Source organism: Actinoallomurus rhizosphaericola, from assembly GCF_024055675.1.
GTDB classification, from domain to species: domain Bacteria; phylum Actinomycetota; class Actinomycetes; order Streptosporangiales; family Streptosporangiaceae; genus Actinoallomurus; species Actinoallomurus soli.
Genome location: NZ_JAMXMW010000033.1, coordinates 1 through 55698 on the forward strand (window position 1 = coordinate 1; position 55698 = coordinate 55698).

A 55698-nucleotide genomic window follows, 5' to 3' on the forward strand; every position below is an offset into this window, starting at 1 on the left:
CACCCTGGTCGAGCGTGCCACCCGCTACCTCCTGCTCGTCCATCTACCCGGCGACCGCACCGCCGAGACCGTCTCAGACGCCCTGGCCGCAACCATGCAGACACTCCCCGCCGAGCTGAAACGATCCCTGACCTGGGACCAAGGCAGCGAGATGAACCTGCACCACCAGTTCTCCATCGCCGCTGACCTGCCCGTCTACTTCTGCGACCCGCACTCGCCCTGGCAACGCGGCAGCAACGAAAACACCAACGGACTGCTCCGCCAGTACTTCCCCAAAGGCACCGACCTGTCCGTCCACAGCACCGAGCACCTCACCGCCATCGCCGCCCGCCTCAACGGCCGGCCACGCAAAACGCTCGGCTGGGAAACCCCAGCCGAGCGTCTCGCTAAGCTCCTGGCACCAGCCAGTTGATCACCAGCGTTGCAACGACCCCTTGAAACCGCCTCATCGGAAGGGGCCGTTGGCTAACGCGTTTGCTAACAGCGGCTTCTACGCCGCCTTGATCACCTTGGCGAACACGTCCGCCGCAGCCGTCTCGGCCGAGCGGACCACGTGCGCGCAGACCCGGAGCGTGATCGCCGGGTCGGCGTGCCCGGGCCGGGCCGCGACGACATGGACAGGGACGCCCGCCAAGAGGAGCGTCGTCGCGTGGATGTGCCGAAGGTCGTGCAGCCGCGCGTGGTCATGAGACCCGCACCCCGACCCAGATGAAGGGCCACTTCCGATCATCGGAAGTGGCCCTGTCTCATGCCGTACGGCAGCGGAGTACGGCAACGCCTACGAACCGGGCTGTTCGCCGAGGCTCTTGAGCGCCTTGAGCGTCTTCTCGTCGGAGACCTCGGTGTAGACGTTCATGGTCACGTCGATCTGAGCGTGTCGCAAGGTGTGCATGGCGACGTGGGGATGTACGTCGAGCGCAGCGAGCAGCGTGGCGCAGGTCTGCTCACCCCTGCGGCGCCACCAGCACCAACCCGACCTCCCGCGCGATCACGACGAACCACGCGAAAGCCAAGCCAGCCGACATGGCTGGGAGTGGAGGCCGGATGCCCGGTCATCGAGTCGCCGGCTTGACTCGTCAAGTTGATCTCGCAGACGACGATCTGTTGATCCAGTCACGCGACCCGGCCAGCCTCGCGAAACATCGACACAAGATTGCCGATGGGGGCGAAATAGGCAATGTTGCCGATGTCTTGACAGCCTATGGTGCCAGTAAAGTGACCGAGCAGGTCGATCAGGAGTTGAGGTGGTCAAGTGTTTTCCTTCATTCGAAAGCCGATCAAGCGCGCCAGCATCACCGTCGGAGCGGCCGCACTGGTCCTGTCCTTCATTCCAGGGCAAGCATTCGCAACCGACGTAGTTTCGTGCGGCCGTACTGATTACTTGCAGCTCTGGTACCATGACGGATCGGGATACTCGGACACGATGTGCTTCGCGAATGCGGGAACCATCTACCCGTGGCAGGGCCAAGCAAGGTGGATCGACAAGGTGTCCACCGGCAATAACGACGTCGTAATCCACGACGACAACGGCACCGACGTTTACATCTCGCGGAACAACATCGTGACTTACCCGAACCGTCCGATGTCGACGAGGCACGTGACTATTCAGTAGGGCGAGCCGCAGCAGATCTCGCCCGTGCCGGTAGTCCGGGACGAAGAGGCAGCGGCGAGGCGTCGTCCTCTCTACGGCAGGCAGCTACGAGGAAGGTGACGCAGGAAGATGGGCACGAGGGGCACCGGGCCGGTGCCGGGCGATCTTGCTAACGCGGGTGCTGACAACGCGGTTGGACGACCTTGGACGGTTGTGGGCTCGGGAGCGCTGGGGGAGCAGGTCAAGCAACGGATCTGGACGCCCGGGGACGTGCGTAGCCTGACTCGTAATGAATAGGTCGTCGGTTCGATTCCGACAGGCGGCTCCGACGTTGACCTGGGCGTCTCTCCTTGGGAGGGACGCCCAGGGTCGTTTTGTTTCATCCTTGGTCTCATTCACCGCTCTCCCTGCGGTCGGCATGCGCCGGCGTTGCCAGGGCGGGGGCCAGGGCCGCGCTACGAGAGTCGCCGGGTCTTGGCTCCCGTCGTGCTCGCGCCCATGCGGTCGCCGTCGTGGCGGCGGTATCGGCCCGGCGGTGCTCCCGCCGGGCCGATCGCGGTAACCGGCCCGCTCGCCGGACTCCTCCGCGCCACCGGCGCAGTGATCCGCCGACCGCTCGCCTCAGCCGGGCCGGGAGCCGCGCCGACCCCGCCGACCCCGCCGGCCACAGCCGCGCGAGCCGCCCTCGGCGTGAGCGTCGCGGCCGGCGTCTAGGTCCCCGCGCCGTGGTGGTACACGTATCCGTCGGGTTCGGATCGGCCGGCCGGTCTCCTGTCACTGGCTCGACCACTTCGTGGCCGTCCTCGACGCGCACGGGGTCTCCTTCCACGCGACACTGCTCGTGGGGCCCGTCATTGGGAAGCGTTCAATGACCCCTCGCGTCACCTCTCCACCTGTCCGCTTACCTTGCCTGGCCCGGCGTCCGGGTTGGAGTGGGCTCTGCCGCCGTGCTGAAAGCTTTCATCTGCCGCCGCAGGTCACCGGCTGGAAGCGGACTCGTCGTTGACGGCATCCGGTCGAAAATCGAACAATGACGCCGCTCCTGCCCACGGTGGTGAGAGTCCGGGCTGCGAAGGGATTCCCCATGGACGTCGCACGTCGTTCCCGTTGGTGGCTTCCCGGCAGGAAGGGGCGGGGTCGATCGCACAGTAGGCGTGGTCAGGGCGTGCTCGCCGCGGCCGCCTCGGTCTTGACGGCTGCGGCCGCCGCGCTCGTGGCCCTCACCGCCTCGGCGACCCCGGCCGCGGCGGCGGGTACCGGCACCGGCTATCTGCACACCAGCGGCAACAAGATCGTCGACAGTACGGGCGCGACCGTACGGCTGACCGGCCTCAACTGGTTCGGCATGGAGACCGACAACCACACCTTCCACGGGCTGTGGGCCGGTCGGAACGCCACTTGGCGGATGCAGATCGACCACATGGCGCAACTCGGCTTCAACACGATCCGGGTGCCGTTCACGGGCGACTCGCTGCGCGCTGGGGCGCAGGCGACCAGCATCAACACCGACAGTAATCCGGACCTGATCGGGCTGAGCCCGCTGCAGATCCTCGACAAGGTCGTCGACTACGCCGGGCAGAAGGGAATGCGCATCATCCTCGACCGGCACCGCCCGTCGGCGGCCGGCCAGACCGCCCTGTGGTACACCTCGAGCGTCTCCGAGGCCAGCGAGATCTCCGACTGGCAGATGCTGGCCCGGCACTACGCGAACAACCCGACCGTCATCGGCGCCGACCTGTTCAACGAGCCACACGCCGAGGGCACCGAACCGAACGGCACCGGCGCCTGCTGGGGCTGCGGCGACACCGCCCGCGACTGGCGGCTGGCCGCACAGCGCATCGGCAACGCCGTGCTCCAGGCCAACTCCAACTGGCTGATCTTCGTTGAGGGAGTCAGCTGCCCATCAGGCGGTACGCCGAACCAGTGGGACAACGTCCCCGACGACCCGATGGAATGCGACTGGTGGGGCGGCAACCTCGCAGCCGCGGCCCAGTTCCCGGTACAGCTGAGCGTGGCGAACCGGCTCGTGTACTCGGCGCACGACTACGGCATCTCGGTCTACGATCGCCAGCCGTGGTTCAAGGACGCGAACTTCCCGAACAACCTGCCGGACGTCTGGGACCACTTCTGGGGCTACCTGTACAAGAACAACACCGCGCCGATCCTGGTCGGAGAGTTCGGCAGCACGCTGGCCAACCCGCTGGACACGCAGTGGATGACCAAGCTGATGAGCTATATGGGCTCGGGTACGAACGGCATGTCGTTCACGTATTGGTCGTGGAACCCCGACTCCGGCGACACCGGCGGCATCGTCCAGGACGACTGGGTCACGGTGAACCAGAACAAGATGGACATCATCGGGCCGTCCCTGATCCCGCCGGTGGGCAGTACGCCGACCACCACCCCGCCCGGCACGTCGAGCCCGCCGGCCGGGGTCTCGTGTGCAACGACCTACACCCTGACCAACACCTGGCAGGGCGGCTTCCAGGCGGCGCTGACGGTCACCAACTCCGGCACGTCGGCCTGGAACAATTGGACCGTCACCTGGACCATGCCGTCCGGCGTGACTCTTGGCAGCGGGTGGAACGCGACCGTCACCGCGAACGCCACCACGTGGACGGCCAAGGCACCGAGTCAATCGCCCACCCTCGCACCCAACGCGTCGATGACGATCGGCTTCACGGCCAACGGCCCGTCCAGCCCGGGAGCGACGAACATCCATTGCTCGTAAGCCGACGAGCCGCCCGGACAGGCCAGGACCAGAAGACCGAACGCACTGATCTGCCGCGATCCGCTTCGCCTCGCCGACGATGGGCCACGCTCATTGATCGATAGAACAGGCGCGGCGAACGATGTGGCCAGTGTGCCGACTGAGAGGCCTCGCCGGCGAGTTCCCGTATCGTGTCGGCATGCCGGGCGATGACAGCACGATCGGGGGCGACACGCTCGCCGATGGGATGGCCCTGTCCTTGCGGCTGCGGCGCGATTTCACGGTGACCGACGCCGACCATCTCCTTACGGCCGCGCGCCGCATCTACCGCGAGCTCAATCCGGACACGAGCGCCGCCGAAGCCGCCGAGACGGTGAGCTGCGCCGCAGACGCGTTGTTCGTCATCCTTGAGCACGCCGGCCTGCTCGGTGACGCAGCCGATGACCGGCTGTCCGGTCATGCCGCCGACGGGCTCTCGGTCGGCGGGTGGCGCGCGCAGATCGTCGTCGACGAACCGGCTCCCTTGTCGCCCGCACCCAGGAGTGACTGTCTTCGCGGTGACGTCTTCGCGCTTCCGCCCCGCGACCACGAAGACTGATCACGGCGCGGACGAGCGCCATGGACAGCATCGCCAACGCACACGCGGAGGCCGGCGTCAGCGGTGAAGGCCATAGACCCGGCGGTGGCCGGCCCGCCCATGCCGATGAGCGGGTCACTCAGCCCTGGCGTGTCGGTCGAATGGTCAGGTCCCCGATTTCGACGTCGTCGGGTTGGTCGATCGCGAATGCGATCGCCCGAGCCACCGCCGTGGGGTCGATACCGAGATCGGCCATGTTCCGCCTGGCCTGCTCGCGCACGGCCGGATCGTCGACGGCGTTGTCAATGAGCTCGGTGCGGACGTACCCCGGGGAGATCGACGTCGTCCGCAGAACCCCGTCGGTGCTCTCCTGCCGCAGGCCCTCCAGGAGGGTGCGTACCGCGTTCTTCGTCCCGGCGTACACCGCCTGGGTGGGGACGATCTTCAGGCCGGAGGTCGAGACGACGGTGACGAGGTGACCACTGCCCTGACGGCGGAACACCGGCAGGGCCGCGGCGATCCCGTGCAGGATGCCCTTGACGTTCACGTCGACCATCGCCGACCAGCCCTCGACGTCCAGGTCGGCGATGGAGCTGATCCTGCTGATCCCGGCGTTGCCCACCAAGACGTCCAGACGGCCGAAGCGCTCGACGGCGAGGGTGACGAGTGACTGGAGGTCGTCGGGATCGGTGACGTCCACGCGCGTGGCGGCCGCCTCGCCGCCGGCGGCTTCGATGTCGGCGACCAGCCGGTCCAGTCGGTCGGTACGGCGGGCGCCGAGGACGACGGTCGCACCGAGTGAGGCGAGGTGGCGAGCTGTTGCTTCACCGATTCCGCTGCTTGCGCCGGTGATGGCGACGACCTTGTTGTGGATGGTCATGAAGATCCTCTGCCTAGAATGGACACATGTCCGGTTACACCGAAGACCATAGCGGACATGTGTCCGTTTCTGCCAAGAGCAGCGGCGGAACGCGACGTGCAGACGCACAGCGCAACCGCGAACGGATCCTTCAAGCGGCGCGCGATCTCGTACACGAACCGGGAGAGCTGAAGCTCAACGCGGTCGCGAAGGCCTGCGGCATCGGGCAGGGCACGCTGTACCGGCACTTCCCGACACGTGAGGACCTCCTTGTCGAGGTGTACCGCCATGAGGTGGAAGAGTTGGTCGCCGCGGCTCCGCGTCTGCTGGCGACTCACCAGCCGCTGGATGCGCTGGCGGCGTGGTTCGACCGGGTGGCCGCCTACGCCCGAGTCAAGCGTGACGTGTTCGCCGCCGTCGAGGCGGCGACGTGGCGTGACCTCGCTGCCCACAGCCTCGGCCCGATCGGTGAGGCGGTGGAACTGCTGCTGGCCGCCGGTCGCTCGGCCGGCAGCGTCCGCGCCGATGCCGAAGCCCGCGACGTCATCGTGCTCATCAGCTGGTTGTCGCGGCTGGACGACGCCGAACTCGACGCACGAGGGCCACGGTTGCTGTCGATCCTCGTCGACGGTCTTCGCGCACACCGCCCCTGAGGCGAGTGCGCCGTGGGCGCGCTCACGATGCCGTCCGCGCGGGGCGCGGTTCGATCCGTCATCGGAGGGCGGCTGATCGAACATCTCAGGCGCCAAGCCGTTGTCGCCAACTACACCAGGGTGTTCGCGCTGCAACCTGCCGTCTACGCGGCCTGGCAGCAGCTCAACACCGCGATCAAGGCGGACATGGACCCGCGGCGCTACGAACTGGTGACGTTGGCGGCCGCGCGGCGCCTGCGGTCCAGTTACTGCGCTCTCGCGCACGGGAAGGTGCTTCGGGACCGGTTCTATGATGCCGAGACGGTGGAGGTCATCGCCTCCGACCACCACGATGCCGGCCTGGACTCCGCCGACGTCGCGCTCATCGACTTCGCCGAACGCGTGGTCACCGATGCCACTGCCATCACCGCCGCCGATATCGCTGAGCTGCGCCGCCATGGACTGTCCGATACTGAGATATTCCAGGTGGTGCTGACCGCCGCCGCCCGGTGCTTCTTCAGCACCGTCCTGGACGCTGTGGGGACAGAACCCGACTCTCAGTATCGAACCTCGATCGAACCCGGCCTCCGACTCGCCCTCACCTTCGGCCGGTCCATTGCAACGGCGGATACTCCAGATGAGGCACCCTGAGAGAACGCGCCCTCCTGCCGCGATGAGTTGCGCGAAGAAAAATTTTATGGCTTTTCCCAGAGGTCGTTACGGTCGGATTCATGGAGTGGAGCTTTCAGACTGCAGAAGAACTCGCGGCCGCCTTGCGTGCCGGTGAGGTGACCTCTGCGGAACTGACCGACGAGGCGATCGCCCGTATCGAGCGCGACGACAAGGCGATCAACGCGATCTGCGTGCCGGACTTCGATCGCGCGCGGGCCGCCGCGCGCGACGCCGACCAGGCGCGCGCCCGCGGCGAGGACCGGCCGCTGCTCGGTATTCCGGTGACGGTCAAGGAGTCCTACAACATCGCCGGACTGCCCACGACCTGGGGCATGCCGCAACACCGGGACTATGTGCCGGCCGAGGACGCGGTCCAGGTGTCGCGGCTCCGGGCCGCAGGCGCGGTGGTGCTCGGTAAGACCAATGTGCCGTTGGGGCTGCAAGATATCCAGAGCTTCAACGAGATCTACGGGACCACCAACAACCCGTGGGATCACGCTCGTACGTCGGGCGGATCCTCCGGCGGATCGGCGGCGGCCCTGGCGTCCGGGTTCGGCGCGCTGTCCATCGGCTCCGACCTCGCCGGTTCGCTGCGCACCCCCGCGCATTTCTGCGGTGTCTACGCGCACAAGCCGACGCTCGGGCTGGTGGCGAACCGCGGTATGGTCCCGCCGACCGAGCCGGCATTGCCGGTCGACCTCGACCTCGCCGTCGTCGGTCCGATGGCGCGCAGCGCCCGCGACCTCACGCTCCTGCTCGACGTCATGGCCGGGCCGGATCCGCTGACGCATGGCGTGGCGTACGACGTGACGCTGCCGCCCGCGCGTCACGAGCGGCTGAGCGACTTCCGGGTCCTGGTCCTCGACGAGCATCCGTTCATTCCGACCGGGTCCGCTGTGCGGGCGGGCGTGAACCGGGTGGCCGACGCGCTGGTCGACGGCGGCGCCCGCGTCGAACGGCGCAGTCCGCTGCTGCCCGATCTGACCGAAGCCGCGGTGCTCTACGCCCAGTTGCTGTTCTCGGGCTCCGTTGCACGTTTTCCCATTGACGCGTACGAGCAGCTGCGGGCCCGCGCCGCCGGACTGAGCGCAGACGACCAGAGTCTCGACGCGGCGCGGCTGCGCGCCATGGTGTTCAGCCACCGCGACCGGATGGAGGCGGACAACCGTCGCGAGCTCCACCGTCACGGCTGGCGGCAGTTCTTCACCGAGTTCGATGCCGTGGTGTGCCCGATCACGCCCACTCCCGCGTTCCCGCACGACCACGACCCCAATCCGCTGGAACGCCGGATCGACATCGACGGCGTCGAGTACCCGTACTTCGACCAGCTCGTCTGGGCCGGTGTGGCCACCATGCCCGGCCTGCCCGCCACCGCCATACCAGCGGGCCGGACCCCTGAGGGCCTGCCGGTGGGAGTGCAGCTCATCGGTCCCATGTTCGAGGACCGCACCCCGCTGCGGCTGGCCGAACTGCTGGAGCAGAAGATCGGCGGCTTCCAGGCACCGAGGTAAGGCGTACTACCGAGGCGCGCTCCCGTTCAGGGACTCCAGGCGTTCTCGGCCACGTCGACGAAGCTGCGGACCAGCGCGCTTCGCCCTGTCTTCGGCCATGCCGCGACGAGGTCGCTCGGCGGGCGATCGGCGAACGGGATCGCGATGAGGCCGGCGGGTAGTGGCTGGTCGAGCGGGGCGAGCGCCGAGGTTCCGTTCCACAGGACCGCTCGCAGGCACTCCTGGATCGTTCGCAGGACCGGCGACGGGTCGTCGTGCGTGCCGCCGGCCCAGTACGCGGTCCATATCGGGTCGGTGCCGTCGGGCAGCCGGACCCACGAGCGGCCTGCCAGGTCAGCCGAAGACACCGAAGCACGGCCTGCCAGCCGGTCGTCGTCACGCATCACCACGCCGACGGCAATCGAACGCAGGACGCGCGTGCTGATGCCGGTGTCGTCGAAGGGGGTTCGGGTCAGCGCCACGTCGACCAGCCCGGCGCGAAGTCCGGCCGTCGGGTCACCGAGGTCCGCTTCGTGGATGGTGACGTTCACGTGCGGATGACGTGCCCGGAAGAGCGGGACCAACCGGCCGCCGACCTGTTCGGCGGCGTCCGCCAGCGTTCCGATGGTGAGCGTCACCGCCCCTGCCGCGGCGGTCACACGGTCGCGGATCCGGTCGGCTCGCCGCAGCAGTGCCCTCGCTTCGTCGTACATCACCGCTCCGGCGGGCGTGAGGGTGACTCCCTTCGGGGTGCGCTCGAACAGTGCGGTGCCGAGCTCGACCTCGAGTCGGCGGATCGCCCGGCTCAGCGGCGGCTGCGTCATGTGCAGGCGGCTCGCCGCCCGGCCGACGTGGCGCTCTTCGGCCACGGCGACGAAGTACCGCAGCGCACGAAGATCCACCCCGACACGATACCCGTGCGGTATCGGGTGCGCCGAGATGGACTTGGACAGCCGGTCGGCGACGGTCCAACGATGGGAGACGACGGACCGGGCAGAGCCGATGAGGAGTGAGATCCATGACCGACCCCGCTGTCACGATCGGGTGCTTTCGATACGACACGACGCGGCCGCTGTTCGACGGGAGCGTCACCGTCGACGGCACGAGCGTCGAGATGAGGACCGGGGCCACCCTGCCGGAGATCTTCGATCGGCTGATCCGCGGGAACGAGTTCGACGTCGCCGAACTCGGGCTCACGTTCTATCTGCGGCTACTGGAGACCGGTCTGCCGTTCGTCGCGTTGCCGATCTTCCCGAACCGGGTGTTCCGGCACTCGTGCGTCTTCGTCAACACCCACAGCGGGATCGTCGAACCGGGTGATCTCGCGGGCAAGACCATCGGCGAGTTCGGTACGTACGGCCAGGACTCCGGCGTGTGGGCCAAAGGGATCCTGATGGACGAGTACGGGTTCGAACCCGAAGGCAGTCGCTGGGTGATCGGTGGTCTCGAGCACCCCGCGGCCCCCTTCGACTTCATCCCCCATCCGCACCCGGCCGACGTCGACGTGACCCTCGCGCCGGAGGGAAGGACACTGAACGCGATGCTCGACTCCGGCGAGATCGACGCCCTGTTCTCGGCGAACGTCCCGCAGTGCGTGCTCGACGGATCCCCGAACGTCGCCCGGCTGTTCCCGGATTTCGAGCCGCTGGAGCGCGACTACCACCGGCGAACCGGGATCTTCCCGATCATGCACACCGTCGTCGCCCGGCGAGAACTCCTCCGGGATCGTCCTGGCCTCGCCCGCGACCTCTACCGAGCCTTCTCCGGTGCGAGGGACGCCGCCGCCGACCGCTACCGCCGGGACCGCAGGCTCTACCAGGTCCCGACCATGGTGCCGTGGATGAACGCCCTGGTCGAACGCAACAACGAACAGTTCCCTGAGGACTGGTGGCCGTACGGCATCGCGGCCAACCGCGCCACCCTCGACACCTACCTGCGCTACCACCACGAGCAGGGCCTGTCCACGCGGCGCTGGAAGATCGAGGACGTCTTCACCCCGGAACTGCTCGGCACCTGATGCGATTCACGATGCGTCGGCCGGAACACCGGCCGAGACGCCTCCGGCTACGAGTCGCTCGCCATCCTGTCCGTCTCCGCACGTTCCCGCGCTGACCTGCTGCGTGATTGAAAGTGACGTACGTCACAACGTGAGTTCGTCACGTTCGGGGCCCGCTTGGACTCTCTTATGCGACAGTCCGACGAGCGGAGAAAAGCATGATTTCATTCAAGCGTGCGAGTGTCGGTTCCTTGACGCGCAGACTCGCAGCAGCACTTTGCGCCATGGTCGCCATCGCCGGCCTGAGTGTGCACGGTGCAGAAAAGGCCAGCGCGTCCGCCACTTACATGCGCAACCTGGGCTACTGTGCGACTCCCCAGGGCGATGGCACCGCCAACGGCACCGTCATCACGGTGTGGTCGTGTACCGGAGCGCCCAGCCAGGTGTGGACCGACCTCGGCGACGGACGGATCTACAACCCGCACAGTGGCAAGTGCCTTACGGCGCAGGGCGACGCGTACGCAACGCCCGGCACCGTCCTGACGCTGTGGACGTGTGCCACGTCCGCCGCCTCTCAGACGTACTCCATCTACGTCAACAACATCACCTCGGTCGGCGGTCTGATGATCACTAACCGTGGTGACAGTTTCGCCCTCGGAACGTATCTGACGCTGTGGAATTCGAACTATCCGCCGGCCCAGTCGCAGGAGTGGAGCATCTACTGACGCCCTTCTGAGCGACGAGAAACGGCCGCCGGCCGGCGACCCTGGATCGTTCCTCGAAATGAATGGGTCGTCGGTTCGATTCCATAGGCGGATGCAAGGCCGAAGGCCCCTTCCGATCACTTGGGTTCTAGTGGTCGTCGCAACGCCCCTGCTGAGGGGATGCGATGGCTTTCGAGATCCGGGAGAGCCGGGGACGGGCCCAAGGACGTAAGAAGCTGGTCCGTGAACGCGAGGAATACTTGCGGCTCATGCGTGAGGGCATGAGTAACAGCCAGGCTTGCCAGATCGTCGGGATCAACCCGCGGACCGGTAAGCGCTGGCGTAACGGACGGACTCGATCCGCGGGGCACGCGGGGGCGCCACCGATCACCGCGGTGGCGCCCCCGTCAGGTCCATCGCGTTACCTGCGAGAAGACGACCGGATCCACATCGCCGACCGGCTAGGCGAAAAGGCATCGATCCGGGCGATCGCGGCCGAGCTCGGCCGCGCCCCCTCCACGATCAGCCGGGAGATCCGCCGCAACCGGCACCCGATCAACGGGCAGTACCGGCCGCACGCCGCCCAAGCCCGCGCCGACGCCCGCCGGCCACGCCCGAAAACCGGGAAGATCGCATCCAACCCCCGGCTGCGCCAAGCCGTCCAGGACCGGCTGGAGATGGAATGGAGTCCTGAGCAGATCAGCAAGACCCTGCTCATCCACTTCCCCGCCCAGCCGGAGATGCAGGTGTCACACGAGACGATTTACCAGGCGCTGTATGTCCAAGGCCGCGGCGAACTACGCCGCGAGCTGACCCGGGCACTGCGGACCGGCCGGGCCCGCCGCACCCCACGCCGCCGCCCCGACCAGCGCCGGCCCCGTTTCGCCGCTCCCATGGTGATGATCAGCGAACGCCCCGCCGAAGCCGAGGACCGGGCCGTGCCCGGTCACTGGGAAGGCGACCTGATCATCGGCAAGGACCACCGGTCCCAGATCGGCACCCTGGTCGAGCGTGCCACCCGCTACCTCCTGCTCGTCCATCTACCCGGCGACCGCACCGCCGAGACCGTCTCAGACGCCCTGGCCGCAACCATGCAGACACTCCCCGCCGAGCTGAAACGATCCTTGACCTGGGGCCAAGGCAGCGAGATGAACCTGCACCACCAGTTCTCCATCGCCGCTGACCTGCCCGTCTACTTCTGCGACCCGCACTCGCCCTGGCAACGCGGCAGCAACGAGAACACCAACGGACTGCTCCGCCAGTACTTCCCCAAAGGCACCGACCTGTCCGTCCACAGCACCGAGCACCTCACCGCCATCGCCGCCCGTCTCAACGGCCGGCCACGCAAAACGCTCGGCTGGGAAACCCCAGCCGAGCGTCTCGCTAAGCTCCTGGCACCAGCCAGTTGATCACCAGCGTTGCAACGACCCCTTGAAACCGCCTCTTCGGGAGGGGCCTTCGGTCGATCCGACGGGTCACCCTAGGAGGGCGGAGGCGGCGGCGGCCGCGCTGGTGAAGGCGTCCTCGATGGCGTGCATGCCGGCGGTCACGACGGCTCCTTCATGGAGCAGCATGATCTGCTCGCCGGCCTGCCGGGGATCGGCGACGCCGGCCGCGGTGGCCAGCTCGGTGAACAGGGCCAGCATCCTGCGCTTCTGCCCCACGATCACGGAGTACGCCGGGTGCGCGGGATCGCTGATCTCGGCGTGCGCGTTGATCATGCTGCATCCCTTCCGCCCGCGTTCCCGCGCCCATGCCGCTGAGGCGTCGAAGACGGCGGCGATCTGGGCGCGCGGCGACGGGTCGGCCCGGGCCAGGTGGGCGTCGAGGAAGCCGCGCCATCGGTTGTCGCGCTCCGTCAGGTACTCCACGACCAGGCGATCCTTGGATCCGAACCGGTCGTACAGCGTCTTCTTGGTGACTCCGGCGCGTTTGGCGATGACATCGACTCCGACGGCGTGGATGCCGTGCTCGTAGAACAGCTCGGAGGCGGCCTGGAGTACGGCGTGCGCCTTGGGGGTCCAGTCGATGGCCTCGCTCATGGGATCCAGGATACGGCCATCGGTATACCGATCTGTATAGTAAACGGGCATGGGTATACAGATCGGTATACCGGGCGGCCCGCGGGCCTGGTCGACGGGCGTCCTCGCGGCCTTGTTCGTCCTGTGCTGGTCCTCGGGCTTCGTCGGCGCGAAGCTCGGCGCCGCCGAGGCTCCGGTCACCACGATCTTGATGTGGCGGTTCGTGCCACTGGCGGTTCTCCTCCTCGCAGCCGTGCTGGCCCGACGCAGACGAGGATCCCCACTGCCCTCCGGCCGCGACACGGCACGCCACGTGCTCATCGGCCTGCTCTCGCAGTCCGGTTACCTGCTCACCGTCTACTGGGCCATCGCGCTCGGGGTGAGTACGGGCACCACAGCCCTCATCGACGGAGTGCAGCCACTCGTCGCAGCCGCGTTCGCAGGCCCGCTACTCGGCGTCGCCGTGGCGGGCCGTCAGTGGGCGGGGCTGGTGCTCGGACTCGTCGGCGCGGTGCTCGTCAGCTGGGCCGACGCCTCCCTGCCCGCCGCTCAGGCTCCCCGGTGGGCCTACCTGATCCCCTTCGTCGGCATGCTCAGCCTCATCGCGTCCACGATCCTCGAACGCCGCGCCGGCGTACTCACTCCACCCTTGCCTGCGCTGGCGATCCACTGCACCACCTCGGCCATCGTGTTCACCGTCCTCGCCGTCGCCACCGGGACCGCCACCCCGCCGTCCTCGCCCTCGTTCTGGACCGCCATGGTGTGGCTGATCCTGCTCGCGACCTTCGGCGGCTACGGCCTCTACTGGTTCCTGGTTCAGCGCATCGGTGTCACTCCGGTCAACAGCCTGATGTTCTTCATCGCGCCGGTCACCTCCATCTGGGGCGCCGTGATGTTCGGGGAGCCCCTCACCACCGTCACCGTGGTCGGGCTCGCGCTCGCGCTCGTCGCGGCACTGATCGCCGGCAGCGCACCACGCCTCGCGGCGGACCGGGACGCATCGGAGGATTCACCGGACGCGCCGACGCCGCGCCCACGACGGCGACCGGCCATCCGGCGACGCGGTCCCGGCTGAGGCCGTGGACGCACCCTTCTGCCGCGTGATCCGGCCGGCCGTGTTCCCGGCGGCTCAGATGCGTCCCGTGGATCGTCTCTTCCGGTAAGGGGCAGACGGCCGTTAGTGTTCTTTCACATCGGGGTGACAGGTTGTCAGAGGAGCGGTGCGTGTGGCGGAGCCGTTGCTCGCGGGGGATCCGCCTCAGCTCGGGGACTACTGGCTGGCCCGGCGGATAGACGCCGGAGCGCAGGGCGTGGTCTACGAGGGATATGACGACGCCGGTCACCGGGTGGCGGTCAAGGCGTTGCGGGTGGACGCCCTGTCGGATGCGGCGCGTCACCAGATGCGTCGCGAGGTGGCGGTGCTGCGGCGGCTGGAGCCGTTCTGCACGGCACGGATCATCGGTGCCGACCTCGACCACACCCCGCCGTTCGTGGTCAGTGAGTACATCCCGGGGCCGACCCTGCGCAGCCGGGTGGACGGACACGGGGCGTACGATCCGCAGGCCCTGATCCGCCTGGCCATCGGGATCGCCACCGCCCTGGCCTCGATCCACCAGGCCGGTGTCATCCACCGCGACCTGAAACCGGAGAACGTGATCATCGGCCCGGACGGACCACGCGTCATCGACTTCGGGATCGCCCGAGCCGCGGACATGTCGCTGAGCGCACTCGACGTCAAGGGCACACCTCGCTGGATGGCGCCCGAGTCCTTCGATCACAGGCCGGTCAGCGCGGCCGTCGATGTGTGGGCGTGGGCCGCGATCGTGCTGTACGCCGCGACCGGGACTCCGCCGTTCGGCGGCAGGGAGCTCGACGAGATCGAACACCAGGTCCGCACGCACCGCCCCTTACTCGACGGCCTGCCGGCCCGGCTGCGGCCACTGGTCGGCGCCGCCCTCTCCCACGACCCGGCCGCCCGGCCCACCGCGGCCGCGTTGCTCGCCGGACTGGTGGGCCCGCCGGCCTCGGAAGGCGACCAGCCGCTGGAGGAGGTGCTGGCCGCCGGGCTGCGGCGGGCCGACGACCCGGACCGTACGGCGACCGATGCCGGATGGCCGGCGCTCGGCGAGCGCGCTGAGCGGCTCTACCAGGATCTCTCCGACGAGTATCGCGTGCTGGTGCCTCGGGTCCTGCTACGGATGATCTCAGTGGCACCCGACGCGCGGCACACTCTCCGCAAGGTCCCTGACGCGGAGTTCTTGGACGGCGACATCGACGAGGAGGTCCTGGGGGCGCTGCTGGAGGCGCTGCGGCGGGGCGGCCTGGTGGTCCGCGACGAGAACCGGTCCGCCCTGGCCACTCCCGCGCTGGTGCGCGCCTGGCCGAGATTGCGCGCGTGGACCGCCGATGACGGCGCCGCGCTCAACTCCCACCACGACCTGGCCGACGCGGCGCGCTCGTGGTCCGACAACGGCCGGAAGGCGGGTGACCTGCTCCAGGGCACCCGGCTCGACCAGGCGATCGCCTGGGTGGTGTCCGGGCCGCGGCACGCGACCCTCAACGCCGTGGAGCGGGCCTATCTCGACGCCTCGGTGGCCGCGAACGAGCGCCGTCGCCGCAACCGCACGCTGCTCAGCATCACCTTGGCGGTCCTGCTCGTGGCCGTGACCAGCGCCGGCGCCGTCGTCTTCGTTCAAGGCCGGACCCTGGCCGCGCGTAACCGGACGGTCACCCGGCAACGTGACCACGCCGTCGCCACCCAGGTCACCGCTCTCGCCATGACCATGCGCCGCAGCGATCCGGTCACCGCCCGCCGCCTTGCCGTGGCCGCCGCCGACCTCGATCCCGGCGCCTTCGACACCCGCAACGCCCTGGAGACGGTGTACCAGCAGTGGGAAGAGAGCCGGTACCGCCCCGACGGCGTCACCGGCATCTACCGCCGGGACACCAGCGGCGACTGGCACTATTCGGTCGACGCCACCGGCCGCACGATCATCTTCGCCAAAGACCACCGGCTCCTGGTGACCGACACCGACACCCGGACGATACGGCGCGCCATCACCGTTCCCGGCCCGGCCGTTCAGCAGGTGAGCCTGTCCGCGGACGGCAGGACGGCGGCGCTGGCCCAATGGGACGGGTTCTCCTCCAGCCGCGGAGGGACGGTACGGACCTGGGACGTCACCTCCGGACAGCCGACCGGCGCCGCCATCCCGCTGTCGGACAGTCCGTACATCAGGATCAGCCGCACCGGCCGCTACCTCTACACCCCGTCCCAGACCGGGTCGGCGGCCTGGGACACCCGAACCGGCGCGGCCGTCCTGCGGATCCCGGCCGCCGATACCTCCCCGGCCGCCATCGCGGCGCTCACGTTCACACCCGACGAACGGCAACTGCTCATCGTCACCGGCCGTCGCATGGACCTGTGGGACCTGCGCACCGGGCAGAAGGCGAGGTCGACCCACCTCGACCGGGCCTACCAGGACGCCGCCTACAGCCCCGACGGCCGACGCCTGGCACTCGTCGACGGGAACCGGCTGAGAGTCCTGCGCGACGGCAGGACCGAGCTGAACCTCACGGTGCCGCAGGACCAGCAGCGCGGCGGCGAGCCCGCCTTCAGCAGCGACGGCCGCTACCTCCTGCTCGACAGCATGATCTGGGACACCACCGACAGGCGCGATACCCCGGTGTTCCGTTACACCGATCCCGGCTGCCTGGACCAGCGCATCGACCTCGCCGGCAGGTCGATGCGCTGCGTGGACGCCCAGGGGTTCGTCAACGTCATCTCCCTGCGCACGATCCTGGACCCGATTTCGCTCGGCACCACCCTGGCCTACGCCCTCAAGCTGAACTTCAGCGGCGACGGCTCGACCCTCGCGGTGCGAAACGGCGACCACGTGGACATCTGGGACACCGCCGCCAGGACCCGGCGCACCACCCTGACCGTGCCCCGAGGCCACGACCAAGAGCTCCCGTACACACTCTCCCGGGACGGCACACTGCTGGCCGACATGCGCTCCAGCGGCGAGATCGAGGTCTGGAACACCCGCACCGGCGCCAGGCAGACCTCGATCAAGGTCGCGTCGTCCTTCGCCCCCGCCGACAAACCCCCCGCCTTCACGCCGGACGGGAAGACCCTCGTCACCCTCGACTCCTCATACCCGTCGGTGCTCCGGTTCTGGGACGCGCGGTCCGGGCGGCTCCTGGCCGCATCTCCCGGCGTCAAAGGCGGCCTGGGGTTCTTCGGCCAGGACCGGATACTGATCAGCCCGGACGGCGGGTACGTCCTGTCCGGCCCCGACCAGGGCCGGATCCAGATTCCCACCGGCCGCCGCCTCATCCGGCCGAGCGATGCGACCATCAGGATCGACGATCTCGGGACCGGTGACGTCGGCGCCTCGGTGGACTATCCCGACAAGCTCGCGATCTGGGACACCACCACCGGGCGGCACCTGTTCGACATCACCGTCGGTACGGCCTTCGAGCTGGGCTCACCACGGTTCTCACCCGACGGCCACCTGATCGCCGACGCCGACGACGCCGGCGACGTCCAGATCTGGGACCTGGAGAGCAGGCAGCCCCTCGGGGCGCCGCTCACCGGCTTCTACGTCCCCCCGGCCAGCCCCGACCCGCGCGTCCCGCCTCCCGCCGGATTCGTCGCGGCCATCGGCTATTCCGCCGACGGCTCCACCGTCTACAGCGTCGACAGCCTCGGCCGGCTCCACACCTACCCGATCGGCTCCCAAGGACTGCGACAGAGGCTCTGCGCCGAGACCGGACCACTGTCACCAGCCGAATGGCACAGATACATCCGCGACGTTCCCTACCGCCGGACCTGCTGACACCTGCCCGGATGCAGCTCATCCGCGCGAGGGCCGGACATGTAGCGTGCACTCCGTGAACGAGCTGAGCTTCCGGGGGAAGGATCGGTATCGCCCGTCCTGGCCGCATTTCGCGGCGCTGGGTCTCGGGTTGGCCGTCGAAGGGGCCTTCGCCTTCTATCGACTCGGCGTCGTGGGCTCCTGCTGGCTGCTGGGCGGGACGGCCGCGCTCGTCGGTCTCGGCGTCTCCATGGCACTCCGGAGCGGAACCACGGTCGGGGCGGCCGGCATAACCATCTGCTGGGGCATCGGGCGCGGTCGTCTCTACCCTTGGCAGGAGATCCGGTGGATCGACGTACGCGAGACCAAGAGCCAATACGGGACGGCGCTCTCGGCTCGTATCACCCTCGCGGACGGGCGGCGTCGCTCACTGCCCGCCCTCCAGCACAGCACCCAGTACCCCGACCCCGATTTCCAGGTGGACTTTCAGCGGGTCGTCAACTGGTGGGAGTCGAGCACGGAGCCGGCCGCGCGGTTCCGGCCGCCGGAGCGGTTGCGGTACAAGCTGACGCCCCAAGCGGTCGGACTCATCCTGGGTGTGCTCATAACGATCATCGTCGTGCTCGGCGTCGTCATGGTGGACTAGGTTCTAGCGGACGGTCAGGCTGAGCGTCTTCGACCTGGCGATGACGGTGTCCTCGTCACGGAACAGGGTGTAGGAGATCTCCACACCGCCCCGATACGCGGCGGCGTAGGCGTCCTGGATGTCGAAGGTGAACTCCATCGGGGTCTCCGGCTGTGAGATCGGATCCCATCGGATGGTGGTGGAACGGTCGACGACCCACTCCACCTGGACCACGCAGCCGACCGCCATGGCGTGATGAGCCGGGATCCGTACGGTGACGCCGTCGATGAGCTCCGTGTCGAGGAGCCCGTCGACCGCCTCCGGGACGACGGGCGCGGGCAGTGTGCCGGACTCGTCGGAGCCCTGGGCGGGCGCTTCGACGTCGTAGGGGTCTTCCGCGGAAGCATCACCTTCGGAAGGGGAGGCACAGACCCGCCGGACCTCCCGGAGGAACGCCGAGTAGTCCTCGCCATACGTGTGCACGGCGGCCGACACGGCGCCGATCGCCGCCTCGAGCGCGTTTGGCCGACCAGCGTGGAACACCGCGGGCAGCGCCAGGTGCGGTTGCGAGATCCGCCGCTTCTTCGAAGGACTTTTCACCGAGGACACGACGGCGGTCTCGGCTTCGAGCCCGCGCTGACGGCCCGGAGCCGGCTGGGCCTCGCCGACCGTGCGGTTCGGGACGTTCGGGTCGGCCCTCAGGGACCGGAACATGCGATCCCAGTCGTCGAAGGGGGAGGGGAGCGCACGTCCCCGTGCGAGCGCGGTGAGGGCCGGGGCGACCCAGTCGAGGCCGGCGAGACCGGCCGCCGTGGCGGCGCTCCGGGCGGCGAACACGGCCACCCTGCGCTGGACGCCCGGCCCTGCGGCGTCGAGCGCGTGCACGAGGTCGGCGTCGTAGCGCACCAGGCCCAACGCGCTCGGGACGGCGCGCAGGGTGTCGGTCGGCAACCGGCCGCCCCATTCGTACCGCTCGGCCTCGCGTCGCCGTTCGTGGTCGGCGCGCTTGCGCTCGGCGCGGGCCTGCCGCTCGGTCTCGGCGCGTTCGGCGGCCGTGGGAGGCGGCGGAAGCGCACGGGCGAATCGGTGCCAGTAGGCGGCGATCTCGGACGTCTGCCGAATGATCCGATCCGGCTCGGGCGGGGCCGCCCAGAACTGGAGCAGATAGCGGTCCGCCTGCGGCCCTTTCACCCGCGTGTCCAGGGCGTTTCCCTCGTCCATTCCCCGCGCGCAGTAGCGCACCCGGTAGTCGATCGGCGCGAGGTCCAGGTCCCACGCGTCTTGGCCGCCCCACAGCTCGAGGAACGTACGGGAGGCCTGCGGGCGAAAGGACACCTCCACGACGTCCGTCCATGCCGGGTCCAGCTCCGGCGCGTGCTCGTGGATCTCGACGGTGAAGCCCACCTCGCCGGTGTGCAGCCCGGTGTTCAGCCAGAGGAAGCCGGGCACGGCGGCGCCGCAGAGCCCTGACGTCTGGCCGGCGAAGGCATCGTCCAGCTCCGGCTGCTCAGAGCCGCTCACGACGTAGAGCTGTCCGTAGTGGACGTACACCTCGCCATCGACCGGCCTGCGCATCGGCACCTCCCCTGGGAACTGCCGCGGAATGCTAGAGGACGCGACCGACGGAACACCCGCGGGGATACCGCGCGGCCGCACGCTCCCGGGCCGACGGCCGTGGGAAGGTGCGCCCGTCACCTCCCTCCTGCGTCTCCGCCGAAGCCGGCGAAGACGCAACAGCGTGTTCAGCGCGATCACCGTGGCCAGGATCGACAGTGTGAACTGAGCGGCGATCCCGGCCGGCACCGGCAGCGGTCCGATATGGCTCACTCCGCTGCTGTGCAGTGCCTGGGCGAACAACTTGGCGCCGAGGAACGTGAGGACCAGAGCGGCGCCCCTGCCGAGGATCAGGGCCTGAAGCAGCGAGGCACGGTCGACGACGAGGAAGTAGACCTGCCGAAGGATCAACAGCGCGAAGACGTTCGCCATGAAGACCAGGTACGGCGTGCCGGAGTCGGGAACGAACAGCACGTCGGTGATGGCGACGGTCACGATGACGGCCGCCATCGGGGTGAGCATGCGCCGCCCGTTCCTGTGGACGATGAGCCGAGAACCGTGGTACTCGCCGACCAGGAACCGGCGGAACCGGATCGGCCGGTGGCCCTCGTCATTCTCGTGCTCCTCCGCATCGGGCGATTCGCGGAGCACGACGATCGCCCGCCAGACGAACATCGCGCCGCCGAGGTAGAGGAGCCAGCTGTAGCGGTTGGCGGCGGACACACCAACGGCGATGAATCCACCGCGGAGCATGATCGCGGCTCCGACCCCGGTGATCAGAACCCGAGCATGGTAGGTCTGCGGCACGGCGAACCGGCTCATGGCCAGCGCGAACAGGAGTAACAGGTCCACGCTCAGGCTGTACTCGGTGAGGTATTCGGTAACGAACTCCACACTGCGCCGGTCACCGCCCACGGCGCCGAGGCCGGTACCGAACGCGACCGCGATCACCACATAGCCGATCAGCCAGGCGATATCGTGCGCGCCACGCCCTCCGCGGCGCTCTCGACGGGCGGCGATCGCGACTTCGACCAGCACCGCGAGCACGATGCCCGCCCCGGTGATGCCCCACACGTACAGCGGCACCCGCACGTCTCTCACCCACTGCCGCAAGAAGAGCCGAGTTCTCGTTGAGACGATGGGGCGTCCAGATCCGGTTCCGGGTCTGTCCGGCCTCCGGCCGCCGCCGCGCGAACGCACCGTCACGCTCGGCTCGACGTCCTTCGCGGTGACGTCTCGGGAGACCAGGATGGCGTCGCATATCTGCCAGTCTCGGCGGCGAGGGATGCGCACACTTGTGTCGTATGGGTGGCGCTTTCGACATGTTGATGGATCGGTTCCTCCTCGCCGGCGCGGAGTTCGAGGCGAGGCTCCGCGAGGTGCGGCCCGAGCAATGGGCCTGGCCGACGCCCTGTACGGAGTGGAACGTACGCCAGTTGGTCAATCACATGACCGCCGGGAACCTCAACTACGTGCGTCTCGTGCAGGGCGCCACCCGCGCGGAGTTCCTCCGCCTCCGGGACGCCGACGCGCTGGGCACGGATCCGGTCGGCGCCTACCTCCGGTCCGTCGAGGAGTGCGCCGAAGCGTTCGCCGCGCCGGGTGCGCTCGATCGTGTTCTCGACTACCCGTTGGGGAAGGTGACCGGCCGTCAGGCGCTCGCGGTGCGGACCACGGACAGCACCGTTCATACGTGGGATCTGGCGCGGGCCATCGGCGCCGATGATCGGCTGGACGCCGGCCTGGTGGCCTGGATCGATGACTCACTCGAAGAGATCTACGCCGGTCTGTCGGAGACACCCGTCGCGGCCGAGACGACTCATCGCTTCTTCGCCGCCCCCGGCGGAACGCTCGCCCACGACGCGTCGCGGCAGGACCGGCTGCTGCACCGTATGGGCCGGAGGCCCCAGCCCGGCGTGTGAGCGTGGGCCGAGCCGGACCGGTACGAGCCTCGCCGCATCTCGCGGGAGCCCAGATCCTCGCACTCGTACGCGAAGAGTACGATCGCGGGTCGAACGGCATCAACCTGCGCTTCACCGCCACACCTGACACTGGGACCATGGGCGACGGCTCTCCAGGCGCTGCCCCCGCACAAGATTGCGAGCCCGACATGAGCAGAAGCACAGAGCAGACGACGACCCGGGCCGATTCCCCGGCCGTCTCCTCCGCCCGCAACACCGCGTTCAGCGTCCTGATGGGCATATCCGCGCTCGCGGTCCTCCTCCAGGGCCTGTGGGCCGGGATCTTCCTCGAGCACGACGGGCAGCGCGACGCCGCCGGAAGCTGGATCGATGTTCATGCCCGGGGCGCGGATGTGGCTCTTGCCTTCGCGGTTCTGGGTACCGCCTATGCGCTCTGGAAGCGACGCGCGCGAAAGGACCTGTGGATCGGCGGCCTGGTCTTCATCGTCCTCATCGTCGTGGAGTCCTACCTCGGCGGGCAGATCCGCGACGCGAGCAAGGACACCCTGACCGCGATCCACGTCCCTCTCGCGATGGCCATCATGGCTCTCGCCGTCTGGCTTCCCATGCGTGCGGCACGCCGCACCTCCTGAAGCATCGCGGCGGCGTATCCGCGTAACGGCCATAGGCGGCCGCTCCACCTCCGGCAGGAAGCCCACCGGCTTGAGAACCCGCACCGCCTGTGGTCGTGGCGCGCACCTGACGCACTTTCCGCGAGCGTCAAAGGCTGTCATCGAATACGTGGACTGCGCCGCGCATCGAACTTACTCTCAGGACGTCTCATCTCCGCCTGAGAGGCGCTTCGGATGCCCCACCTCCCCGCCATCCCACCCCGTACGACCAGATCACGTCCGCTGGGTGCGATCACCGCGCTCGTCATCGCCGCCCTCACCTTCGCCGCCGTGACGCTCGTGGCCGTCGCGAGCTCTCATCCGGCGGCGGCGGTGACGAAACACCGTGTGCTGTTCGACGACAGCAAGGCCGAGACCGCGGGAAACGCCGACTGGATCATCAGCACGAGCATTCCCGACCCGACGGCGCAGAAGGCCTCGCCGACGGTGGAGACGGACTGGACCGGCGCCATCTCGGCCTGGGGGGTGGCCCTGCAGAAGACCGGGAACTACACCCTCGACACCCTCGGCCCCGGCAAGACGATCACCTACGGCGACTCCTCCAACCCCCAGGACCTCTCGAACTTCGACGAGTTCGTGCTGCCCGAGCCCAACGTCCTGCTCAGTACGGCCGAGAAGACGGCGGTGATGACGTTCGTCAAGAACGGCGGCGGGTTGTTCCTGATCTCCGACCACACCGGCAGCGACCGCAACAACGACGGCGCCGACTCACCGAAGATCATCAACGATCTGATGACCAACAACACCGTCGACAGTACGGACCCCTTCGGATTCAGCGTCGATCTTCTCAACATCGCCAGCGGCTACCCGACCGCCATCGCCGACAGCACCGACCCGGTCCTGCACGGCCCGTACGGAACCGTGACCGCAGGCGCCCTGTACAACGGCACCACCGCGACCCTGCACCCGGCCGACAACGCAGGCGTCAAGGGCCTGCTCTACGTGACCACCGCGACGCCGGGCGGGACCACAGGGGCCTTCTTCGCCACCAGCACCTTCGGCAAGGGCCGGGTCGCCTTCTGGGGTGACAGCTCCGACATCGACGATGGCACCGGTCAGTCCGGCAACACCCTGTACAACGGCTGGAACGACGCCAAAGCGACCGACGCGCAACTCGGCCTGAACGCGACCGAGTGGCTCGCCGGCGCCGGCAGCACCACCACGCCGACCCCGACCCCGACGCCGACCTCCTCGTGCACCCCGGCGCAACTGCTCACCAACCCCGGGTTCGAGTCCGGCTCCGGCGTCGGCTGGACGGCCACCTCGGGGGTCATCGGCACTTCCTCCGGCGAGCCGCCTCGTACGGGCGCCTACGACGCCTGGCTCAACGGCTACGGGACGGCCAACACCGACACACTCTCCCAAACCGTGACCGTGCCGGCGGCCTGCTCGACCGCCTCGCTCAGCTTCTGGCTGCACATCGACACCGCCGAGACGTCCACCTCGACCGCCTACGACACCCTGAAGGTCCAGGTGCTCAACGGTTCGGGCACCGTGCTGTCCACCCTGGCGACCTTCTCCAATCTCAACGCCGCCACCGGCTACCAGCAGCACAGTTACAGTCTCGCCGCCTACGCGGGCCAGACCGTCACCGTGAAGTTCACCGGAACCGAGGGATCGCAGCTGCAGACCTCGTTCGTTCTCGACGACACCGCGCTGAGCGTCTCCTGACCCGCCTCCGGCCGTCCGCATCCGCGTCCCGGTGGCAGGTGCCGGCCGGGACGCGGGTGTCGGCCGGGGACGGATTCGGAGGTCAGCGCACCCGGAGGACGGTCTTGCCGCGCATGCCCGTGGGCCGGATTTCGCCGGCGAGGGCGCGCGGCGCCTCCTCCAAGGAGAGCCTCGCGCCGATGACGGGCCGGATGGTGCCCGCGGTGACGAGCCTCGTCAGCTCGGCGAGCCGCTCGGGCTTGCGATCGAGCCGGTAGTCGGCGGCACGGATGCGCTCGTCGGCGAGGAGCTTCTCGTCCACGCCGAAGGCGATCGACAGCAGCGCTCCGCCATCCCGTACGGCACCGGCCACGCTGCTCGTGAGGGAGCGGTCGCCGACGGTGTCGAGGATCGCGTCGACGCCCTCCGGCGCGAGTCTCCGCAGCGCCTGGTCGAGGGGCTCCGCGCCGCGTACGGCGACCTCGGTGGCGCCCAGCTTCCGCACCTCCTCCGCGACCTGGGCGGAGGCCGTGGCGATGACGCGGATTCCACGGGCGGCGGCGGCCTGGACCGCGAAGGCGCCGACGCCTCCGGTCGCGCCGAGGATGACCAGGGTGCCGCCCTCGGGCACCCGCATGACGTCGAGCGTGCCGAACGCGGTCATGCCGGCGGTCGGCAGTGCGGCGGCCACGTCGCTCGGCAACTCGTCGGGGATGCGCGCCAGCGCGCCGAACGCGGGCACCGCCTGCACCACCGAGACCTCCGCGAAGGTGCCGAACCGCAGCGGACTGCTCCAGAACTGGCCGAAGACACGATCCCCCACGCGGAACTCCGTGACGCCGTCGCCGATCGCGGTCACGATCCCCGCGCCGTCCATGCCGAGCGTCAGCGGAAACCGGTACTCCCCGAGCGCCGCCAGCGCCCCGGAGGCGATGGCCAGGTCCAGCGGGTTGGTCGACGCCGCCTCGATGGCGACCTGCACCTCGCCGCTGCCGGGCTCGGGGACGGGCACCTCCCTGAGGGTCGGCGTCTCACCGAAATGCTCGATGCCGATTGCTCGCATGCTGTTTCTCCGTTCCGCAGTGGGCCTGCCGTCGCATCAGCCTGGGGGAGAGGCGAGGTCCCGAGGAAGGACCGATCCGGCACCGACCATGAACGAAAAGGCAGCAATCACGGTGCCGATCGGGCAATAGTGTGAGAGGCATGCCGACGGAGTCCCGGGCCCTGCGGTACTTCGTCGCGGTCGCGGAGGAACGCAACTTCACGCGCGCCGCGGCACGGCTCGGCATCGCCGGGCCCGCGCTGTCGCGGGCGATCCGCAACCTCGAGACCGAGCTCGGCGTGCGGCTGTTCGAGCGCTCCACGCGCGTGGTGGAGCTGACCGAGCCCGGCGCCGTACTGCTGGCTCACGCGCGGCCGGCCCTGGAGGCGCTCGACGCGGCGGTCCGCCGTGCCGTACGGGCCTCGGCGCCGCATCGGAGCGTGCTGCTCGCCGTCAAGGCGGATGCCGACGGCGGCCTGCTGGAGGACATCCTCGCCGCGACGGCCGACGAGCCCGACGCCGAGCCCGTCGCCGTACGGCTGTGCGGGTGGCGGGAGCACTCGAGGCTGCTGCGGACGGGTGAGGCCGACGCCGCGCTGATGTTCGCGCCGTACGATCCGGGCGGCATCGACGTGGATGTGGTCGCGGTCGAGCCCCGCGTGGCGGCGCTGCCCGCGGACCACGCCCTCGCCGGGGCCTCCCGCATACGGCTCGCCGACCTCGGGATCGGCCCCGAGGAGGTCGACGAACGGGCGGAGCGCGACATCGGCGAGCACGGCGTGCAGGACCTCGCGCAGTTGCTCGCGCTCGTCGGCCTCGGCGCGGCGGTGACCCTGCTGCCCAGGTCGGTCGCCGCGCGGTATCCCCGGCAGGCGGTGGCGTACGTCCCCGTCGAGGACTGTCCTCCCGCCTCGCTGGTGATCGCCTGGCCGGAGCGCTCCCGCAGCCGTGCCGTGGCCGCGCTGGTGCGCGCGGCGGTGGCCGTCGCCGAGTCGCGGGGGATGGGCGCGGCCGTCGAGGCGCCGGGGTAAGTGGTCCGCCCGGCGCGGCACCCGGGCGGACGGCCTGCGACGCCTGCCGCCTCGTCGGTGGTTCAGAGCCGCGCGCCGTTCGCCGTGAGGACGACGTCGACGTTGCCGCGCGTGGCGCTGGAGTAGGGACACACCTGGTGGGCGGCGCGTACGAGATCGGCGGCCCGCTCGGCTCGCCGATCGATGGCAGCGTCACGTCCAACGCCGCGCCGAGCCGCAACGTCCCGTCCGAGGACCTGTTCGCCGACATCGCCGCGGGCCGTACGGACCTGGCCGGCGGGCTGAGGGACGGCCGCGCCGTCGCGTCCGGCGATCCCGACCGCCTGCGGAGGCTGGGAGACCTGTTCGTCCGGCCCGAGCCGCAGGACCGTCACGGCCCGCCCGCGGAACACTCGAAGGCCGTTCCCCGGCTCTGAGCCGCGCCGGTTCGCGGCCCCTCGGAAGCGAATTCCGCGGGCTCCCGTGAGACACCGTAATTTCACCCGATCGTCGATCAAAGAGCGATAGCATTCGGGCGATCTTCCTTTTCCGCCCCGCCCCGGATGCTTTTCCTCACCCCTCGGAAGCCCCCATGTTGCGACGCCTTATCGGCGGAGTGGGCGTATTCGGCCTGTTCATCGGGCTGACCGCCGTTCCCGCCAATGCGGACCCGATTCTCGCGCCGAATCTCACCGTTTCGGCCGATCCGGCGGTCCTGGACCCCGATCACCCGACCGCCGTACTGTCCGGCCAGGTCACCTCACCCACCGACGACACCCCCGTGGTGGGCCTGGGCGTCCACCTATGGGTCCAGCACAACGAGAGCACGATCGCGGATGTCACCACCGACGCGACCGGGCATTTCACCGCGTCGTTCAGCCCGACGGAGCAGGACATCGATTCGGACTCTCCGAATCAGATCGTCGTCGAGGCCTCGACTCCGTACACCACCGAGCACGCGGGGACCACGACGTCGGTCTTCGTCAAGCTGAACCGGCCGCAGCTCGGCATGACGCTGACCGTGGACCGTACCAAGGCCGACCAAGGCGTCCCGGTCAGCGTCACCGGCACGGTACAGCGGCCGACGGAGACCGGTACGGCGCCGGCCGCCGGCGTCACCGTCGACCTGTCCGACTGCGGCGTGTCGCTGGGCAGCGTCACGACCGACGACACCGGGAGGTTCGCCACCAAGGCGAACCTGGTCTGCACGGACGCCATCTGGGCCCGCGCGCACGGCTCGCTGTACCAGCTCGTCGACGCGTACACGCCGACGATCACGGTCCGGCCGAAGCCGAGGTTCTGGGACATCCAGGCGTCCCTGGACGCGAACGGCACCGTCGCGATCAGGGGCGAGACCGACCTCGGCCGCGGCACCGCGTCGGTGGAGAAGCAGCCGGTCGCCATTCAGTACTCGACGGGGAACGGCTCGTGGCGCACCGTCGCCACGACGAAATTCCAGACGTCCGACGGCATCTTCGCCACTTCTTTCTTCACCGGACGCTCCGGCTACTACCGGGCGTCCTTCGCCGGAAACGCCGACTACACGCCCGCGGTCAGCTCGGCCGTCAAGCTGTGGCGCTGGAACACCCGGTTCGACAAGTTCAAGGTGTCGCCGCACAGCGTCCGTAAGAACCACACGGTCACGGTGAGCGGAACGCTCAGCCGGGCGGTCTCGATGACCAAGCGGTCCGGGTACGCGAGCCGGAAGGTGGAGGTCATCTTCCGGTTCAAGGGCAAGAAGACCTGGTATCACCTGGCCTGGGCCAAGACCGACAAGCATGGGAAATTCAGCAAGAAGGTCAAGGCGTACGGGTCGGGCTACTACGCGGTGGTGTTCTACGGCGGATCCGACACTTTCTCGACCGGGACCGACGGCAAGGCGTACGTGCGCGCCACGGGAGCCGAGGCGAACTCGGTGATCACGCTGCCCGGCCGGCTTCCGGCGAAGCCCGTCACCGCCACACCGTAAGGATCCGCAGGCGAACGCCGCCGCCCCCGGGCTCGGGGCCGAACACCCGCGGAGGTCATGAACGCGATGCCGGATGGCCGAGCGCGGGCATGTGATGCGGGAAGCCGACCCGGAGGACGGCGGCGGCGGTCGCGGCGGCCAGGACGACGACGGCCGCCAGGAGCAGGGCCTGGTGGTAGCCGTGGTGCAGCAACGGCGTGACGGCCAGCGGGCCGAGGATCTGCCCGACGGAGTATCCCGCTGTCAGCAGCGCGACCGAACGGGGGAACCGCAGGTGGGCGCCTGCGGCCAGCGCGATCGTGCTGACGCCGAGGAACGTCGCGCCGAAGAGAAGCGCCGACAGCAGCGCCGCCGCGACCCCGCCGATCAGAGCGGGCAGGGCGATGCCGACGGCCTGCACGGCCAGCGCCGCGATCAGGAGATCGGGCCGGGACCAGCGCCGGCCCGACCACGCCCAGAACGCGGATGAGGGAACGGCCGCCAGGCCGACCAGCACCCACGCGCAGCCGCCGATCCAGCCGGGGGAGCCCTGCTCGACCGCGGCGACCAGGAACGTCCCGGCGATGATGTAGCCGATGCCCTCCAGCGTGTACGACGCGAAGAGCGCGGTGAACCAGCGGTGGGTTCGCGGGCCGCTCGTCTGCTCGCGTACGGAGGCGCCCGGCCGGGGTACCGGGTCCCGCCGCGGCGCAGGTCCGGGCCGGGGTGCCGGTTCGGGCTGTGGCGCCGATTCGGGCCGGAGGGTCCAGGAGGCGGCGGTCAACAGCGCGGCCAGGCCGGCGGAGGCCCACCAGGCGGCCCGCCAGTCGGCGAGGGAGCGGAGGATCAGCACCAGGAGGCCGGACAGGGCGATGCCGGCGCCGACACCGCCGAACGCCCAGCCGACCAGGTGCGCGGAGTGGCCGCGCAGCCGGCCGAACAGCGAACTCACGGTGATGACGAAGATCAGCGCGCTGGCCGCACCGGCCAACAGCCGCAGGGCCAGCCATACCGCGGTGCTGTGCGTCGACGGCATCGCGGCGAGCGCGGCCGTCATCACCAGCAGGGAGCCGCGCAGGACGGCCGGGGAGCGCGTCAGCCGGGGAAGGGCGATGCCGAGGAGGGCACCGGCCAGGTATCCGACGTAGTTCGCGGTGGCCAGGTCCGCGCCGTTCCCCGCCGACAGGCCGGCCTGGGCGTGCATCAGGGGAAGGATCGGGGTGTAGACGAAGCGGCCGACGCCCATCCCCGCCGCCAGCGCGGCGGCCGCCTGGAACACGTGGATCCAGGCCGAGCGGTGCACGGCACCGGACGGGGCGGTTCGACGGCGCGGAAAAGCCGTGGACACAGGCACGTTCCTCGGTGAGGGGAGTGGAGGACACCGGCTCCCCGCCGCAGGGGAGGAGGCGGGGAGCCGAAGAGCGGCCCTTCGCCGTGCGGGGGGCGACGGCGCGGGCCACAGGGGGAAGGGGCGTCTCGTGGTCAGCCGGCGGTGCCGTGGCCGCCCGGGTCGTTGGGGTGCGGGGTCAGGGGGGTGACCGTGAAGGTCATCCATTCCCGCAGGGGCAGGGTCCCCAGGACCTTCTCGTGCAGTTCGGTCTCGTCGGTGGCGCGCCAGATGCCGATGCTGCGCAGTTCGCCGACCGGGCGCCAGAGCCGGACCAGGTGGCCGGTGGCGGCGAGCTCTCCGGCCCGCACGGCTTCGGCGGCGCGGCGGCGGTCGACCTCGGCCGGGTCGGTGCCCTCGGGGACGCTCGTAATGATCTGTACGAGGAACTCCTTCATGGCCGTTTCCATGGCTCCAGGGTGCACGCGTGACCGGGACCGGCGCCACGACCGGCATCCTCGCTGCTGGTAGGCGGAACCTCCCAGAGCCCTACGATGCGAGGGTGGAGTTGCGCCAGTTGCGGTACTTCGTCGCGGTCGCCGAGGAACTGCACTTCGGCCGGGCCGCCGAGCGGTTGCTGATCGCCGGGCCTTCCCTGTCGCAGCAGATCAAAGCGCTGGAGCGGGATCTCGGCGTACGCCTGTTCGACCGCGACCGCCGCTCGGTGGCCCTCACGCCGGCCGGTGCGGCCCTGCTGCCGCACGTCCGCGACCTGCTCGAACGGGCCGACGACCTGCAACGGCGCGCGGGCCGGATCTCCGGCTCCGAGACGGTACGGCTCGGCTACGTCAACTGGGTGCCCGCCGACCTGACCGCCCGCGCCTCCGCGGTGGCCGAACTGCGCGTCGACACGTGGATCGTTCCGTCCCACGCCCAGGCCGGCCGGGTCGCCGACGGCGGGCTCGACCTCGCGGTGTGCTGGGTACGGACGACGGACCTCGCCGACCATGGCCTGCGGGCCCGGTTGCTCGGCGCCGACCGGCTCTACGCGGTCTCCACGGGAGGGAACACCGGTGAGGTCCGGGCCGAGGACACCGTCGTCCTCCTCGACGACGACACCACGTCCTGGGGGTCGTGGAACTCCTTCGCCGAAGAACTCGCCCGCGACACCGGCGCCCGCGCGGTGCGCATCTCCGACGGCGGGATCACCGGCCCCGCCTTCTTCGAGCACGTCCGCCGCAGCCGGCGCCCGATCCTGAACTCGCCCAAGGGCCAGACGGCCCCGCTGCCACCGGATCTCGTCCAGCGCCCGGTGATCGCCCCGAAGGTCTACTGGACCTGGTCGCTCGTCTGGCGGCGCGACGAGGTCCGCGCGGCCGTGCTCGCGACCGTGGACGCCCTCACCGAGGGCGTCGGCGACCTCGGCATCCACGAGCCGGACGCCTGGCTGCCCGACGGCGATCCCTACCGGCGGTAGGAGATCCCTGCGGGCGATCCGGAACCGCGAGCGCGGCGCCGTCGTCCAATCCACGGTCACGACCGCGTGCCCGATTCCGTGAGGCGCGCGGCCGCGGTGAAGTGAGGATGGGCTTGTTCTCGATCTCCCAGTTCGGCTGGTCGCTGATCGCGGCCGCGGCGACGGTTCTCTTCGCCGTCGGCCTGCGGTCGTTGCTCGTCGGCATGGAACTCGCCGGCGGGCGAGGGAGCGCGTCGGGACGGCAGAGGCGGCAGGCGAGACGGGCGGTCTCCATCACGACTCCGGTGTTCATGGGCGGCGTCATGGCGACCAACCTGCTCGATGCCGGACCGACGGCACCGGTCCTGTTCCTGTACAGCGTCGTGTGCGTCTCCATCCCGATCGCCCTGCTCCCCGTGCGCAAGCGGATGATCAAGGCCTACGTCGCCTGGACGGAGAACCCCGACGCCGAGATCGGACCCGACCGGTTCACGATCGTCTGGATCGTCGGTTTCCTGTCCGTCGTGCTCCTGGTGGCCGTGGTCGCGTTGATGATGACGCCGTACGGCATGCGAAGCCAGGGCTGATCGGCGATCACGGTGCGGGCGGGGCCGGTCACGTCGGCGGCCGTGGGCCGGACGCCCGCGGTACGGCGGTCCCGGGGCGTTCGGCTCAGCCGCCCGGCCGGCATTCGCGCCGGTCACCAGGGGGGACCGGAGGTCTCGTCCGGAAGGGCGTCGGCACGGGCGGCGAGCCGCCGGGACAGGGCGCGTACGTCGTCGCGGAGTGCGTCCGGGGACTCGATCACGAACGGACGGTCCAGCCAGGCGAGCATCGCGGCGACCCACTCCAGCCGCTCCGCCCGCAGCCGGACCCGTACCCAGGGTTCCGGCAGGTCACGGTCTGCCGCGAGATCCTCCACCGTCGCGATCCCGGCCGGGATCCGGGCGCGTACCTCCGCGACGGTGCCCTGGATGCGCAGCGACACCTCGTGCAGGTACGGCACCTCGGCGAGCCCGGACAGCACACGGGCGGTCGGGTCGAACCCCTCGGGCACCTCGAACGACCCCGTCAACGCCGTCGCGGTCTCGATCCGGTCCAGCCGGAACGTGCGCACCTCGCCGCTGGCCGAGTCCGCCCCGGTGACGTACCAGCGCCCTGAATGGAGGACGATCCCGTACGGCTGCAGGGTGCGCTCGCTGCGCCGTCCGCCCCAGGAGTTGTAGCCGAGGGCGACCGGCCTGCGGTGCCGCGCGGCCTCCGCGAGCACCAGGAGCACACCCGCCTCCGGGGTCGTCACGGGACGCGACGGAGCGGTGAACTCCACGGTCGCCAGCAGCGCCTCCAGCCGGCGGCCGAGCGCCTCGGGCAGCACCCGCCGCACCTTCGCGGCGGCGCTCTCCGCCGCGGCGACGGACGTGGTCACCAGCCCGGCCCGGCGGCCGGCGACCAGGCCGAGCAGTACCGCCAGCGCCTCCTCGTCGGTGAGCATCAGCGGGGGCATCCGGTAGCCGGGGGCGAGGCGGTAACCGCCGTACCGCCCGCGTACCGACCGGACCGGGACGTCCAGGTCGATCAGATGATCGACGTAACGCCGGACGGTGCGCTCGTCCACGCCGAGCCGGTCGGCGAGGTCGGCGACGGTACGGGTGCCGCCGGCCTGGAGGATCTCCAGCAGGGCGAGCACCCGGGCGGTCGGTCGGGCCATGCCCTGAAGTCTGCCGCACATACCGGGCGGATTCCGTCCTGTATCCCGCCTAGCGTGCCGGTCATGGCGACTTACGTACTTCTCCCCGGGTTCTGGCTGGGCGCCTGGGCCTGGCGTTCGGTGACGGACGAGCTGCGCGGCCGCGGGCACGAGGTCCACCCGCTCAGCCTGACCGGGATGGGCGAGCGGGCGCACCTGGCCCGCCCCGACACCGACCTGGAGACGCACGTCACCGACGTGCTCAACCTGATCCGGTACGAGGACCTGCACGACGTGGTGCTGGTCGGGCACAGCTACGCCGGCGCGGTGGTGGTCCCGAGCGTCGCGGACCGGATGCCGGACCGGATCTCCCGTCTGGTGTTCGTCGACACCGGACCGCTGCCGGACGGGATGTCCCAGGCGGAGTTCGCTCCGCCGGAGGAACAGGCCCGCACCGCCGAGCTGGTGCGCACGGCGGGCCACGGCCGGGAGCTGCCGCCCCCGCCGTGGGTGCGACTCGCCGCCGGGGCGGCGGTCGACCTGCCCGGCGACGTGCTCGAACGGCTGGAGCGGCTGTCGGTGCCGCAGCCGTGGGCCACCGCCACCACCCCGGTCCGGCTGACCGGCGCGTGGGAGAAGCTCCCGCGCCGGTACGTGCTGTGCGGCTTCCGGGTGGAACAGGTCCGGGCGATGATCGGCACGGTCCCCGCCTTCCGGCACATGGCGGCCGAGGACGGGGCCTACCGGGAGCTGCCCGGCTGGCACTGGCCGATGTTCGACCGGCCGGGCGCGCTGGCGGAGATCCTGCACGAGGCGGCCGGAACGGAATAGAACACGGGTTGCGCGAACCGCGGGGCGCGGGCCATCATCAAGGCATGATCACCAACCGAAAGGGCGGCGACGCCCCGGCGCTTTGATCGCGCCCCCGCGGCGCCATGACGCCGCCGAACCGAAGGCCGACCTCCGCGATGAGAGCGCGTACGGCCTGTGGCAGAAAGCCGCCGACATCAGGCGGAAGTGGCTCGCATACGGCCTGTCGACACGGCCGGCCGACCGGCGGACCGCCGAACACCATCTGACCAGGATCTACGCGAGGATCCTCCGTCCACGCCCGCGGTTCCTCTGGGTGGACTCTCCGGCACAGGCGATCCCGCTCGTCACCGGCTTGCCCACCCTCGAGGCGCTGTACGCGCGGATTCGGGATCCCCGGCAGCGGGGAACCCCACCGCTCGCCAGTGACCTGGCCATGGTCGCCGCGAAGCTGCGCGGCAGGCTCAGTTCCGGTGTCGCCCACACCGACCCGGAGCTGTCGCCGGTGCGGAGAGGCAAGAACAAGGAACCCTGGCCCGAACTGCCGCCGCTCAAGGCACTCGACGCCGGAGTTCCCCTGGGCGTCGTGCTGCACCAGGGCGTCCGCGTCGCGCTGCACCGGAGCCTCGCACACGGGTTCCGCATCCCCGTCCGGACCACGCTCGCCGGAGGCGGGCCCGTACCGGCGTGCTGGTACGGGCAGCAGGACGCGGCGTGGGTCGCCTACTACGACACGCTGCATCGCCTCGGACTGGCCTCCTACGGGCCGGACGAGCTCGACCAACTCGGCGACTGGGCCGCGCTGGCGCGCTCGTGCGGCTGGTGGTGGCCCGGCGAGGACGTGTGCGTCGTCGTGGACCGGCCCGAACTGGTCCTCACCGATCCGGTCCCCGGGACCTGGCACGACGAGGTCCGGCTCCGCCGCGGCGGCGTCCGCTACCGCGACGGCTGGCATCCGCTCCTGGCATGACCGGCCGGCGGGCCGGGACGGGGGGAACGCCCTCGTCCCGGCCCGCCCCGGGCGGACGGCAGCGCGGTCAACAGGGCTCCGCGGCACCGGGAGCGCGGCATCGCCGTGGATGCTCCGGGCCGATGGCCGCCGCGCGTCAAGACCGCCCCAAGGATCGGCGATCGCGCGGCTCCTGCCGTTTAGGGCCGGTAGAAGGCTGGGGATGACGGCTCTCGAACAACTCTGTCGACAGAGGACTGCCATGTCGGGTGCTGTCGGAGATCGAACTTCCCGCGGACCGGTCACATCGAGCTGGTTGTCATTCACCGGCTTGATGATCTGCGTGGCGGGCATCTTCAACGTCCTCGATGGCCTCACCGCCCTCATGAAGAGGGACTATTACCAGGTCACGGCGAGCAGGCTCCTCTTCTTCGACTACACCGCCTGGGGTGTGATCTGGCTGGTCCTGGGAATCGCGCAGTTCGTCGTCGGCGGTGCGATCCTCGCCAGACAGCCGTGGGCGAAGGCGCCGGGAATCGCGCTCGCCGCCCTCGTCATCATCGGACGATTCGCCTTTCTGAACGCCTCCCCGGTGTGGTCGATCATCGTTATCGCCTTCAGCGTTCTCATCATCTACGGGCTGGTGGTCTCGCCGGCGGGCTCGGTCGCGCTCTGACGCCGAACGCCGGCGGAATCCCGTAAGGCCGCACCCGGCCACGGCCCGGACGACCGCCGCGTCGACCGGCCGGTCCGCTCGTCACACGGGAGCGGACCGGCGCCCGGTCGGCGGCCGGGTCAGGACTGGGGCAGGTCGTCGAACTCGACGACCTGCCGCACCTCGACCTCGATCTCCTCGAACAGGTCGGCGTACTCCTGGGCGTACTTGACGGCCTGCGCCCGGTCCTCGGCGTTGATCAGCGCGAACCCGCCGATGACCTCCTTGGCCTCGGTGAACGGTCCGTCGGTCACCTTGGTCGCCGCGCCCCGGTCCTTACGGACCAGCGCGCCCTTCTCGGACGGGTGGACGCCCTCGGCCGTGATCAGGATGCCCCGCTCGGACCAGTCCTGGATCATCGCGCCCATCTTCGCGATGAACTCCTGGCTGGGGTTCCAGGCCTCCGGGGCGCGCTCGTCGAGGCGGTGCATCATCAGGAATCGCATGGCTGTCTCCCTTGTCGTCTCGGGCCGGGTCCGGTCGGTTCCGGACGCGTTGGCCGGCCGTCACCTACGCGTCGAACGACGACGCGACGAATCGACACCCCGGCCAGAATTTTTTTCGCCGCGTTCTACGGTCACGAACCGGACCCGAACAGGGGCGTGGACGCGAGGGGGCCGACGTAGAGCCAGGCGCCGTCCTGGAGGACGAAGCGGCTGTGCTCCTCCATGTGCCCGGGGCGGTTCCGCAGGAGGTAGTGGGCGCGGAAGCGGACGGTGCCGTCGGTGTCGAGATAGCTCCCGCCGGAGGTGCCGAGGACCTCGAGGCGCTGCCACCGCAGCGTCTCGTCGAAGTCGATGTGCGGCGGCCGCGTCGACGGGTGCCAGGTGCGCAGGAGATAGGCCTCGTCCTGGACGCAGAAGGCGGCGTACCGCGAGCGCATCAGCCGCTCCGCGGTCGGCGCCTTCGCGTTCCCGCGGTGGAACCGCCCGCAGCAGTCGTCGTACGTCGCGGGCAGCCCGCAGGGGCAACTCGCCGCGTCCGGGCCGTCCTGGGTCATGCGTCTCATTGTGGCCGTAACGAGGTCATGACCGCGACTGGCTCAGGACCGCGTCCAGCACGGCGCGAAGGGCGTCGGTCCGCAGCACGCGGAGCGCGGGGAACGCCGCCCGCCAGTGTTCGCCGCCGAGGAGATCGGCGGAGCGCGGCGGCGCCGAACTCACCGAGTGCCCCGACGTGGCGAGTTCGGCGATGAATACGCCGAGCCAGTGCTTCTTGACCACGGGATTCGGTTCCTCGCCAACGAGCGTCCCGGCCTCCTCGATCCGGCCCGCCCGCAGCAGTCCGCCGAGCAGTTCCTCTGACCGGAGCGCGCGGACGCCCCTGGCTCTCGTACTTTCGGCTGATCAGGAGCGGCGTCCTCCCCCGTACGATGGGGCGGTGCTCGGCCTTCTACGCTCCGTTTGGGAGGAGCCCCGGCCTCCCGGCGCCCCGGTGCGGGTATGGCGGGACTGGGCGCTCGTCGGAGTGCTTCTGCCGACCGCGGTGCTCGAAGGAGTGCTTCGGCCGGACGTTCCGTGGCGGATGCTCTCGGTCGTCCTCGCCGTCGGGCTCGTGCCCCCGTTGCTGTGGCGCCGGACCAGGCCGTTGGCGACGATCGCGGTCACCACCGGGGCCTCCGCCCTCGCCACGCTGCTCACGACCGGGCAGCCACCGGGGCTCTACACGATGGCGTACCTCATCCTCCTGCCGTACGCGCTGTTCAGGTGGGGGTCCGGGCGCCAGACCGTCATCGGAGCGGCGATCATCTTCGCCAAGGTCGTCCTCTCGCTGGCCACCGGCGACACGAGCCTCACCGACTCGGTCGCCCTCACCGCCGTCCTGTTCGCGGCGATGGCTCTGGGCGGAGCGTTCCGGTACCGGGCCGGCGCACGGATGCGCGAACTCGACCAGGTCAAGCTGCTCGAACGGGAACGATTGGCCCGCGACCTGCACGACACCGTCGCCCACCACGTGTCGGCGATCGCGATCCGCGCCCAGGCGGGCCTGGCGACCGCGCCGTCGCACCCGGACGCCGCGACCGACGCGCTCCGGGTGATCGAGACGGAGGCGTCGCGTACGCTCGCCGAGATGCGCACGATCGTCCGCGCCCTCCGCCGGGACGAACCGGCGGAACTCGCGCCCGGCCCGCGCGTGACCGACCTCGAAGAACTCGCGAGCGGCGCCCGCGGCGGTCCGTCCGTGGACGTACGGATCGCCGGCGACCTCGGCGACCTCGCTCCGCCGGTCGCGGCCGCGCTGTACCGCCTCGCCCAGGAGTCGGTCACCAACGCCCGGCGGCACGCCAGGCACGCCACTCGCATCGAGGTTCGCGTCGCGGCCGACGACACGTCCGTGCGCCTGCGCGTGAGCGACGACGGTGACACCACCCTCGTACGCCCGAACGCGTCGCCGGGATACGGGCTCATCGGAATGATCGAACGCGCCGGCCTGCTCGGCGGCACCTGCGAGGCCGGGCCGGATCCCGAGCGAGGGTGGACCGTGACCGCCGTCCTGCCGCGTACGGGTGGGTGAGATGAGCATCCGCGTGATCGTCGCCGACGACCAGGAGATCGTCCGTACCGGGCTCAGGATGATCCTCGACGCCCAGCCGGGCATCGACGTGGTGGGCGAGGCCGCCGACGGCCGGCGAGCCGTCGAACTCGCCCGGCGAGAACGCCCTGATGTGTGCCTCTTCGACATCCGTATGCCCGGATTCGACGGCATCGAGGCCACCCGTCTCCTCGCCGGTCCGGGCGTCGAGGCCCCGATGGCGGTCGTCGTCATCACCACGTTCGACCTCGACGAGTACGTCTACGCCGCGCTCAAGGCCGGGGCCCGGGGGTTTCTGCTCAAGGACGCCGGCCCGGCCCTGCTCGCCCAGGCCGTTCACGCCGCCGCCGACGGCGACGCGCTCATCGCCCCGAGCGTCACCGCGCGCCTGCTGCAGACGTTCGCCGACACCGCGCCCGCGCCTGCGCCCGTGCAACCCATCGACCCGCTCACGGACCGGGAGGAGCAGATCCTCGCCGCCGTGGCACGGGGCCGGACGAACAGCGAGATCGCCGATGAGCTGCACATCACTCTCAGCACGGTGAAGACGCACGTCACGAGCCTGATGACCAAACTCGGCGTCCGGAACCGCGTCGACATCGCCATCTGGGCGTACGAGACGAAGCGCGTCGGCAACCGGTTCGGGCGAGGCGGCGCGCCGAACCGGTGACGTACCACGGCGCGCCGAACCGGTGACGCGCCGAAAGTACGACCTCTCCCTCGGACGATCGGCTGTTCGGCGCAGGACCTTCTCCCGATGAACCGCACCGCGTCAACCGTCACGATCGGGTCATCACCGATCGAAGCGCGGCGAAGGACGCCCCTGCGGCCGTCCCGGCGCGCTGCCACCGGTCGGCCGGGACCGAGAAGGGATTTCGCCGTGACCTCCTCCACCGAGAAGAAGCGGACCACGCGCGCCAGGGGAGACAGGCTCATCCCCGCCGGGCTGCTCGCGCTCAGCGCCGTCCCGGTCGCCGCGGGCATGGCCCGGGTGACCGAACTGGCCGGTGGCGCGCAGATCACGCCGGAGAACGCCCGGTTCTTCGCATCACCCGTGCCCGTGGTCGTGCACATCGTCAGCGTCACCTTGTTCAGCGTGCTGGGCGCGTTCCAGTTCGCGCCGGGCCTCCGCCGCCGGCGGCTCGCCTGGCACCGCGCCGCCGGGCGGGTCCTGGTGCCGGCCGGAGTCGCCGCGGCGCTGTCGGGCCTGTGGATGACCGTGTTCTACCCTTGGCCCGCCGACACCGGTGCAGTCCTCACCGGGGTCCGGCTCGTGTTCGGCTCGGCCATGGTCGCGTCCATGGTCCTCGGCTTCGCCGCGATCCGGCGGCGGCGCGTCGCCGCGCACCGCGCCTGGATGATCCGCGGGTACGCGATCGGGCTGGGCGCGGGCACTCAGGTGCTGACCCAGCTGCCCTGGATGCTGATGGTCGGACCGCTCGGCAAGCCCAGCAAGGCGGTGCTCATGACCGCCGGCTGGCTGATCAACCTCGCCGTCGCCGAATGGATCATCCGCCGCCGGCCGACCGGCCGCGGAGCCGGTCCGACCGCTCGCGCGGTGGCCCGGCCCGTCGCGGGAGCGGTTCGCTGACCTCGGCAAGGGTCAGGTCAGGACGTCCGGTGGTGCCGGGTCACCCGTCCGGACGGGCCGTGGCGCGGTGGCGCTGGGCGGCGTCGGCGGTCAGGACGGCGTCCAGCAGGCCGGGGAACAGCGCGTTGAGGTCGGCGCGGCGCAGGGCGGTCATCTTGGCGGTGCCCCGGTAGACCTGGCTGATCAGGCCCGCCTCGCGGAGGACGCGGAAGTGGTGCGTGGTGGTCGACTTGGTGACGGCCAGGTCGATGGCGGAGCAGGCGACCTCCTCGCCCGGCGGGAGTTCGGCGAGGCAGCGGACCACGTGGAGGCGTGCCGGGTCGGACAGCGCGTGGAGCACCGACTCGAGCCGGATGTCCGTGCGCGCGGGGTGGTCGAGGACCCGGCCGGTGGTCGGCACGGCGCTCCTCCCTTCGTCGTCGAGTACGACGTCCCTCGTAGTTTGGCGTTTCTCGTACTACGGCGTATACCGTACTAATGTATCCGGCTGAAGGAGAATGATCCGTGAGTGCGTTGTTCGAGCCTCTCACCCTGCGAGAGCTGACGTTCCCCAATCGTGCGTGGATGTCGCCGATGTGCCAGTACTCCGCCCCGGATGAGGGACCGGACACGGGCGTCGCGGGCGACTGGCACCTGGCGCACCTGGGCACGCGCGCGGTGGGCGGCGCGGGACTGGTCATCACCGAGGCCACGGCGGTCAACCCCGAGGGCCGGATCAGCCCCGCCGACCTCGGCCTGTGGAACGACCGCCAGCGGGACGGGCTCGCCCGCATCGTCGCGTTCCTGCGCGCGCACGGCAGCGTGCCCGGCATCCAGCTCGCGCACGCGGGCCGCAAGGCCTCCACCGAGCGCACCTGGCGGGGCGGCGGCCCCATCGCCCCCGACGAGCCGTACGGCTGGCGGCCGGTGGCCCCGAGCCCGCTGCCGTTCAGAGCGGACGGCCCGGTGCCGGCCGAGCTCACGCGCGAGCAGATCGGCCGCGTCGTGGAGGACTTCGCGGCGGCCGCCCGGCGGGCCCTCGACGCGGGATTCCAGGTGGCGGAGATCCACGGCGCGCACGGGTACCTGATCCACCAGTTCGCCTCGCCGCACACCAACCACCGCACCGATGAGTACGGCGGCTCGTTCGAGAACCGGATCCGGCTCGCGCTGGAGGTCGTGGACGCCGTACGCGCGGTCTGGCCCGACGAGCTCCCGCTGTTCTACCGGGTCTCGGCGACGGACTGGCTGACCGAGAACCCCGAGGACGACCGCGAGGGCTGGACGGTGCCCGACAGCGTACGGCTGGCCAAGGAGCTGCTCGCCCACGGCATCGACCTCATCGACGTCTCCACCGGCGGCATCGCCGCCGGCGCGCGGATCACCACCGGGCCGGGCTACCAGGTGCCGTTCGCCGCGCAGATCAAGGCCGAGACGGACGTGCCGGTCGCCGCGGTCGGTGAGATCACCGAGCCCCGCCAGGCCGAGGAGATCGTCGCCTCCGGGCGCGCCGACGCGGTGCTCCTGGGGCGCGAACTGCTGCGCGACCCGTACTGGCCGAACCGCGCGGCCCGCGAGCTCGGCGCCGAGCCGACCTGGCCCGACCCGTACCACCGCGCCGTCTGACCCCCTCGCCCCGGCTCAGCCGATCGGCATGGTCACGGCGAGTGGCCAGCCGAGCAGCACGCCGCCGACCACGGCGGTCACCCAGGCCGGGGCCCGGACCGCGCGCAGCGCCGCCGCCTGAACGCCCTGCCAGACGAGCAGCGCGGCGAGCAGCGGCGCCACGAGGAGGACGAACGGCGGGGCCGCGCCGAGGAACACGGCCAGGCACAGGCCCGCCAGCGCCCCGGCGGTGGTCCAGGCATGGATCATCGTCGCGGCGCGCCGGCCGTACCCGGCGCACAGCGCCTCGACTCCGCCGAAGAACAGCGCCGCGCATGCCGTGACCGGGATGAGGGCCCACACGCGCGGGCCGACGGGCACGGCGTGCGCCCAGCCGAGCTGCGCCGGCACGGCGAAGGACAGCACCGTCCACGCCGCCAGGATCACGGCGGCCGCGGCGGTCGCCGGCCGTGTCCCGTCGCGCCGGCCGCCGCTTCGCCCGGCGAGCCGCAGGCCGAGCAGGATGGCGGCGCCGATCACGCCGAAGAATCCCGCGAGCGGCCCCGCGACCGCGAGCGGCAGCAGGTTCCGGGGGAGCGCCGCCATCGCCGGCAGGGCCACCGCGACGGCGAGCGCGGGCACGCCGAGCGCGACCGGAAGAGGGACCGGGCGGCGCTCCCGGCCGGGCGGCGGCATCCGCCCGAGCAAAGCCGAGGCGATCGCGCCGAAGCTCAGCACGGCCGCGAGGTGCAGGAGCATCGCCGACGCCACACGCCGTACCGGGCGCAGGCCGACGCCGCCGCGCGCCGCCGGGCGGCCGAAGCCCGCGTCGAGCCAGGAGACGACCTCCCGGTGGGTCTGCGGGGCGAACAGGATGGAGACGTGCTCGACGCCGCCGACGAGCACGGCGCGGCGTGCGGTCCCGGCCCGCGGATCCCCGTACGTCACGCCGGCGCGTCCCTGCGGGTAGGCGGCGCGCAGCGCGGCAACGGCGCCGTCGCGGTAGCCGGGGAACTCCAGGCCGCCGGCGAGCAGGAGCAGGTCACGCGGGCGGGACGCGGATCCGGGCACCGCCATCGCGCCCTGTGAGATCGCCACCGTGGCGCGGACGTCGGCGTGCGCGGCGGCGTACCGCAGGACCGCGGCGGCGCCCATCGAGTGACCGAGGAGCCCGATCCGCCCGCCGTCCACCCACGGCAGGGCGCGCAGGTGGCCGACGGCGACGTCCAGGTCGTGGTCGAGCCGGGCGTCGGCGGCCGGTCCCTCACCCGTGCCCGGCAGCCGTTCGGTGCTCGCGCCGTGCCCGGCGAGATCGACCAGCTCGACCGCGTACCCGCGGCGCGCCAGCGTGTCCGCGAAGCCGCGCATGAGCTGCCTGCTCGCGCCCAGGCCGTGCGCGACGACGATGCCGGGCAGCCTGCCGGTCGTCCGCGCCGGGCGGGCGACCTCCACGGGCACGCCGGCCACGACGGCGGACCGGCGTTCGAGGCCGTCGTCCGCCGTGGCCAGGCCCAGGATCCCGGTCGCCGCGGCGATCAGGGCGAGGACCAGCGCGATCGGGCGCAGGGGAACGCGGGCCGGCCGGCCCGGCCCGGTCGTTCCCGGCGGTGGCCCCGTCTGGTTGTCGAGTTCCACGGTCCGTCCCCTGCCGCTCGGCTCCACCGGAGATCCCGGTCGGCGAGATCTGACGCGTGCGGCGAGTGCGGAGTTCGGGGTGTTCGGAGCTTTCGCGCTTGCATATTGATGCATGGCCGTGCATACTTGTGCTCATGTCCAAGGTGCTGACCTCCCTGCCAGTCGGCGAGCGCGTCGGGATCGCCTTCTCCGGCGGCCTCGACACTTCGGTAGCGGTCGCGTGGATGCGCGAGAAGGGTGCGGTCCCGTGCACCTACACCGCTGACATCGGCCAGTACGACGAGCCCGACATCGCCTCGGTGCCCGGGCGTGCCACCGCGTACGGCGCGGAGGTCGCCCGGCTGATCGACTGCCGGGCCGCCCTTGTGGAGGAGGGTCTCGCGGCCCTGGCCTGCGGGGCGTTCCACATCCGGTCCGGCGGTCGCACGTACTTCAACACGACCCCGCTCGGGCGGGCGGTCGCGGGCACGCTGCTGGTGCGGGCCATGCTCGAGGACGACGTCCAGATCTGGGGCGACGGCTCCACCTTCAAGGGCAACGACATCGAGCGGTTCTACCGGTACGGCCTGCTCGCCAACCCCTCCCTGCGGATCTACAAGCCGTGGCTCGACGCGAAGTTCGTCAACGAGCTCGGCGGCCGCAAGGAGATGTCCGAGTGGCTGCTCGCCCACGGCCTGCCCTACCGGGACAGCACGGAGAAGGCCTACTCGACGGACGCGAACATCTGGGGCGCGACCCACGAGGCCAAGTCGCTGGAGCACCTGGACGCGGGCATCGAGATCGTCGAACCGATCATGGGCGTACGGTTCTGGGACCCCGAAGTGGAGATCCCCGCCGAGGACGTCACGATCGGCTTCGAGGCCGGGCGGCCGATCACGATCAACGGCAAGGAGTTCGGCTCCGCCGTCGACCTGGTGCTGGAGGCCAACGCCATCGGCGGCCGGCACGGCCTGGGCATGTCCGACCAGATCGAGAACCGCATCATCGAGGCCAAGAGCCGGGGCGTCTACGAGGCGCCGGGCATGGCACTGCTGCACGCGGCGTACGAGCGGCTGGTCAACGCCATCCACAACGAGGACACCCTCGCGAGCTACCACAACGAGGGCCGCAAGCTGGGCCGGCTGATGTACGAGGGCCGCTGGCTGGACCCGCAGGCGCTCATGCTGCGCGAGTCGCTGCAGCGCTGGGTCGGCACGGCCGTCACCGGCGAGGTCACCCTGCGGCTGCGGCGCGGCGAGGACTACTCCATTCTGGACACCTCCGGGCCGGCGTTCAGCTACCACCCGGACAAGCTGTCCATGGAGCGGACCGAGGACGCCGCGTTCGGCCCGGTCGACCGGATCGGTCAGCTGACCATGCGGAACCTCGACATCGCCGACTCCCGCGCCAAGCTCGAGCAGTACGCCGCGATGGGCATGGTCGGCAGCAACCGCTCGCACCCGACCCTGATCGGCGCCGACCAGGCCGCCTCGACCGGGCTGATCGGCGCGATGGCCGAAGGCGGCGCCGAGGCGATCGCCTCCCGCGGCCCGGGCGGCCGGGGAGAGGTCGTTCCCGCCGACGAGGAGCTGCTCGACCACGCCGCGATGGAGTCCGGCACCGACTGAACCACGATGAGGCCCGCGCCGGCCGAGCCGCCCTGAGGCTCGGCGCCGGCGGACCGGCCCGCCGTCCCGGCCGGGGTGCCCCCTGAGGCTCCCCGGCCTTCCGGCGTGTCGGCCGTCAGGACCTCCGCGACGACGATGTAGAAGGTCACGGCGGCGAGGAACGGGCCGCTCGTGAGGTGGTCCAGCCAGCGTCGCGCCTCCTCGCCGGTGAGATATCCGGCGTCGACGGCGCGCCCGGTGGTGCGCTCCAGCCCGAGCACCCTGTCGGCCGCCCGGACGTCCCGGAAGACCGGCGTGACGGGCAGGACCGCCGGCACGGAGAAGCCGGCGCCGGCGGCCAGCCGGGCGAGCTGCCTGCCGATGCTCGCGTTGCGGATCACCTTGTCGGCGACGTGGCGGGTATAGGCGCGCGACAGGCCGCCGTCCGGGTGGTCGATGGCGAGGGTCTCCCAGTCGGGCTCGCCCATGACCAGCCGTCCGCCGGGCCGCAGCACCCGGCGGATCTCGCCGAGCGCCCGGACGGGGTCGGCGACGTGCTGCAGGACGCGATCCGTACGGGCCCGGTCGGCGACGCCGTCCGCCAGGGGCAGGTCGTGGACGTCACCGAGACACACCTCGACGACGGGCCGGTCGGCCGTGCGCTCCCGCGCGGTGTCGACCATGGTCTGATCGAGATCGACGCCGATCACCGCGCCGCCGGAGCCCACCGCGTCGGCGAGCGAACCCAGGTCGGTGCCCGGGCCGCACCCGAGGTCCAGCACCGTCTGGCCGGCCCGAACGTCGAGCTCCTCCAGCATGAGCCGCTTGTACGAGCGGCCCAGATCGGTCCCCGCCAGCCGGTCGAGGTAGGCGATGTGGTCCGGTCTGGTCGTCTCGAACGCCGATGAGGTCATGATCCCCAGTCAACCTGATCCGGCAGGCTCATTCTCCAGACTGATGGCATCGCTCCGATCGGGGGTGACACTGTGGACATCGGTCCACGCGGCGGGGAGGAGCATGAGTGCGAGGACGTCGGGGGCGATGGCTGGTCGCCACGGTCATGGTCGCCGTGGCGGCACTGGCGTCGGCGTGCGGCGGAGGCGACTCCGGCGGCGCGCTCCCGCAGCGGTCCGCGACACCCCACGCCGGCGCGGCGACCCGGCACGGCGCCACGGCCCGGACCGACGCGACGCCGACGCCGACGCCGACCGGGCCGTACGACCCCGTGCGGTTCGCCGCGCAGGTCCGCAAGCACGCGCGTGAGGCCAGGATCGCCCCGCAACTGCTGATGGCGATCCTGTACAACGAGTCGGACAAGCCACACGACCCGGCGTTCGAGCGGGCCTGGCAGAGAATCAAGCCGGACGCCGCATTCGGCATCGCCGACATGCACAAGGCCGCGTTCGACGAGGTCAAGCGCGGTCGCTCCTTCGCCGATCGCCGGTGGGACGAGCTACCGGACGACCCGGACCTCGCGATCACCGCGGCGGCCTGGTACCTCCACGACCTGGCCGTCCGCCTGCCCACCCGATGGTCGGGCCGGTACACCCGGAACGACCTGCTCGCCCTCGGCTACAACGCCGGCCCCGGGAACATGCTGGCGTTCGCCCGAGGAGCCCGGCCGGGGTCGGTCGCCCAGTCCTACCTGGACCGGCTGCACCAGACCTGGAAGACGGCCGGGCGCGCCCTCCACGGCCGGTAGCAGGCGGTCTCACGCCCCCTGACCCGGCCCTCGCGCCTCGTTCACCCCGCCTCCGCGGCGGTCTGTACGAATCGGGCGACCGTCAACAGGTCGCGGAAGCGGAAGTACGCCGCCTGCCCACCCGGCCACCGGCCGGGTTCCTCCTGCCGCCGCCGGAGTTCGGTGACGCACGCGTCGAGCATCCGCCGCTGCTCGCCCGTCAACGGACCGCCGGAACGGAGAGAGGCGTCGACGCAGAGGTTCAGGTCCTCGGTGACCGGGTCCGGCGGCTCCAGAAGGGCGGGGAGGCGGCTGCGGCGCCAGAATTCCAGGGCGTGGAGTGCCGCGCGGCCGGGCGCGCCGTACCAGTGGCCGGGGAAGCGGCCGGGGTCCGGATCCGTCGGCCGAGGGCCGCGCCGACCGTGGCGTTTCGCCCGTGCACGCATGGCCGCGTACGCGCGGACGTCCGCCTTCCACGCCTCACGGCTCTCGATCAGCGCGTCGAGGGCCCGCAGCAGGGCCGCCTCATCGCGGCCGAACGGCCCCGCCAGTTCCTCCAGGAAGCTCAAGGTCGCGTGGAATCCGATCGGCCGGTAGAGCTGAACGCAGGATCGAAGCGCGGACACCCGCCGGCCGTACGGCAGGGTCGTGTCCCGCACCTTCCGCGCGTGGACTCCGAAGCTCACCGGATCAGCCCGCGAGGAAGCGCTCGACCGTCGCGGCGAACTCCTCCGGAGCGGTGACCCAGGGGAAATGCGCTCCCGGCACCGAGGTGCTCCGCCCCTCGGGGAAGATCGCGGCGTAGGCGGCGGCCTGGGCGGGGGTGGGGGACGGGTCGTCCTCCCCGGAGATCACCAGGACGGGTGCCGTCAGCCGCTCGACGGCCGTCCGGGTGGCGTCCGGGTCGAACGCGACCTCGCCGTAGAACCCCTTGGCCGCCGCGCGTACGGGTGGGCACGACCGCGCGTGCGCCTCGGCCGTCCGGTCCCAGGGACTGTAGAAGAACGGCCGGGCGGCGAGGTAGGTCTCCTCCCGCTCATCACCGGACTCCCACGCCTCCAGCGCGGCGAGCGCCTTCTCGTACCACGGCTCGGCCGACCGGCGGCGAATCTCGGCCAGCCACTCGTCGTCGGTCGGCTCCAGCCCCACCGCGCGGGGGCTCGGCGTCGTCAGGACGAGCCGGCGGATGCGGTACGGGTGCCGTGCGGCGTAGAGGACGGCGACATCGGCGGCAGCCGAATGGGCGAGCAGATCGATCATCTCCAGCCCCAGATGCTCGCGCAGGGCCTCGACGTCGGCGATGAGCCGATCGGCCCGGTAACCGCTCGGATCCGCGGGCGCGGCCGAGCCGCCGGTCCCCCGGTTGTCGAGCAGGATCAGCCGGCGCGACGCCGCCAGGCCGCCCAGGTCGCCGAGGTAGCCCGAGGGCCGTCCCGGCCCGCCCGGCACGCAGATGAGCGGATCACCCTGGCCCGCGAGGTGATACGCCAGAACGGTCCCGTCATGGGAGGAGTAAGTCGGCACGGGGTCAAGGCGATCACAGGCGGAGTGGGCGGGCAAACCGGCGTCCGCCGGAGGAGGGAGCCCACGGGAGCGGGCAAACCGGGCGTCCGCCGGAGGAGGGACCTCGCGGGAATGGCGGAAAGCGGCCGGACGCACGCGGCGGATACCCCGGTGGCGTCGGCGTACGATCTCGGATCGTGGTCGCCTACGACGTCTTCCTCGCCGACTGCCCGGCCCGGACCACCCTGGCGCTGGTCTCCGACACCTGGTCGGTGGTCGTCGTGATCGCGCTCGGCCGTGGCCCGGCCCGCTACTCCGAACTCCGCGAGAAGGTCGGCGGCATCAGCAAGAAGATGCTCACCCAGACGCTGCGCAGGCTCGGCGAGAACGGCCTGGTCGAGCGGCGCGCCCTCCCCACCGCGCCGCCGGGGACGGAGTACCGCCTCACCGACCTCGGCCGCAGCCTCCTCGAACCCCTCTGCGCGCTGTCCCGCTGGGCCGAGGACCACACCGACGCGCTCCTCGACGCCCGCGCCGCCGTGACCACCCGCCCGGTGTAGGGAACCCCTCGGTTCCCCACGGCTTCCTACCGTTCCACGCAGTGCTTCGACGTGACAGGAGGAACTGCGATGAAGATCGGTGTGCTCGGAGCCGGGCGGATGGCCGAGGCGCTCGTGCCCGGCTGGGTACGCGCGGGCCATGAGGTCCTGATCGGCGGCCGTACCCCGGCCAAGGCCGAGGACCTCGCCCAGCGGGTCGGCGCGAAGGCGGGGAGCCTGCGAGAGGCGGCCGGGTTCGGGGACGCGGTGCTGCTCGCCGTGCTCCTCGCCGGGCTGGAGGAGACGCTCGTCGCGGCGGGCGGTCCCGAGGGGACGCTGACCGGTAAGACGATCATCGACTGCGGGAACGCCGTCGACCTCTCGGACTACTCGCAGATCACGTTCGGCGGCGGGACGTCGATGGCCGAGGAGGTGGCTCGCCTGGCGCCCGGCGCCCACGTCGTGAAGGCGTTCAACCAGGCGCACGGCGACGTCTGGAAGATGCGGCCACTCTCCTTCGACGGCCGTCCGTTCACGGTGCCGATCGCCGGTGACGAGGAGGGCAAGGCCGTGGCGCGCACTCTGATCACCGACCTCGGCGCGGAGCCCCTGGACGCCGGCGACCTGACGCAGGCCCGTCACCTGGAGGCCATGGCGATCATCGTGATCCGCCTGCTGATGTCCGGGTACGACCCGCTGTCGGTGTTCGCCTTCACCGGTCCCGGCCGTACGGAACAGGCGACCCCCTCCCGCTGAGCCGCGGGCCGCCCGGCCGATCCGCCGGGCGGCACGGTCCGCCGGCCCGTACGCCAAGTGGCGTTCGGGCCGGCCGCGACCTGCGCCCGCGACCGTACGGGATCAGGCCGCTCCGGAGGGACGACGTGCCGCGTACCCGCTCGGGAGGCTGGGGGGAACTCGGAGGGCGCCGCCCGGACGGCGGCCCGGCAAGGGAGACCCCCATGGAACTCGAACCTGCGGCAGGACGGGCCTGGCGGCCGGCGGGAGTCGGATTCGTCGTGGCGTTCGTGGCCGGCCTCGTGGCGAGCGGCGTACTGGCCAAGACGTCCCTGTACCTGCCGGACGCGTCCGCGGCCCAGCTGCGGGAGTACTACACCGGCAGCGCCGCCGCCGTGGTGACCGCCGCGACGCTGCAGGCGATCGCGGCGGTGTGCCTCGCCTGGTTCACCGCCGGCCTGGCCCGGACGCTCGTTCCGGAGGGACCGGCCGCCGGGCGCGTACGGTGGGCGGGCGGGGCCTCGGCGGCCGCCTTCGGTGCCTCGGTGGCGCTGTCCCTGCTGCTCGTGGCGATCGCCGACGACGCCGGGGACGGGACGCTGACGGTCCTCGGCCGGGTGACCCTGGCCTGCGGAGGCGCGCTCCACCTGACGAGTCTGGGGATCCTGATCTGGCTCGTCTCCCGTACCGGCATGGCCACGGGCCTGCGGCCGAGGTGGGCCCTGCGGTTCGGCCTCGTGGTGGCGCCGCTTCTCGCGGTCTCGATGGTGTCGATCGTCGTCACGCCCGTCACCCGGCTCGAGCCGCTATGGCGGCTGCTGTCGGCCGTCTGGCTGGTCGCCATGGCCACCGCCGGGCGGCGGCGGGCGCCGCGGTGAGACCCAGAGGCGGCAGGGGTGAGCCGCCGCGCACGGCAGGAACTTCGCCGCCCGTGTTGCCAGGTGAAAGGTACGACCAGGACGAATCGCGGTTCAGCGCGGCGGCAAGGAGGCCACGGTGGTGGCAAGGAGGCCGCTGCGGCGGCGGAGCCCGTCGGCGTGAGTCGCGGCCGCGGCGCCTACCGGTCGCTCGACGTGCCCTCCGCGACCGGGCGGTCGGGGACGGGCCAGACGTACGGCAGGTCGTCGGGGACGTCCGGAAAAAACTGCGCGTAGTGGCCGGGGTCCTTGCGGAGCAGTGAGGACTGGTGGCTGCGGTGGAAGTCCGGATCGCCCAGCCAGGGCGGCAGGGCTCCGGCCTCGGCCAGCTCGGCCTGGTCACGGGCGGCGGGGATGAGCCTGGCCTCGCGGAGCTCGGTGCTCAGGCTGACGGCGCAGGTGTCCCGGCGGCCGGTGCTGCACCACTCGCGGCAGATCGCCAGGCCGTAGCAGGTCAGCGCCTCCTCGTAGCCGGCCCACATCCGGACCGCGGGGTGGTGCCGCCAGCCGTACCCGGGAACGGTCAGCCCGCGCAGCACCTGCAGCGCCTCGACGCGCTGCTTCCCGAGGCGGCGCTGATCGAGGACACGCGCCGTCGCGGCGAAGTCCGCGTAGGGAAGAAAGGTCTGCATCGCGTCCCCCGGATCCGCCGGCAGTGGGGCACCGGCTCGTCCCATCCCCCTACCCGAACAAGAGCCGACCGCTCATCTCGCCCGGGGCCAGGTCAGCAGCCGGTCGACGTGCCGCCGCGTGAGCCCCTGGCGAGGGTCGACCGGAACGAGCAGGATCCCGCGGTACGGCCAAGCCTGGCGTCTGATCCGCGCCGGGATGACGTCGTCGATCCAGGCGAAGGGGCGTCCGTCGGCGTGCCGGAGGATGGGAGCCCACTTGGCCATCTCGAAGAGCTGGATGATCGGGAACCTCGGGTCGTCGCGCCGTCGCCGGTAGGCCGAGAACTCGACGACCGGCAGCTCCGGCAGGCCGAGCAGCGGACCGACGTGGGTGTTCGCGTCGTGTTCCCAGGTGGTGGCCCAGACCAGGTCGTACCGGCCCGCGAGCTCCCTGAGCCAGTCTCCGTGCAGTGGAGATAGGCGGACGCTGAGCCGGCCGATCCGGTGCGCCGTGAAACCCTCGCGGTCCGACGTGGGGTTCAGGACGCCGTCGATGTCCACGTACAGCAGCGGTCTGGTCGCCGGTCGGCTGCCGGGCCGCGGGACCCCGCCGATGCCCAAAGCCACGGGATCATGCTCCCCGACGAGCCGGTCGCGAAGCCAGGCCTCCCTTTCAGGGCGCGGGCTGCTCCGCGGTGGGGGCGGACGGCGTGGGGACCTTGCGGGCGACTCCGTGCCAGTAGTCCGCTTGGTCGCTGGTCTGCTTCACCACCGCGTCGGGACAGGGCGTGTCCGGCCAGAACTGGAGGAGGTACCGGTCGGGGCCCAGGTCGTCGTCGTCCGGCGTGTCCAGCTCGGCGCCCGCGTCCATCCCGGTCGCGGAGTAGCGGACCCGGTAGGGGACCTGCGCGAGCTCCAGCGGCCACGACTCACCGTCCCATTCGTCCAGGGAGACCTTCGGGCCGGCCGGGGTGAACGAGACCTCGACGATGTCCTCCCAGGAGTCGTCGACGGGAGGTGCGCTCTCGTGCAGCTCGACCGTGAAGGTCACGTCGCCGGTGTGCAGGCCGGTGACGAGGAACAGGAGGCCCGGCACCGCGCCGCCGGCCAGTCCGTTGGACTGGCCGGCGAAGGTGGCGTACATGTCCCCGCCGAAGTCGCTGCCGCTGTCGACGTAAATCTGACGGTAGCTCACGAAAACCTTGCCATCGAACAACGTGCGCATCGCCGTCTCCTCTCATCAACGTTTACGGAGGTGCAGTCTGCCGACGGGGACCGACAGAAAGCGGTGCTCTGTCAGTCGGCGAGGAGCTTGCGGTAGACGGCGGCCGACTTGACGTAGTCCTCGTCGCCGTAGGCGCCCTTGTCGGTCCACTGCCAGATCGTGTACGAGCTCCACGCCGACGGGACGGGGACCCTGCTAGCGGTGGCCTTGTGGTCGTTCACCCAGAGCCGGTCCTTGGCGGAGAACGCCTTCGAGTTCCCGGTGCAGTCGATCCACCAGTCCTTGAACGTGTTGATCACCGCGCGCCGGCCCGTACGGGCGTGGTACTCCGTGAGGAAGGCGCTGATCCAGGCGACCATCTTGGCGTGGCCGAGGCCGTAGCACTTGTTCTTGCCGTACGGGTTGTCCTCGATGTCGAGCACGCCGGGCAGGGTGTGACCGTCGGCTTTACCGCCGCCGCCGTGCGCGAGGAAGTAGTCGGCTTGGCGCTTCCCACTGGAGGTGTTCGGCGTGGCGTAGTGATAGGCCCCGTGGTCCAGTCCCGCCTTGCGGGAGCCGGCGTACTGCGCCGTGAAGGTCGAGCTGACATACCGCACGCCCTCGGTCGCCTTGACGTAGGCGAACCGGTTGCCTCTGGCCTTGACCGACGCCCAGTTGATCTTGGGCTGGTAGGCGCTGACGTCGACGCCGGGGATGAGGCCCTTCGGCCGGGACGCCGGGCGTACGCTGCCGGTCTGCGGCTGGACGACGGCGGCGTCCTGGCGCGCGCCGGTCGACCGCGGGTCCTTCGACGAGCATCCGGTCAGCGCGCCGCCGGCCACGCTGGCGGCCACGGCGAGGCTGAGGGGGACGAGGGGGGTCTTCCGCATGGACCGGGCTCCTTCAGGACGATCTTGGCCTGTCGGACCCTATCGCCCGCTTGCGTCCGGGTCGTCCCCTTCCCGGGAACTCGACCCGGTCGCCGCGGCCGGTCGCTCCTCGGCCCGCATGCGGAACAGGACGTGCGGCCGGAGCGGGTGGCCCTCGGGGATGAACGGATGGTCGAAGTCGCCGTCGGCGTCGTGCGTCATGCCGATGCGCCGCATCACCGCCTGGGAGCGGAGGTTCTGGTGGGCGGTGAACGAGACGACCTCGGGGAGCCGGAGGTCCTCGAACGCGAACGCGAGGACGCGCCGCGCCGCCTCACTGGCGTAGCCGTGGCCCCACGCGGGCCGCGCCAGCCGCCAGGCGATCTCCACGGTGGGCGTGAAGTGCGCGTCGAAGCGCGGCACCCACAGCCCGGTGAAACCGATGAACCGGCCCGTGGCGGCCACCTCCACGGCCCAGTGCCCGAAGCCGCGCTCCTCGAAGACCTCTTCGATCCGGTCGACGAACGCGTCGCTCCGGGCCCGGTCCAGGGTCTCCGGGAAGTGCTCCATGACCTCCGGGTCGGCGTTCAGGGCGGCGAACGGCTCGCGGTCGGAGTCGCGCCACCGCCGGAGGATGAGGCGCTCGGTCGTCAGTACGGGGGAATCGGGCATTTACCGGACCCTACCGGCCGGAGGGCACGAAAAAGGGGCCCTCGGGTCGAGGGCCCCTTCTCCGTGGAGGGTGTTACTTGACGACCTCGCTGCGGGCGGACGCCGCGGTCTTCGCGGTCGCCGCCGGCGGGGTCGGGTCACCGAGCTGCGGGACGTGCACGGTGTCCTGCTTCGGCAGCGTTCCGTTCAGGAAGTAGGCGTCGAAGTAGGCGTCGACGTCCTTGGCGCCGCGGTGCACGATGCAGTGCGTACGGTCGCCGTCCTGCACGACCAGGTGCGAGCCCTTGAGGACCTTGTGCAGCTCCAATGCGCCGGCGTACGGCGTGGCGGCGTCATCGGTGGCCTGGAACATCAGGATGTTCTTCGGCAGGTCCTTGGTCTGGCCGACCTTGACCTGCTTGCCGGCCTTGGCGCCCCAGAACAGGCAGGGGGCGTTGAACCAGACGTTGCCCCAGGTCTCGAACGGCGCGGTCCTGTTGACGCGCACCGCGTCGGCGTGCCACTTGTTCCAGCTCAGCGGCCACTGGGTGTCGGTGCACTGGACGGCGTTGTACACGGCGAACTCGTTGTCGTCGCTGCCGCCCGTGGTCTGGACGCCGTAGGTGCCGACGAAGGTCGCGACGTCGCCCGTCTTGTAGGCGGACAGCGCGGCGGCGTACGTGTGCCAGACGGCCTGGCTGCGCCGGTACGCCGCGGTCTGGATGCCGTCGACGAGCTCGTCCGGGCCGACCGCCGCGCCCTGGTCGCTCACGGCCTTCTTGGCCAGCGAGTTCTCCAGGCCGTAGAAGAAGTCGTGGACCTTCTGCTGGGTGTTGCCCAGGTGGTACACGTTGTCGTACTTGGCGATCCAGCCGAAGTAGTACTCGATGTTCTTGTCGAACGCGCGGTCCTGGTCGAGCTGGGCGTCGTACCAGACGTGCTTGGGGTTGACGTTCCCGTCGAGGACCATCCGGCCGACGCGCTTCGGGAACACCGTCGCGTACACCTGACCGAGGTAGGTGCCGTACGAGGCGCCGTAGTAGTCCAGCTTCTTGTTGCCCAGCGCCTTGCGGATCGTGTCCATGTCACGAACCGAGTCGATGGTCTTGATGTGGTCCATCAGGTCCAGCTTGGAACCCGGGCCCCACTTCGCGGTGCACGCCTTGGCGTAGGCCTTGGTCTTGGCCAGCCAGGCCGCGTCGGTCGCCGCGCCGCCCGTGCCGTACGCCGGCCGGGGGGCGTTGCTGTAGTCCTCGTCGCAGGTCATCTTCGGCGTGCTGAACCCGATGCCGCGCGGGTCGAAGCCGATGACGTTGTAGGCCTGCTGCATCGCGGCGGAGTTCTGCGCGTACACGCGCGGGCCGAACAGCGCGCCCTCACCGCCCGGACCACCCGGGTTGACCAGGATGTCGCCCTTGGCCGGGCCCGAGCCCTGGTGAGGCGTACGGGTCAGCTCGAGGGTGACCTTCTGGCCGTTCGGGTGGGCGTAGTCCAGCGGGACCTGCAGCTCGGCGCACTGGATGATCGTGGACACCTTGACCGGGCCGAGGGCGTCGTACGCCTTCGCTCCGTTCACGATGTCGGCCTGGCAGGCGTGCCAGCTCAGGCTCGCCGGGCGGAAGGCAGCGGACGTGTCCGTGGCCGCGGACGCGCTTGTGGCGCCAATAAAGCCGAGCCCGGTCATGCCGAGCCCGGCCGTCGCGGCGACGACGACAAGCTTCTTCACGAGACCCCTTTCGGGCCGGGCATGAGGGAGGGGAGCCCGGCCTGTGGTGAACAAGGGCAGATTGTGGTTACGGACAATCAGGGACATAAGGGCGAAAGTAAGAAAGTTGCCAAAACGTAACACATCACAGTGGATGCTCACGCCAAGGATCGAGAGCCGATCGGCTGGTCAGGGCGGGTGGCGTGCACGGGCACGGGCGCACGCGGCCGGTGGTCGGATCGGGCGGGACCGTCACCGCCGGCGATCTTCAGAGTGGGGCTACGGGCGGTACGGAATCGCGCGCGGCGATCGTGCGGAGGGCGTGCGTCGCGGTGCGGGATCGTACGCCCGGGAATTCCGGGTCACGGGGGAAAGGGGAGGGGGCGCTTTACGCGGTTTCGTGGCGCCGTTCACCGGCGGCGGTCACCGGGACGGGATGGGCCCGATCCTGGGGCAGGGGTTTTCGACTCGGTCTTCCTCCCCGGCGTCGAGGAGGAAGACCGTGAATGGCGGTGTTCCGGGCCCGGGGAACGGCGCCCGGCCCCTGACGTCACCAGGTGATCAGCGGGAGCCGCTCGGTGGCCATGAAGAGCCACGTCACCACGACCACCAGAGTGACCAGGCGGAACGTGTGGCCCCACGTGCGCAGCGCGAGCCGCACCGTCCTCCCTACTTCCTGGGCGGTTGTTGACTTCATCGGGTCCCCCCTGAAAAGTAGAAAAGACGCCCATCCGGGCGTCCCATGACCAGCCTGAAAATGGTGCTTGACGGTGATCGTGGCGGCTATTGCCCTACTGTCCTCCCGGCGACAGATCTGGTCTCTGTACTGTCGGTGATCTTGGCGTACCGTGTCAAGTTTCCTGCGGTAAAGACTCGGCGTTGCTCGACACGACCGCGAAAACCGCATTAACGGAAATGGT

At 70.6% G+C, this 55698-nt stretch carries 56 protein-coding genes and 1 pseudogene; 33 read left to right on the forward strand and 24 right to left on the reverse strand.

The genetic code is table 11. From position 1 onward, the window contains the following. A partial coding sequence (locus tag NE234_RS42110) for an IS30 family transposase (protein WP_252786774.1) occupies window positions 1-412 on the forward strand: 412 nt, incomplete at its 5' end. 78 nt (window positions 413-490) lie between these two features. Here the strand turns inward: NE234_RS42110 and NE234_RS44930 are convergent. Further along, window positions 491-730, reverse strand: coding sequence for a tyrosine-type recombinase/integrase (locus NE234_RS44930; protein WP_256530263.1), 240 nt, complete (start codon window positions 728-730; stop codon window positions 491-493). 522 nt (window positions 731-1252) lie between these two features. On the opposite strand from NE234_RS44930, the gene NE234_RS45720 reads away from it, so the two are divergent. The 3 genes from NE234_RS45720 (at window position 1253) to NE234_RS42130 (ending at window position 4899) form a co-directional block, all read left to right on the forward strand. Continuing rightward, window positions 1253-1612, forward strand: a complete 360-nt coding sequence (locus NE234_RS45720) for a beta/gamma crystallin domain-containing protein (protein WP_252786776.1) — start codon at window positions 1253-1255, stop codon at window positions 1610-1612. Between the two features lie 1144 nt (window positions 1613-2756). Next, window positions 2757-4322, forward strand: coding sequence for a cellulase family glycosylhydrolase (locus tag NE234_RS42125; RefSeq protein ID WP_252786777.1), 1566 nt, complete (start codon window positions 2757-2759; stop codon window positions 4320-4322). A 178-nt stretch (window positions 4323-4500) separates the two neighbouring features. Continuing rightward, window positions 4501-4899: a hypothetical protein gene (locus tag NE234_RS42130; RefSeq protein WP_252786778.1), complete on the forward strand. Its 399-nt coding sequence runs from the start codon at window positions 4501-4503 to the stop codon at window positions 4897-4899. Window positions 4900-5017: 118 nt separating this feature from the next. Here NE234_RS42130 and NE234_RS42135 read toward each other — a convergent pair whose 3' ends face one another. Beyond that, window positions 5018-5758: an SDR family oxidoreductase gene (locus tag NE234_RS42135; protein WP_252786779.1), complete on the reverse strand. Its 741-nt coding sequence runs from the start codon at window positions 5756-5758 to the stop codon at window positions 5018-5020. 26 nt (window positions 5759-5784) lie between these two features. On the opposite strand from NE234_RS42135, the gene NE234_RS42140 reads away from it, so the two are divergent. The 3 genes from NE234_RS42140 (at window position 5785) to NE234_RS42150 (ending at window position 8552) form a co-directional block, all read left to right on the forward strand. Further along, window positions 5785-6390 (forward strand): TetR/AcrR family transcriptional regulator, encoded by a 606-nt coding sequence (locus tag NE234_RS42140; RefSeq protein WP_252786780.1) that lies wholly within the window; start codon window positions 5785-5787, stop codon window positions 6388-6390. Window positions 6391-6402: 12 nt separating this feature from the next. Further along, window positions 6403-7020, forward strand: a complete 618-nt coding sequence (locus NE234_RS42145) for a carboxymuconolactone decarboxylase family protein (protein WP_252786781.1) — start codon at window positions 6403-6405, stop codon at window positions 7018-7020. Between the two features lie 80 nt (window positions 7021-7100). After that, on the forward strand, window positions 7101-8552 hold the full coding sequence (locus tag NE234_RS42150; protein WP_252786782.1) for an amidase: 1452 nt from the start codon (window positions 7101-7103) through the stop codon (window positions 8550-8552). A gap of 26 nt (window positions 8553-8578) precedes the next feature. Here the strand turns inward: NE234_RS42150 and NE234_RS42155 are convergent, their stop codons facing one another. After that, the gene (locus NE234_RS42155) at window positions 8579-9433 is read right to left on the reverse strand and encodes a LysR family transcriptional regulator (protein ID WP_252786783.1); all 855 of its coding nucleotides are present in this window, start codon (window positions 9431-9433) and stop codon (window positions 8579-8581) included. 116 nt (window positions 9434-9549) lie between these two features. Between NE234_RS42155 and NE234_RS42160 the strand changes: the two genes are divergently transcribed. The 3 genes from NE234_RS42160 (at window position 9550) to NE234_RS42170 (ending at window position 12640) form a co-directional block, all read left to right on the forward strand. Further along, entirely contained in the window at window positions 9550-10548 is a 999-nt protein-coding gene (locus NE234_RS42160; RefSeq protein WP_252786784.1) for a phosphate/phosphite/phosphonate ABC transporter substrate-binding protein, read from the forward strand. A gap of 197 nt (window positions 10549-10745) precedes the next feature. Further along, a complete protein-coding gene (locus tag NE234_RS42165) occupies window positions 10746-11252 on the forward strand; it encodes a ricin-type beta-trefoil lectin domain protein (protein WP_252786785.1) in 507 nt (168 codons plus the stop codon). A gap of 164 nt (window positions 11253-11416) precedes the next feature. Further along, window positions 11417-12640: an IS30 family transposase gene (locus NE234_RS42170; protein ID WP_252786786.1), complete on the forward strand. Its 1224-nt coding sequence runs from the start codon at window positions 11417-11419 to the stop codon at window positions 12638-12640. A 66-nt stretch (window positions 12641-12706) separates the two neighbouring features. On the opposite strand, the gene NE234_RS42175 is transcribed toward NE234_RS42170, so the two are convergent. Then, window positions 12707-13273 (reverse strand): TetR/AcrR family transcriptional regulator, encoded by a 567-nt coding sequence (locus NE234_RS42175; RefSeq protein WP_252786787.1) that lies wholly within the window; start codon window positions 13271-13273, stop codon window positions 12707-12709. A 49-nt stretch (window positions 13274-13322) separates the two neighbouring features. Between NE234_RS42175 and NE234_RS42180 the strand changes: the two genes are divergently transcribed. The 3 genes from NE234_RS42180 to NE234_RS42190 all read left to right on the forward strand — a co-directional run bounded on the left by NE234_RS42180 (window position 13323) and on the right by NE234_RS42190 (window position 18715). Next, window positions 13323-14327, forward strand: a complete 1005-nt coding sequence (locus NE234_RS42180) for a DMT family transporter (RefSeq protein ID WP_252786788.1) — start codon at window positions 13323-13325, stop codon at window positions 14325-14327. Between the two features lie 151 nt (window positions 14328-14478). Next, window positions 14479-18090 (forward strand): WD40 repeat domain-containing serine/threonine protein kinase, encoded by a 3612-nt coding sequence (locus tag NE234_RS42185; protein ID WP_252786789.1) that lies wholly within the window; start codon window positions 14479-14481, stop codon window positions 18088-18090. Between the two features lie 55 nt (window positions 18091-18145). Beyond that, a complete protein-coding gene (locus NE234_RS42190; protein ID WP_252786790.1) occupies window positions 18146-18715 on the forward strand; it encodes a PH domain-containing protein in 570 nt (189 codons plus the stop codon). A 3-nt stretch (window positions 18716-18718) separates the two neighbouring features. Here NE234_RS42190 and NE234_RS42195 read toward each other — a convergent pair whose 3' ends face one another. Next, window positions 18719-21340, reverse strand: a complete 2622-nt coding sequence (locus NE234_RS42195; protein ID WP_252786791.1) for a TerC family protein — start codon at window positions 21338-21340, stop codon at window positions 18719-18721. 212 nt (window positions 21341-21552) lie between these two features. Between NE234_RS42195 and NE234_RS42200 the strand changes: the two genes are divergently transcribed. The 3 genes from NE234_RS42200 (at window position 21553) to NE234_RS42210 (ending at window position 24512) form a co-directional block, all read left to right on the forward strand. Beyond that, window positions 21553-22170 (forward strand): TIGR03086 family metal-binding protein, encoded by a 618-nt coding sequence (locus NE234_RS42200; RefSeq protein WP_252786792.1) that lies wholly within the window; start codon window positions 21553-21555, stop codon window positions 22168-22170. Window positions 22171-22358: 188 nt separating this feature from the next. Beyond that, window positions 22359-22802: a hypothetical protein gene (locus NE234_RS42205; RefSeq protein WP_252786793.1), complete on the forward strand. Its 444-nt coding sequence runs from the start codon at window positions 22359-22361 to the stop codon at window positions 22800-22802. Window positions 22803-23015: 213 nt separating this feature from the next. After that, complete coding sequence (locus tag NE234_RS42210; RefSeq protein WP_252786794.1) at window positions 23016-24512, forward strand: M6 family metallopeptidase; 1497 nt, start codon at window positions 23016-23018, stop codon at window positions 24510-24512. 82 nt (window positions 24513-24594) lie between these two features. Here the strand turns inward: NE234_RS42210 and NE234_RS42215 are convergent, their stop codons facing one another. Further along, a complete protein-coding gene (locus tag NE234_RS42215; RefSeq protein ID WP_252786795.1) occupies window positions 24595-25554 on the reverse strand; it encodes an NADP-dependent oxidoreductase in 960 nt (319 codons plus the stop codon). Window positions 25555-25694: 140 nt separating this feature from the next. Between NE234_RS42215 and NE234_RS42220 the strand changes: the two genes are divergently transcribed. From NE234_RS42220 to NE234_RS42230, 3 genes are all read left to right on the forward strand, one after another. Further along, on the forward strand, window positions 25695-26564 hold the full coding sequence (locus tag NE234_RS42220; protein ID WP_252786796.1) for a LysR family transcriptional regulator: 870 nt from the start codon (window positions 25695-25697) through the stop codon (window positions 26562-26564). Window positions 26565-26701: 137 nt separating this feature from the next. After that, the gene (locus tag NE234_RS42225; RefSeq protein WP_252786797.1) at window positions 26702-26980 is read left to right on the forward strand and encodes a hypothetical protein; all 279 of its coding nucleotides are present in this window, start codon (window positions 26702-26704) and stop codon (window positions 26978-26980) included. A gap of 155 nt (window positions 26981-27135) precedes the next feature. Then, the gene (locus NE234_RS42230) at window positions 27136-28512 is read left to right on the forward strand and encodes a hypothetical protein (protein ID WP_252786798.1); all 1377 of its coding nucleotides are present in this window, start codon (window positions 27136-27138) and stop codon (window positions 28510-28512) included. Between the two features lie 55 nt (window positions 28513-28567). On the opposite strand, the gene NE234_RS42235 is transcribed toward NE234_RS42230, so the two are convergent. Together NE234_RS42235 and NE234_RS42240 are read right to left on the reverse strand one after the other, a co-directional pair. Beyond that, the gene (locus NE234_RS42235) at window positions 28568-29839 is read right to left on the reverse strand and encodes a YbfB/YjiJ family MFS transporter (protein ID WP_252786799.1); all 1272 of its coding nucleotides are present in this window, start codon (window positions 29837-29839) and stop codon (window positions 28568-28570) included. A 134-nt stretch (window positions 29840-29973) separates the two neighbouring features. Next, window positions 29974-30288 (reverse strand): muconolactone Delta-isomerase family protein, encoded by a 315-nt coding sequence (locus NE234_RS42240; protein WP_252786800.1) that lies wholly within the window; start codon window positions 30286-30288, stop codon window positions 29974-29976. Window positions 30289-30380: 92 nt separating this feature from the next. Between NE234_RS42240 and NE234_RS45125 the strand changes: the two genes are divergently transcribed. After that, entirely contained in the window at window positions 30381-31295 is a 915-nt protein-coding gene (locus NE234_RS45125) for a LysR family transcriptional regulator (RefSeq protein ID WP_308207001.1), read from the forward strand. A 107-nt stretch (window positions 31296-31402) separates the two neighbouring features. After that, complete coding sequence (locus NE234_RS42250; RefSeq protein WP_252786801.1) at window positions 31403-31861, forward strand: hypothetical protein; 459 nt, start codon at window positions 31403-31405, stop codon at window positions 31859-31861. 113 nt (window positions 31862-31974) lie between these two features. On the opposite strand, the gene NE234_RS42255 is transcribed toward NE234_RS42250, so the two are convergent. Beyond that, window positions 31975-32982: a helix-turn-helix transcriptional regulator gene (locus tag NE234_RS42255; protein ID WP_252786802.1), complete on the reverse strand. Its 1008-nt coding sequence runs from the start codon at window positions 32980-32982 to the stop codon at window positions 31975-31977. A 63-nt stretch (window positions 32983-33045) separates the two neighbouring features. Here NE234_RS42255 and NE234_RS42260 point away from each other — a divergent pair, with 63 nt between their 5' ends. From NE234_RS42260 to NE234_RS42270, 3 genes are all read left to right on the forward strand, one after another. Further along, window positions 33046-33792, forward strand: a complete 747-nt coding sequence (locus NE234_RS42260) for an alpha/beta fold hydrolase (RefSeq protein WP_252786803.1) — start codon at window positions 33046-33048, stop codon at window positions 33790-33792. 82 nt (window positions 33793-33874) lie between these two features. Further along, window positions 33875-34741 carry a DUF6745 domain-containing protein gene (locus NE234_RS42265; RefSeq protein ID WP_252786804.1) on the forward strand — a complete coding sequence of 289 codons (867 nt, stop codon included), beginning with the start codon at window positions 33875-33877 and terminating at the stop codon, window positions 34739-34741. A gap of 202 nt (window positions 34742-34943) precedes the next feature. Further along, window positions 34944-35396: a DUF7144 family membrane protein gene (locus NE234_RS42270; protein ID WP_252786805.1), complete on the forward strand. Its 453-nt coding sequence runs from the start codon at window positions 34944-34946 to the stop codon at window positions 35394-35396. 119 nt (window positions 35397-35515) lie between these two features. On the opposite strand, the gene NE234_RS42275 is transcribed toward NE234_RS42270, so the two are convergent. The 3 genes from NE234_RS42275 to NE234_RS42285 form a co-directional block, all read right to left on the reverse strand. Then, entirely contained in the window at window positions 35516-35881 is a 366-nt protein-coding gene (locus NE234_RS42275) for a YciI family protein (RefSeq protein WP_252786806.1), read from the reverse strand. Window positions 35882-36012: 131 nt separating this feature from the next. After that, a complete protein-coding gene (locus tag NE234_RS42280) occupies window positions 36013-36435 on the reverse strand; it encodes a YchJ family protein (protein ID WP_252786807.1) in 423 nt (140 codons plus the stop codon). A gap of 25 nt (window positions 36436-36460) precedes the next feature. Next, window positions 36461-36658 carry a hypothetical protein gene (locus NE234_RS42285; RefSeq protein ID WP_252786808.1) on the reverse strand — a complete coding sequence of 66 codons (198 nt, stop codon included), beginning with the start codon at window positions 36656-36658 and terminating at the stop codon, window positions 36461-36463. Window positions 36659-36815: 157 nt separating this feature from the next. Here NE234_RS42285 and NE234_RS42290 point away from each other — a divergent pair, with 157 nt between their 5' ends. From NE234_RS42290 to NE234_RS42300, 3 genes are all read left to right on the forward strand, one after another. Beyond that, the gene (locus NE234_RS42290; protein WP_252786809.1) at window positions 36816-37949 is read left to right on the forward strand and encodes a sensor histidine kinase; all 1134 of its coding nucleotides are present in this window, start codon (window positions 36816-36818) and stop codon (window positions 37947-37949) included. A gap of 1 nt (window position 37950) precedes the next feature. Beyond that, the gene (locus tag NE234_RS42295; RefSeq protein ID WP_252786810.1) at window positions 37951-38637 is read left to right on the forward strand and encodes a response regulator; all 687 of its coding nucleotides are present in this window, start codon (window positions 37951-37953) and stop codon (window positions 38635-38637) included. A gap of 210 nt (window positions 38638-38847) precedes the next feature. Continuing rightward, on the forward strand, window positions 38848-39558 hold the full coding sequence (locus NE234_RS42300; RefSeq protein WP_252786811.1) for a DUF2306 domain-containing protein: 711 nt from the start codon (window positions 38848-38850) through the stop codon (window positions 39556-39558). Window positions 39559-39598: 40 nt separating this feature from the next. Here the strand turns inward: NE234_RS42300 and NE234_RS42305 are convergent, their stop codons facing one another. After that, window positions 39599-39958: an ArsR/SmtB family transcription factor gene (locus tag NE234_RS42305; protein WP_252786812.1), complete on the reverse strand. Its 360-nt coding sequence runs from the start codon at window positions 39956-39958 to the stop codon at window positions 39599-39601. Window positions 39959-40062: 104 nt separating this feature from the next. Between NE234_RS42305 and NE234_RS42310 the strand changes: the two genes are divergently transcribed. After that, window positions 40063-41163, forward strand: a complete 1101-nt coding sequence (locus NE234_RS42310) for an NADH:flavin oxidoreductase/NADH oxidase (RefSeq protein WP_252786813.1) — start codon at window positions 40063-40065, stop codon at window positions 41161-41163. 15 nt (window positions 41164-41178) lie between these two features. Here NE234_RS42310 and NE234_RS42315 read toward each other — a convergent pair whose 3' ends face one another. Further along, window positions 41179-42777 carry a dienelactone hydrolase family protein gene (locus NE234_RS42315; RefSeq protein ID WP_252786814.1) on the reverse strand — a complete coding sequence of 533 codons (1599 nt, stop codon included), beginning with the start codon at window positions 42775-42777 and terminating at the stop codon, window positions 41179-41181. A gap of 134 nt (window positions 42778-42911) precedes the next feature. Here NE234_RS42315 and argG point away from each other — a divergent pair, with 134 nt between their 5' ends. Beyond that, a complete protein-coding gene (argG, locus tag NE234_RS42320; RefSeq protein WP_252786815.1) occupies window positions 42912-44384 on the forward strand; it encodes an argininosuccinate synthase in 1473 nt (490 codons plus the stop codon). Between the two features lie 326 nt (window positions 44385-44710). On the opposite strand, the pseudogene NE234_RS42325 reads toward argG, so the two are convergent. Beyond that, window positions 44711-45277 (reverse strand): annotated as a pseudogene (locus NE234_RS42325) (methyltransferase domain-containing protein); the annotation flags it as partial. Between the two features lie 107 nt (window positions 45278-45384). Between NE234_RS42325 and NE234_RS42330 the strand changes: the two are divergent. After that, a complete protein-coding gene (locus tag NE234_RS42330) occupies window positions 45385-46065 on the forward strand; it encodes a transglycosylase SLT domain-containing protein (protein WP_252786816.1) in 681 nt (226 codons plus the stop codon). Window positions 46066-46106: 41 nt separating this feature from the next. On the opposite strand, the gene NE234_RS42335 is transcribed toward NE234_RS42330, so the two are convergent. After that, window positions 46107-46730: a hypothetical protein gene (locus tag NE234_RS42335; RefSeq protein WP_252786817.1), complete on the reverse strand. Its 624-nt coding sequence runs from the start codon at window positions 46728-46730 to the stop codon at window positions 46107-46109. A 4-nt stretch (window positions 46731-46734) separates the two neighbouring features. Next, on the reverse strand, window positions 46735-47568 hold the full coding sequence (locus NE234_RS42340) for an alpha/beta fold hydrolase (protein ID WP_252786818.1): 834 nt from the start codon (window positions 47566-47568) through the stop codon (window positions 46735-46737). A 176-nt stretch (window positions 47569-47744) separates the two neighbouring features. On the opposite strand from NE234_RS42340, the gene NE234_RS42345 reads away from it, so the two are divergent. The 3 genes from NE234_RS42345 to NE234_RS42355 all read left to right on the forward strand — a co-directional run bounded on the left by NE234_RS42345 (window position 47745) and on the right by NE234_RS42355 (window position 49699). Continuing rightward, on the forward strand, window positions 47745-48107 hold the full coding sequence (locus NE234_RS42345; protein WP_252786819.1) for a winged helix-turn-helix transcriptional regulator: 363 nt from the start codon (window positions 47745-47747) through the stop codon (window positions 48105-48107). A gap of 69 nt (window positions 48108-48176) precedes the next feature. Beyond that, the gene (locus NE234_RS42350; RefSeq protein WP_252786820.1) at window positions 48177-48842 is read left to right on the forward strand and encodes an NADPH-dependent F420 reductase; all 666 of its coding nucleotides are present in this window, start codon (window positions 48177-48179) and stop codon (window positions 48840-48842) included. 203 nt (window positions 48843-49045) lie between these two features. Continuing rightward, on the forward strand, window positions 49046-49699 hold the full coding sequence (locus tag NE234_RS42355; RefSeq protein WP_252786821.1) for a hypothetical protein: 654 nt from the start codon (window positions 49046-49048) through the stop codon (window positions 49697-49699). Between the two features lie 179 nt (window positions 49700-49878). Here the strand turns inward: NE234_RS42355 and NE234_RS42360 are convergent, their stop codons facing one another. From NE234_RS42360 to NE234_RS42390, 7 genes are all read right to left on the reverse strand, one after another. After that, complete coding sequence (locus tag NE234_RS42360) at window positions 49879-50415, reverse strand: MSMEG_6728 family protein (protein WP_252786822.1); 537 nt, start codon at window positions 50413-50415, stop codon at window positions 49879-49881. 27 nt (window positions 50416-50442) lie between these two features. Then, on the reverse strand, window positions 50443-50976 hold the full coding sequence (locus tag NE234_RS42365; protein WP_252786823.1) for an HAD domain-containing protein: 534 nt from the start codon (window positions 50974-50976) through the stop codon (window positions 50443-50445). 46 nt (window positions 50977-51022) lie between these two features. Further along, a complete protein-coding gene (locus tag NE234_RS42370; protein WP_252786824.1) occupies window positions 51023-51574 on the reverse strand; it encodes a hypothetical protein in 552 nt (183 codons plus the stop codon). Window positions 51575-51645: 71 nt separating this feature from the next. After that, window positions 51646-52443, reverse strand: coding sequence for a GH25 family lysozyme (locus tag NE234_RS42375; RefSeq protein WP_252786825.1), 798 nt, complete (start codon window positions 52441-52443; stop codon window positions 51646-51648). A gap of 39 nt (window positions 52444-52482) precedes the next feature. After that, window positions 52483-53094 carry a GNAT family N-acetyltransferase gene (locus tag NE234_RS42380; RefSeq protein WP_252786826.1) on the reverse strand — a complete coding sequence of 204 codons (612 nt, stop codon included), beginning with the start codon at window positions 53092-53094 and terminating at the stop codon, window positions 52483-52485. Between the two features lie 73 nt (window positions 53095-53167). Next, window positions 53168-54799 (reverse strand): alpha/beta hydrolase, encoded by a 1632-nt coding sequence (locus NE234_RS42385; protein WP_252786827.1) that lies wholly within the window; start codon window positions 54797-54799, stop codon window positions 53168-53170. Window positions 54800-55328: 529 nt separating this feature from the next. Continuing rightward, window positions 55329-55475, reverse strand: a complete 147-nt coding sequence (locus NE234_RS42390; RefSeq protein ID WP_252786828.1) for a hypothetical protein — start codon at window positions 55473-55475, stop codon at window positions 55329-55331. Between the last annotated feature and the right edge of the window lie 223 nt (window positions 55476-55698).

What these genes read in the sequence shown, in the direction of transcription:
- NE234_RS44930 (WP_256530263.1), bottom strand. Translation starts at nt 730, where the DNA reads ATGATCGGAAGTGGCCCTTCATCTGGGTCGGGGTGCGGGTCTCATGAC.
- NE234_RS42130 (WP_252786778.1), top strand. Translation starts at nt 4,501, where the DNA reads ATGCCGGGCGATGACAGCACGATCGGGGGCGACACGCTCGCCGATGGG.
- NE234_RS42135 (WP_252786779.1), bottom strand. Translation starts at nt 5,758, where the DNA reads ATGACCATCCACAACAAGGTCGTCGCCATCACCGGCGCAAGCAGCGGA.
- NE234_RS42140 (WP_252786780.1), top strand. Translation starts at nt 5,785, where the DNA reads ATGTCCGGTTACACCGAAGACCATAGCGGACATGTGTCCGTTTCTGCC.
- NE234_RS42150 (WP_252786782.1), top strand. Translation starts at nt 7,101, where the DNA reads ATGGAGTGGAGCTTTCAGACTGCAGAAGAACTCGCGGCCGCCTTGCGT.
- NE234_RS42160 (WP_252786784.1), top strand. Translation starts at nt 9,550, where the DNA reads ATGACCGACCCCGCTGTCACGATCGGGTGCTTTCGATACGACACGACG.
- NE234_RS42165 (WP_252786785.1), top strand. Translation starts at nt 10,746, where the DNA reads ATGATTTCATTCAAGCGTGCGAGTGTCGGTTCCTTGACGCGCAGACTC.
- NE234_RS42170 (WP_252786786.1), top strand. Translation starts at nt 11,417, where the DNA reads ATGGCTTTCGAGATCCGGGAGAGCCGGGGACGGGCCCAAGGACGTAAG.
- NE234_RS42175 (WP_252786787.1), bottom strand. Translation starts at nt 13,273, where the DNA reads ATGAGCGAGGCCATCGACTGGACCCCCAAGGCGCACGCCGTACTCCAG.
- NE234_RS42180 (WP_252786788.1), top strand. Translation starts at nt 13,323, where the DNA reads ATGGGTATACAGATCGGTATACCGGGCGGCCCGCGGGCCTGGTCGACG.
- NE234_RS42200 (WP_252786792.1), top strand. Translation starts at nt 21,553, where the DNA reads ATGGGTGGCGCTTTCGACATGTTGATGGATCGGTTCCTCCTCGCCGGC.
- NE234_RS42205 (WP_252786793.1), top strand. Translation starts at nt 22,359, where the DNA reads ATGAGCAGAAGCACAGAGCAGACGACGACCCGGGCCGATTCCCCGGCC.
- NE234_RS42210 (WP_252786794.1), top strand. Translation starts at nt 23,016, where the DNA reads ATGCCCCACCTCCCCGCCATCCCACCCCGTACGACCAGATCACGTCCG.
- NE234_RS42215 (WP_252786795.1), bottom strand. Translation starts at nt 25,554, where the DNA reads ATGCGAGCAATCGGCATCGAGCATTTCGGTGAGACGCCGACCCTCAGG.
- NE234_RS42220 (WP_252786796.1), top strand. Translation starts at nt 25,695, where the DNA reads ATGCCGACGGAGTCCCGGGCCCTGCGGTACTTCGTCGCGGTCGCGGAG.
- NE234_RS42230 (WP_252786798.1), top strand. Translation starts at nt 27,136, where the DNA reads ATGTTGCGACGCCTTATCGGCGGAGTGGGCGTATTCGGCCTGTTCATC.
- NE234_RS42240 (WP_252786800.1), bottom strand. Translation starts at nt 30,288, where the DNA reads ATGGAAACGGCCATGAAGGAGTTCCTCGTACAGATCATTACGAGCGTC.
- NE234_RS42250 (WP_252786801.1), top strand. Translation starts at nt 31,403, where the DNA reads ATGGGCTTGTTCTCGATCTCCCAGTTCGGCTGGTCGCTGATCGCGGCC.
- NE234_RS42255 (WP_252786802.1), bottom strand. Translation starts at nt 32,982, where the DNA reads ATGGCCCGACCGACCGCCCGGGTGCTCGCCCTGCTGGAGATCCTCCAG.
- NE234_RS42260 (WP_252786803.1), top strand. Translation starts at nt 33,046, where the DNA reads ATGGCGACTTACGTACTTCTCCCCGGGTTCTGGCTGGGCGCCTGGGCC.
- NE234_RS42270 (WP_252786805.1), top strand. Translation starts at nt 34,944, where the DNA reads ATGACGGCTCTCGAACAACTCTGTCGACAGAGGACTGCCATGTCGGGT.
- NE234_RS42275 (WP_252786806.1), bottom strand. Translation starts at nt 35,881, where the DNA reads ATGCGATTCCTGATGATGCACCGCCTCGACGAGCGCGCCCCGGAGGCC.
- NE234_RS42280 (WP_252786807.1), bottom strand. Translation starts at nt 36,435, where the DNA reads ATGACCCAGGACGGCCCGGACGCGGCGAGTTGCCCCTGCGGGCTGCCC.
- NE234_RS42295 (WP_252786810.1), top strand. Translation starts at nt 37,951, where the DNA reads ATGAGCATCCGCGTGATCGTCGCCGACGACCAGGAGATCGTCCGTACC.
- argG (WP_252786815.1), top strand. Translation starts at nt 42,912, where the DNA reads ATGTCCAAGGTGCTGACCTCCCTGCCAGTCGGCGAGCGCGTCGGGATC.
- NE234_RS42350 (WP_252786820.1), top strand. Translation starts at nt 48,177, where the DNA reads ATGAAGATCGGTGTGCTCGGAGCCGGGCGGATGGCCGAGGCGCTCGTG.
- NE234_RS42355 (WP_252786821.1), top strand. Translation starts at nt 49,046, where the DNA reads ATGGAACTCGAACCTGCGGCAGGACGGGCCTGGCGGCCGGCGGGAGTC.
- NE234_RS42360 (WP_252786822.1), bottom strand. Translation starts at nt 50,415, where the DNA reads ATGGGACGAGCCGGTGCCCCACTGCCGGCGGATCCGGGGGACGCGATG.
- NE234_RS42370 (WP_252786824.1), bottom strand. Translation starts at nt 51,574, where the DNA reads ATGCGCACGTTGTTCGATGGCAAGGTTTTCGTGAGCTACCGTCAGATT.
- NE234_RS42375 (WP_252786825.1), bottom strand. Translation starts at nt 52,443, where the DNA reads ATGCGGAAGACCCCCCTCGTCCCCCTCAGCCTCGCCGTGGCCGCCAGC.
- NE234_RS42380 (WP_252786826.1), bottom strand. Translation starts at nt 53,094, where the DNA reads ATGCCCGATTCCCCCGTACTGACGACCGAGCGCCTCATCCTCCGGCGG.
- NE234_RS42390 (WP_252786828.1), bottom strand. Translation starts at nt 55,475, where the DNA reads ATGAAGTCAACAACCGCCCAGGAAGTAGGGAGGACGGTGCGGCTCGCG.